This is a genomic window from Chryseobacterium vrystaatense, from assembly GCF_000737765.1.
Taxonomy (GTDB): domain Bacteria; phylum Bacteroidota; class Bacteroidia; order Flavobacteriales; family Weeksellaceae; genus Chryseobacterium; species Chryseobacterium vrystaatense.
On the sequence record NZ_JPRI01000001.1, the window covers coordinates 173,015 to 230,685 of the forward strand.

The following is a 57,671-nucleotide window of genomic DNA, read 5'->3' on the forward strand; positions in this document are numbered from 1 at the left end:
AACTCCCTGGTTGGTTCCTACCCAATACTGCCTGTATTTTTTATCTTCCTGAATATAAAAACTCTGTACTTTCGGAAGAATTCTTCCGATTGTTTTATATTTATTTTGTCCTTCTATTTTTACTAACATCATATCCCGGTTCAGGTAGCTTACTGCTATTCTGTTATCACTCAAAATATTAATGTAAAAAGGATTCTGATCCGGAATGGTGTTTATTTTTTCAAATTTTCTGGTCGTTTTATTTAAAAGGTATAACCCTGTAGAGAAAGAAAATACAGAAGGTGAGTCAGGAAAATTGATCATATGCTGATGTTTCCCCATCGTCTCCTGATCATAAGTATAGCTGTCTTTTTGTTTTAAATTCTTATCAAAAACAACAATTATGGATTCCCTGTCACCTATTTTATTTTCAAACATCCATAATTCTTCAGTATAGGGGTTGCCGTAACTTTTACCTCTGGAATTGTTATAATAGCTTCTTCTGTCTGAAGCAAATTTTTTAACTGAAAAATTTTCGGGATCGAAAACAGTAGCAGAATTGATCAACATTTTCCTGTCCGCCAGTTCGGTAATATCTGAAACTCCAGTTGTTTTAAAAGCCTGCATCAGAGGACCTGTACCATCTATCGTATTTTTCAGCATTGCTCCCCGGAAATCTATGATAACTTCACCCTGACCATCATCGCAAACCCACAGTCTTCCAATATTATCAAACTGGAAATTAAAAGCCCTCTCAAAACCTGTATGAAAAACAGTTCTTTGCTTGAGCAGCTTATCAAAAATAAAAAGAGTACTGACGCTCTTAAAGGCAATTTTATCGTCTTTAACTGTAATACCTCCAATACGTTTAAGAAATTTTAGATGCTGTTCAGTTTGCTGATAATTATTTTTCAGGATGATTAAGCCATGATTTGTAGTACCAAGATAAAGAGCATCCTCTTTTTTATCATATGCAGCAGACTGAAAAATCACAGAAGAATCGGCTATCAGTTTACGGGAAGGAATATTTATTTTCCCTGAATCCAGATTATAAGTGATTATTTCTTTTGTACCGATGAAACATATATTCCGGTTTGTATCCAAAAAAGGCATTCTGAAATAAAAAACATTACCATCGTTATCATAGATATGAACTGACTTTAAATGTTGTATTGGAATTTGAGCTTCCAGCTTTATCTTTTTGGCAGTTACATCAAAGCTTACCAACTGATAGTCTTCATTAAATATCCAAATCTTTCCATCTGCAAAACCTATAGGAACAGCCGTTTTATTTTTGGAATACTTCTTATAAATATCAATTAAGGTGAACTCATCAAGCTGGTAATTATAAACATACAGACCTCTTGTACTTCCGATATACAAATGCTTTCCGTCTTCTGCAAAACCATATCCCTGCTGCAGTGCCGGGCAGTTTCTGAAAAAATATTTGAGATTATAAACTTTAACCGATGAACCATCATAGCGGTTGAGCGCATCGTTGCAGGTAAGCCATACAAAACCTTTATGGTCTTCAAACCAGAAATAATTAGAGCCCTGCGAAAGTCCGTCGTCCTGTGTAATTTTTGTCACAGAATAGTTCCCCATATTTTGTGAACTCATTTTTGCACAGCTATAGAATGCTATGAAGATGCAGAGTTTTAATAGGAATTTCATGATTTGTAGTTTAAAATAAAGTTAGTCTTTTTTTAATTATTTAAGAAAATTCTTCTTTGAATGTAACATTTAACTTTCCTTAATTGTCTAATTAGGTAGAAAGTTAAAAGAAGTTGAATTTTTAATATGAAATTTTAATAACTGATAATCAGTTAGTTAAATTTAATTTAAAAACATTTTAAGTACTTTGTATTGCATGATACTATTTTTATTATATATCTTTGTAATGTTAAATAATCATCCATACAAGCTATTAACAACTAAAAAATAATAATCATGAAAACTCAGATTCTAATTGCCGCCATATTTTTCAGCGGACTTGCAGCTGCCCAGCAGACAAAAGATACTCTGAAAGTAAAAAATATTGAAGCTGTCAATATCAAGAAACAGGTTTTCAAAAAACAAAGCGACCGTTTCATCTATGACGTAGCCTCTTCTCCTATTGCAAAGGGAACGAATACGTTCAATCTTTTGAAACAAACCCCGATGATTTCCAGTATAGATGGAAAATCTCTGAAAATCATGGGAAAATCTGATGTGGTCATCTACATCAACAATAAAAAAACAAATATGGATGCTGAAGCATTGATCGAAATGCTGAAGGGAACTCCATCTGAAGACATCCAGAAAATTGAAGTGATTACAACACCGGGAAGTGAATTTCAGGTAGAATCCAATGAAGGGGTCATCAATATTGTGATGAAAAAGAAGAAAAATGACGGTTATAACGGAACGCTTAAAATGAATAATGAGCAGGCTTACTATAATAATCCTTCTGCCGGTGCTTCATTTAATTTCAGAAAAAATAAATGGTCGGTCAATTCCAATTTCAATACGGGAAGCTGGACGGACAGAGAAAGATATACTTTATCCAACGGAAATTCCACTTCCAGAAACGAGTCTTTTGGATATACTTCTGATCCAAACAAGAATGTGGGAGGAAGCGTCAATATTGATTATGAGCTTAGTAAGAATCACAGTTTAGGATTTACCTACAACATGAGATATAATAAAAGCTTCAACTCTATTCTTGATGTAACGAACTGGGAAAACGGCAGCCTTGTAAACAACACAGTAAATAATGAAAATGCACAGACCAGAAATCATTCTTTTAATTTGAATTATGAAGTAAAAACGGATTCTATCGGAAGTAAGCTTACCTCTAATGTTTCTTATTTATGGTTCAACAGAGATAAGGTGAGTATCAATGAAAGTTTTCCATTAAATACTGATCCCAAAAATGAGTATAGCGCACTACAACAGTCGGTTCCCCAGATCATCAATAATTATGCTGCGAACATCGACTATCTGAAGAAAACTTCCAAAGGTAATACATGGTTAATGGGAATAAGCTACAACCACACCAATACGGATAACGACACCAGACAGGATAAGATCGTAAACAACATGCTTATCAATGATGTCCGCCAAACCAATCATTTCATTTATAAGGAAAGAATCATGGGACTGTATCTTACTTATGAAAGAAAACTGAGTGAAAAGTTTTCAGGAAAAGTGGGAGCCCGCTATGAGATGACAAGAAGTAACGGGGAGATTCTTGGAAAAACAAATATTGACAGAAATTACAATAATCTCCTGCCTTACCTTAATTTAAATTACGCTATTAATTCTGATCACAACCTTACCTATAGTTTCTCCAGCAGAATCAGAAGACCAAGATTCTGGGAACTGAATCCTTCAAGAACTTACTTTACTCTGAATAATTATACACAGAATAACCCATTCGTACTGGCTTCTAAGTTTTACAACCAGGAAATCAGCTATATGTACAAGAATGCATTTTTTGCGAATCTGAGTTTCAATTATGTTGAAGACGCTTCCAATCAGGTACCTCTTCAGGGGAAAGTAACCGGGCCCAAAAAAGATGAAAACGGAAATATTATTTATGATTCTAATGGAAACATGGAAATGGTTACCACAAAATTCTTAAGATACATCAGAACCAACTATGGCAACAACAAGCAATTTGGACTGACTTTAGGAATGAACAAATCATGGTTCAAAGAAATCTGGACAACGAATTATTCGGTGAATTTCGGATACAATATCTACAGCGGACAGGTTTTGGAAGACCCTACATCTGTTCCGGATCCGCTATATACAGAGGAACTTGAACCTTATATCATCAATTTCAAAAACTTTAATGTTTCAGGAAATATCAACAATACCATTCGCCTTTCTTCAAATAAGGACTGGTTCTTAGGAGTCAATTATTATTATGGCAGCAAAGTGAAAATTGAAAGCGGAACCCTGGGCGTAAGACAGAGTTTTGATGTCAGCTTAAAAAAGATCATGGGCAACTGGACCTTTGTAGCAGAAGTATATGATGTATTCAATCAGAATTACAATCGTATACAGGGGGTACAACCCAACGGAAGCTACAATAATATAGTCAACTTTGAGTATCCACGACTTCTTAACATCGGAGTAACGTACAACTTCGGAAACCAGAAACTGAAAAAGGCAAGGGAAATAAAATCTGCCAACGATGCAATAAAATCAAGGACCTAAGTCTACCACAAAAAATAAAAACAACTACACAACCACAACCGTCCACAACGGTACTTAAATAAGAATAATCATGAAAAAGATAATTATACTGGCAGCCGCTATCTCAGGAATTGTAGTTTTTGCTCAGGAAAAGAAATCCGATACGGTAAAAGCCAAATCCATCGAGGGAATCACCATTACAAAGCAGGTATTTAAAAAACAGAGCGATCGTTTTGTATATGACGTTGCAGCTTCACCTGTTGCAAAAGGAAACACTACGTTCGACCTGTTGAAACAAACTCCCCTTCTTTCCTCAACAGACGACAAGACCTTAAAAATAGCCGGGAAAAATAATGCTCTGATCTACATCAATGGAAGAAAAACCAATATGGATGCAGAATCTTTGGTACAGCTACTGAAAAGCACCCCAGCAGAAAACATCCAGAAAATTGAAGTCATTACCGTTCCGGGCAGTGAATATCAGGTAGAATCTTCAGATGGGATCATCAACATCGTGATGAAGAAAAAACTGAGTGACGGACTGAACGGAAATATGAGGATGAGTAATATGCAGAATAAATTCAATGGTTCCAGTGCCTCTCTTTCTATCAACTACAGAAAAGATAAGCTGGGAATCAGTGGTAATATTTTTTCAGGAGAAAATATTCAGGCTCAATCTTATGTTTTACGAAACGGAAACGATATGTCTTCTAATGAATCTGTTGGTGACATCATTGATCCGAATAAAAACCTTGGAGGATACCTTAATTTCGATTATCAACTGACGGATAACAGTAATTTAGCACTTACCTGGAATTCCTGGTATAATAAAAGTTATAATTCTACTGTTGATTTATTTAATTCAATACGGTCTTTTGACACAAAAGAGAATGCCTATATTACAAGTTATACGAATTCCCGAAATAGGGAAGATGCCAAATCTTATAATAATTCAGTCAATTTAAATTATGAATGGAAAACAGATTCTCTGGGAAGTAAATTAAATATTAATGCAGCCTACCTGAACTACAGAAGATTTCAGTTTACCGATAATAAAACGTTCATTGCTGATCAATATGGAAATGATATCAGACTTGCCCAAACAGTCTACCAGGATCTTCCTCAGATCATTAATAATGTTTCGGGAACTGTAGATTATATCAAAAAGTTTGAAAAAGATCTCACTGTTTCAGTGGGTGCCAACTACAACAAAACAAAAACAGACAACGATACAAAATATGATACTTACAGAGAAGGAGCAGCTGTTGTTTTCAATCCTAATCATTTTGTTTATGACGAGAATATCTACGGATTATATTTAACGGTAGAAAAGAAACTTTCCGACAAGTTCTCAGGTAAAATCGGTGCCAGATATGAGATTACGAACAGTTTAGGAACCTCTGACAATACCCAGAATCCTGAATATCAAAATATCAAAAGAAGTTACAATAATTTCCTTCCTTATTTAAGCTTCAACTATGCCATCAACGATAAGAATAATATTTCTTATTCATTTTCAAGCAGAATGAGAAGACCAAGTTTCTGGGAAATCAATCCGGTAAGAAATATTTTAACTGAGGATAATTATACACAGAACAATCCCTTTGTAAAGGCATCTTCTACTTATAATCAGGAATTTACCTATATGTTTAAAAGCTCTTATTTCCTGATTTTAAATCATTCATTTTTCAAGGATCAAATCACCCAGGTTCCATTACAGAGAGATATATTAAAGGAAAGACTGGATGATCAGGGAAAGCCAATTCTAGGACCAAACGGGAAACCTATCATGGATAGTTATAAACAACTTCGATACATCCGTACAAATTTCGGTGACAAGCAGGAAATGTCAGCTATGCTGGGAGTTCAAAAAACATTCTTCAAACAATATCTGACGACTAATTTCAATATTGGAGTTCAGTACAATATAAACAATGGCAGTTTGAGTGTAGACCCAACTTCTGGAGATGTATTTCCAATATATGAAAACAAAAGAAAATCTGCCAGTATGATCATTCAAACCAACAACACGATCAGATTAGACAAAAAGAAAACCTGGTTCCTGGGCGTCAACTATTTTTATGTAGATAAGCAGCAGATCGAATTGGGAATGTTGAAAAACCTGATGAGTTTAGATTTAAGTATCAAGAAGAACTGGAATGACTGGACTTTCTCTCTTAATGTAACGGATGTTTTGAAAACCAATGTTGTAGAAATTGAAGATTATCAAGCCAATGGAAATTATAACTATGTAAAAAATGATCAGTTCAGACGTGGAATGACGTTCAGTATTGTTTACAACTTCGGAAATCAGAAAGTAAAAAAAGTAAGAGACATCGAAGGGGCATCAGATGCCATCAAGAGCAGAACAAGATAAGAGACTATCTTTCTTCATATTAACTATTTTTGTGGTAACCCGCCGGAAAGTCCGGCGGGTTTTTATTGATGATTGATGAACTTATATTTTTTAAAATTTGTACGCAATACTTCCCAAAACCTGTGTAGGATTTTGTGGCGTTAATCTTACAGACCAGGTTTTTTCATTCGTTAGATTATTAACTTTGATTCCTGCTCTGAAGTTTTTGTGATCATAAAATAAGGTTGCATCTAAAGTAGTGTATGCAGGAATAATCACTTTAGCAGTCGTTGTATTGGTCTGGAAAGAATGATTTCCTTTATTTCCACCGAAACCTATTCCCAAACCTTTCAGTTGACCATTCGTAATCTGGTAGCTCATCCAAAGATTATACTGGTTGGAAGGTCCTGAAAGTGCAGGCCGCAAGCCGTCTACCTTAGCATCAGCTTTTGTCATTTTGCTGTTGTTGTAAGCATATCCTGCAATGATATTAAACCCTTTTAAAGGATTGGCGGTAAATTCCACTTCAAAACCTTTGCTTCTCTGACCTCCGTCCTGAATAGAAAACAAAGGATTAACAGGATCCTGACGCACCATATTTTTAACATCAATATCATAATAACTGATTGTTCCAACAAGTTTGTGCCCGAACAGATCTCCTTTCACTCCAAATTCCTTTTGGTTGGCCTGCTCAGGTTTAAAAGTATTTCCGGAGATATCAGATCCTCCTTTATTGGTAAATCCGTTCATATAATTTCCGAAAACTGAAACTTTATCCTTGATCACTTCATACACCAATCCGAATTTCGGAGAAAAGTTGGTCTGCCAATAATCACCTGTTGTGATATTCTGAGCAATATTAGTAACTCCCATATTCTGATAACGGTCTGCTCTTAAACTTACCATTGCCAGAAAACGATCCGTAATATTGAAAACATCCGATACATATACGGCATAGCTATTGTCTCCGTTCTTCTCAATTCTTGGAGTTCCTGATGCAGCAAGGTTATTGATCGCATCCTGATTAACAGCATAAGGTGCAGTTCCTGTAAAATCGAAAGGAGCCCCGTTTACCGTTACTCTGTCAAAACTGTTTGCATTGTTGTAATAATCCAAACCCACGATCATTCTGTTTCGGTGTCCCAAAATCTGGAAATCACCAATGAAGTTCTGCTGGATATTGGTTGCAATGAAATTGGTATTTCCTTTCATTACCTGTAAACGTGCTGTCGTATCGGAAGTTCCATTGATAGCGGTGATATATCCGTCGATGGTAGATTTTGCACGGGATACAAGAGTCTGTGAAGTCCAGCTGTCAGAGATTTTATAGTTCATCTGGGCAAAAATATTCATCATTTCTGTTTCATATGGAATGCCATTGCTTCCGAAGAGTCTGTTGTAAGGAAATCCCATATCTGCGATGGACTGCACTTTATTACTCCCAAGGAAAGGGTTGAATCTTACCACAGAGGTCGCTTTCTCATGCCCGTATTCAATATCGAACAAAAGTGAAAGTCTGTCATTGATCTGATAGGAAATAGAGGGAGCAATAGAAATTGCGTTGCTGAAGCCCAGATCCTGGAAACTTTTTTGAAAAGTAGCTGCCCCATTCAATCTGAAAAGCACTGTTTTGTCCTTATTGACTGGTGTATTCACATCTGCCGTAAATCTATTGTAATTCCAACTTCCTGCCGTAAAAGATACTTCACCTCCAAAACCGTTGAAAGGTTTCTTCGTTACTCTGTTAAACAAACCTCCGTACGTCGAAAGATTAGAACCAAATAATGTAGCAGAAGGGCCTTTGATAGCCTCAATCTTTTCAAGGTTGGCAGGATCAATCGTGGTGTAAGCAAAACCTGAAATACCGTTTCTCACCATCGGTTCTGTTGTAAATCCACGGGAAAGGAAAGTCACACGTCCCTGATTGGCCAGCATTGGGATCCCCGCACCTGGAATATTTTTGGAAATACTTCCCAGATTCACCGCAATCTGCTCCTGGATCAGTTCTTTAGGAACGCTGATGTAAACCTGTGGCGTTTCTATATTTTTTAAAGGAAGTTTAGAGACATATGGACTTTCCTTTTTAGAAAACTTATTGATATTACTTGAAAGTGTAATTTCCTGTATGGCAGAGATATTTTCTTTTTCGAGTTGATAATTCACCACAGCAGGTGCATTCTGCAGCACCTTGACTTCGATGGTTTTCTCTGCTGAACCAATCACCTGGATCTTGATATGATAATCACCGTCAGTCAGATGTTCAAAACTGAATTTCCCATCCTGGTCTGTAAGGGTATGCTTATTGATTTCTACCAGTTCTACGGTTGCTTCACGGAGTACTTCCCCGTTATGTTGTTTCAGAACACCGGATATATTCCCCGAGTTCTGGGCAAAAGCCCATGCTAAACCTCCAAAAAGGAAGACTGCTGTGGTTATAGATTTCATTCAGTAAATTTTTTCAGATGCAAATCTATTGCTTTATTTATACTAAGTAAAAATAATAATTCCCTTTATTGATTAAAATCATATGGAGAATAAATTCGAATAACTCTAAAAGTTTGATTATAATATTTGAATTGCTATTCAAAATATAACTCACATACAATATGGAAATTATGGTTTATATTTCTTATCTTAAATTCAGAAAAGTCTAATCTTTAAATGATATTCTACTGATGAAAAATAATATGATTAATGTTATCAAATGCCTGATTGCTGTGCTCCTTATTTTCAGCTGCAACGAAAAGAAAGTGACACTGGGGAAAGACATCAGTTTTGAAAAAGAAGACAATATAAAATACGGAGATGATTCCGAACAGGTCATGGATCTTTACATACCTCATCAGGAACCTTTAAAAAAGAAAGATGCTTTCATCATTATCCATGGTGGCGGTTGGCGTGGTGGAGATAAATCGCACCTTACTTTCTTTACGCTTTCAATGATGCAGAGGTTTCCTGATCATATTTTTGTGAATATCAATTACAGGCTTGCCACCTCAGCGCTTCCAGGAATCCCGAATCAAACAGATGATATTGACCAGGCGATTAAATATCTAGAGAAAAAACTGAAATACAATCCAAGACTTATTCTTCTGGGCAACAGTGCCGGTGCGCACTTATCCATGCTTTATGCCTATCATTTCGATCATAACAAAAGAGTAAAAGCAGTCGTTGATATTGTAGGACCTTCCGACCTTTCAGACCCAGGTTTTGAAAGATATGAAGATTATTCATTTGTTAAAAACTATCTTGTTGATCCCAGGACTGTAATTCCCGGAATGTCTACAACATCATTTGCAAGTCCGATCAGTTGGGTAGATTCTGCTTCTGCTCCCACCCTCTCCTATTATGGAAACAGGGATCAGGTAGTTCCTTTATCTCAAAAAAGAAGACTGGATTCTGTTCTGATCCAAAATAAGGTAAGACATGAAAGCTATGAATTCAATGGAGGACATCTGGATTGGGATAAAGCTCCGAATGATCAATTCCTGATCGGTAAAATTTCTGACTTTTTGAAACAGTCTGACAAAAAATAAACGCTCTGAAATTTCAAAGCGTTTAATATATTTATTCAGATTTTGCAGTTTCTGTTCTTTCTGACATTCCATTGGCGTTGAACGCTTCGATCTGGAAATAATAAGCATCTGCTCTATCTGCTCCAGTGAAAAAATATTCATTTTTTCCGTACACCATAATACTTCCATATAGCTTATCGGGAGATTTTCCCCAATAAATCACATATCCATCTGCATCCTGGTTCTGCTGCCACTTCATCCAGATGCTTCTTCTTTCACCGAATTTTTTAGGTTCGGATCGCAAAGGTACAAAGCCTTCCACTTTTTTGGGCTTTTCTCCGGCTCCCTTTCCAAATACTCTGAAACCACTTAAAGCAAATTTCCCGGTAGGCATTTTGAGGTTTTCCATTTTAAGGAATCTTGCCTGAACCGGTTTTTCAAGTTCTATATAATCGTGAGGCACATCTTTGGTATTCTTGCTTTTATCCACAACGACTTTCCATTTTTTCCCATCGTCTGATCCATAGATTTTATACTGATGCATTTTGCCAAGTGTTTTTCCCATAAATTCAGCATCCTGATCGGCATAGTTAATTTGGATCGCATTGATTGTTGAAACTTCTCCCAGATCGGTCTGAAACCATTCTCCTGAATTGCCTGTTTTTGCACTCCAGTACGTTTTGATATCTTCATCTACCGCTAAGTTCGGCTGATACCCACCTAAAGTAGAAGAAACCTGAACGGGCTTATTGTAATTCAACAGCATCCATCCTGCAAAAAGTCCTTTTGAAAAATCTTTACCCTGCGCATACTGTGGAAGAAATGTCGGATAGTCTCCATACGCTGTATTCGTGTACATGACATCATCTTTATCAAATCCTGCCGGCCAGATTCCGAGCCTTCTTTCAAAATTATTTTTAGTGGAAATAAAGATGGTTGAAATATGCCACCAGTTTTTATAATTATCTTCAAAAGTAGCTCCATGTCCTGCCCCTCTTGCAAAACCTCCCGGTTTATAAGAAAAAGGATTGTGTTGTTGGTATTCAAAACCTTCCAGCGGATTTTTGCTCACATAGACTCCATCAGAATACCCGCTGAATTCAGTGGCGGGAGCACCATACTGCATGTAATATTTCCCGTTGTGTTTCGTCATCCAGGCTCCTTCTACAAAGGGTTGAAGAAATACATTATCATTATATTCTCCAAATCTTTCCCAACCGTGGTCCTCCGGCTTAAGCCTGATAATTGGTTTTGTAAAACCTTCCGACTGCAGGGTTTTTACTTTTACTTCGGTTCCCAATAATGGCCATTCGTTGCTGGATCCCCAGTAGAGATACAATTTGTTTTTATCTTCATCGTAATGGAATGCCGGATCCCAGGCACCAACTTTTAAAGTATCGACAGCAATTTTCCAATCGTCTTTTGTAGGATTCGTACTTTTCCAGATTGGAAAATCCTGTTCCCAGGTAGATCCGTAAACATAGAGGGTATCTTTCATCGCCCAGACTGCCGGAGCATTCAGGTCATGGATATACTTATTGTCTCTCAGAAACTTTCTTTTCACAAATTTCCAGTCGAGCATATCATCGCTGTACCAGTATCCTTCCTGGTTGGTAGAGAAAAGGAATAATTTATTTTTAAAATTAACGATCACAGGATCAGCTGTTGCACGGTGTTTTCCCTGTTTTGAAAAAACTTCGAAAGGAGTATAGCCATAATCGATGTTAATAGGGTTACAGAACGTTTTCTGCTGGGCACCTACGAATATCCCAAACAGAACAGCGAATGCTAAAAAATACTGCTGCATCTTCATAATTTTTGCTTAAGAAACAAATTTAGTTAACTTTTTTGTCTTTTGTCTCAATTTGAACAAATCAAACAAATCAAAAAAAATCCGGCCTTGAAACAAAGCCGGAAATATATTTTAATAGAATCTTATCCATCTATTTTTTGGGAAGGAAAACCTCAGCAAGCATACATCTTGCACTTCCGCCTCCATTCACTTCGATGGTATTTAAATCTGAGTAAATGATCTCACAGTATTTCTCAATAGCGGCAATCTGTTCAGGATCTAAAGACTGATAAGCAGTCTGGCTCATCACCAAAAATTTCTGCCCGTCATTATTCTGAACCTGAAGCATATTTCCGGCAAACTGCTGCATTTGCTCTTCTGAAATTTCAATGATTTCTTTTCCTGAATTTTTGATGGTTTCAATTACCTTTTCTCTTTCCAGCTCGTCATCGATACAGTCTAAACAAATCACTACAAATTGATCAGCTACGCACATCATAACGTTGGTATGATAGATAGGAAGTCTTTCTGTTCCTACCGTTTGATAAGAATGGAATACAATTGGAGTATAACCGTATTTTTCACAGAACTCTCTGAATAATCGTTCATCTAACCTTAAAGAAACTGAACCGTAAGCGATTTTGTTGTCATGGTCGAAGATCATACTTCCTGTACCTTCAAGAAAATGTCCCTGAGTTTCTGAAAATGACCAGTCATCAATTTCAGCCACTTCAAATCCCTGACTTTTTATGGTTTCAAGGATATCCTCTCTCCTTTCCACTCTTCTATTGGAAGCGAACATCGGGTATAAAACTACTTTTCCGTCTTTGTGGAAACTTACCCAGTTATTTGGAAAAATGGAATCCGGAGTATGTGGATCCAATGTATCCTTTATGGTAATCACATTCACTCCTTTGTTTCTCAGTTTTCCAACGAAACTGTTGAATTCTGCCAAAGCCTTAGATTGAATATCAGAACCTTTCTGTTCAACCTGAAAATAATTGTTTTCCGCTGTTTCAGCGTTGTAGCCGAATGCAATCGGCTCTATCATTAATACGGTATCTGTTGTTTGCATTGTTTAAAATTTAAAAATTTAAATGATTGAAAGATTAAAGGATTCAGACATTGTACCTTTCAGCAAATCATCTCATCCTCACACCATCTACTCTCTCACCAAAGGCATTGTAGAGCATCTCAACAATCCTCCCATTTTAGAGATTTCTCTGTAAGGAATTTCTTCTACCGTCATTCCCCACTCGTTTCTCAGGTGGTTGTTCATTCTTGTGAATGTTTTGTCTGATACAATAACGTCCGGAGAAATGGAGAAAATATTCGGGAACATTTCAAACATTTCTTCATCATTGAGATGGAAACAGTTTTCTTCTCCGAAAATATCAATGATCAGTCTGTAATCGCTTTCATCTACAAAGCCGTTCTTATAAATAAGACATTTATCTTTTCCCACCGGGTTGAAAGTACAGTCCAGATGTAGAATTCCCTCAAAAGGAATTTTATCATTTTTCTTTAATTCCAGATCAATAATTCTTTTCTTCGGAAAATACTCTTTTAGAATTTCAATGGCGTATTCGTTGGTTCTCGCCGTTTTATAGTTTCGGTAATCTTCGCTGAAGCATGTTCCTATAAAAAGGAAATCGTCCCATACAATGACATCTCCACCTTCAATATGTGCAGTCTCCGGAAGATTGATGATTTTTCTCCAGGCAACTTTTTCAAAAACTTTTTTATATGCCTCCTGCTCATCAGCTCTGTCCGCGATCACGTTTGAGATGATCATTTTATCGTCAATCACAAAAGCTACATCTCTTGAAAAAACCTGATTGTAATCTTTGATAATGCTTGGACGCAATACCTCAACATCGTATTTTTTAAGTACTGCTTCAAAAGCATTCATTTCGTTGACGATATCCTCTTCTTTAGGATACATATTGTGTTCGATGGAGTAATATGATTTGGCATCATAGCTCTCCTCTAGTGTGGGAACAGATCCCATTGAATTAGGCTGGCCTAGAACTACTGATTTCAGCCTGCCCGTTTCGTTTTTAATGTTTAGTCTCATAAAGATTTATGCAATACTACAAATATAAGTAAAGGTCTCTATCTGGAAAACTTTTGATTTGTTTTATCCATCAAATTTGATTTTAAAATTATTTATCTGTCAAAACTGAGTTCTTTATTTCTGTATAAAATGCCAAATCTGAATAAACACGAACACATCACCTCCTGTACCATTCATCTACAACTGACTATTTATCATCTACATAAGAAATAAAAAAAAGTAAATACTGTTAAACAAATTCATATCTTAGTGATATAATTTCAATGGAATTATCATTTTAAAATTTAATTATTAACATCAAAAAATCAAAATCATGAACAAGAAAAATCCGGTGCTGAAAAATGCACAAAAATTAGGAAGAGAGCAACAGAAATCCGTTATGGGAGGAGCTATTCCTCCAGGAAACAGAAGATGCTGTGAGTGGGATGAAGTTACAGGAAAATGCTATATCTGGACTTGTGACAGATGTATGTGTCCATAAAATGAATAAGAGCCTGCCTGATCAAACAGGCAGGTTTTTCTTTTTTATCTCGCCCTGTTCTCTTCTTCTGTCTTCTGGATCTCTTTAACCTGATATTTTGAACTTCCAAAGCTGTACCCTACAGACAGGATTAAACGACTACTGTCCCACCAATGAGTTAAGCGGTTGTCCATAATCTGTTTATGTCTGAACTCGAGACTCTGATCATAAGAATCAAACATATTGTTGTAGCTGATCTTTGTATTAAGTTTACTGTCAAACCATGATTTCTGCAAGGATAGGTCAACGGTATATCTTGGTTTTATAATGTACAGACTGTTTCCTGTTTTGGACTCATAGTTTGCAAAAAGATTGAGGGTATATCCTTTTTGCAAAGTGAAAACCTGATTGACTCTCACTTCATAGTTATATACTTTTAAAGCAAATATCTCATCAAGATAGGGCCTGAACTCATCATTATAATAGCCTGCAACCTGTCCTGTGATATTCCACCATTTTGCTACTTTCACGGGAAAACTTGTTTCTAAATAAGCAAATTTCCGATAAGGAAGATTGGTTCCCAGATATTCCAGTACATTGGTTTTAGGATTATAAAGCGGATATCTTACCAGCACATCTTTTTCTTTTCCGACCGTAAAGCTCGTTACCCAATTTTTATATCGGTAGGTAAGTTTCATCTGACTGGTGAAAGAGGGTTGCAGATAAGGATTCCCAATCCAGTAATTCAGCGGACTGAAATAAAACCGGAACGGATTAAGTTGTGAAAACACAGGTCTTGTGATCTTTCTGCTGTAAGATAATGACAATTCATTAGATTTATTAAAGGTATATGTTGTGCTGAAGGATGGTAACCATTCCAGATAATTTCTTGATACCACCGAATCTTTAGTAACAGCATCTGAAATACTTTGTGTATTCTCAAACCGCAGTCCTGCATTCACCTGAAGCTTTCCGAATTTCTGTCTGTAAGATACATAACCGGCCCAAATTTTCTCTTTGTAAGAAAACATATTGCTCCGCTCCGGATCAAATACAAAACGATCATTTACAGAGAGCGTGTCATAGCGGATATTATTGTTGGTATCTGAATAACTGTATTTCATCCCGGCCTCAAGGTCTGCATTACCCATCTTTTGTGAAACATCAATCTGGGCTGTCTGGATGTCAATTTTATTAAGCAGATCGGATTTCCAATAGGATAAAAGCTGAGATGTAGGTTTATCCCTGTTTATAAAATCATCTTTCTGCATATTTTTAACGGAAAGATAATTGCCTAAAAAGTTGAGTTTAAAACCCTTATTTTGAAATGAATAATCTGCGGTTATCCCATAATTTTTCTGTGAATATTCTGTGGGATTTTCGCTTTCGGTGTTAAAAATCAGCTGCGATTCATCTTTGTTTGTTGTATAAAGTGAGCCTGAACGGATCCTGTCACTGGTTCTGAAATTCCCTCTGACACTAATGCCCAATCTATTTTTATCATTCATCCGGAAATCTGCTCCGGTCTGAATGCTGTACACATTCCCCTCATCTTCCTGATACGTATTGGTTCGCATCACATTGGTGTTTGCCAGCTTTTGTAAGGCATTATACTGATAGGTAGAAATTCCATTATTATAGCTGGTCTGCAGGCTGTAAGCCATTTTTTCCGTATTGTAAGATAGGTTTAAAGCATTTTCTCTATAGCTGAACTTATTAGCATAGGCATTTCCATTGTAATTCCCTTTCCAGCCCAGGTTTCCATTTCTTTTAAGTTTGATGTCAATGATTCCTTTAAATTCTGCATCATATTTTGAAGAAGGGTTGGCATTTACTTCAATAGATTCTACCATTTCAGGAGGGAGTGCACGAAGATAAGCCTGCAGTTCCTGGCTGCTCATCGTAATGGGTTTTCCATCAATAAAAACAGCGGGAGTAATTCTTCCACCCACAAAAATACCGCCTTCCTGGTCTATGGAGACACCGGGAGTTTTTCTTAATACTTCAAGAAGATTGGCAGATGTTTTAAAGTCTTTATTACCTGAAACATTCATCACCATATTCCCATCATTGAGTTTAATACTTCTGGATACTGAACGGATCACTACTTCTGCAATAGTTTCTGCTGAAGGTTTTAACTCAATCAAAAAAAGATCTTCGGTTTTATCAAATTCTTTAGTTTCGTATTCTTTTTTCTGAATGACAAAGTAAGATTGATCAGTACTATTATTAAACTGGAAAACTCCTAAAGAATCTGTCAGAATTTTTTTAATAATCTGCCGGTCAGATTTATTTAGTATTGAAATTTCAGCCTTAGAAATGGCGATCTTCGTCTCTGAATCCAAGACTTTACCTGTTACCGTTTCCTGAGCTTTTCCCAAAAAGGAAAGAAATAAGAGGATGAGTAAACCCCACAATTTGATCTTCATAAATTTTAAATTTTATGAAATCAAAAGTACCTTTCTATTGTAAAAATAAGGTTTTGAAGTTTAAATTCCGCAGTACGAAATTATAATTCTGAACTCTGAAACCTGGCTTCAGCAGGCATTTGAGACTGTTTATAAAGAAGAGGAGTGGTATTTTTAATTTTTTTGAATGTGGAAAAGAAGGTAGACTTAGAATTGAAACCAACTTCATATCCTATTTCTTCGATCTTCAGAAAGGAACCATTTTCTATTTGCTCACAAGCTTCGCTGATTCTGTATTCATTGATATAAGTAGCAAAACTTTTCCCAAGATTGTCATTCAGCAATTGGGAAAGCTGATGGGCAGATATATTCATCTTAGCAGCAAGGTCACCTAATTTAAGATTTGGATTTTTGTATAACTCCTCGGAATCCATGAATCTTTCAAGTCTGGAAACAAAACTTTCTGCAAGGTCTCCAGAGATCTTTTTATTGGTATACTTAGGAATGTCTTTTAACGGAGTTTGCTCCTCCTTTTTATTGAACAGAATTAAAAAATTAGTGTACAAGACAAATGAGAACACAAGACTTCCGCCTGCACAGTAAATTTGCACCCATCCCGTAGAAATTAACTGATAGGCCAGGAAAATGACCACATTACTTACAAGTACCGGAAGAATAAACTTATTAGAGTTTCTGGCTGTCTGCTTTGAGAAAATATAATATTGGTAAACCGAAAGCAGAACAAATACTGACCAAACTGTATAAATAAAGGTTCCAAAATACATGTCCCAGGTTATCGGAAAGAACAAATACACCAATCCAACGGCTCCAAGAATCAACGTAAGAATACCAAAAGAAGTTCTGCACTGTTTTAAATCAAATTCTTCCCGCAAAAAAGATGATCTGATGTAGTAATATAAAGCCGGGCCTGTAAAAAACAATGCTGACATTCCAAGATGCGGAATAATTCTCGGCAAGTCTGGATAAAAGTACATGCAAACTGAAATCCCTACTCTGGTGCTTAAAGTCAGTAAAATTAAGCCCAGAAAGAAATCAGGAATGTGTTTGATTTTTTTAATAAACAGAAAATAAATCCCAAGCAGTAACCCATTGAAGGCTCCTACCGCACTGAAGAAAAATAACATCTGCTGTCCGAAAGTCATGGTAATTGTTTTATAGTTTTGAAGTAAGATCCAATCCATTTTAAAGCTCGCTTAAAAGCTATTCTTTGAAACGAACCTTAATATGTTTATTTAAACAATAAAAAAACATCAGTTATCCCTAAGTCAAAACCGATTGAAAGTGATTAACTTATGGAAGTAAATTTAGTGAAAATATTGTTTTCGAACTGATATAATATATAAAAAATACATGTCCATTTTTTTGTACTTTCGTCTATATCAAAATCAATGAAAAAATCAGATCAATCTCTCTGTAATATCTGTATCTCCTCGATAAAAAGAAAGACAATGAAACCTTATGATTTCAAATGGACTCAATTTTTTGATTTAGATTCCAATCCTGAATTACTCTTCCAAACCTTCCCGATAGACTTTGCAGAAGAAGAGTTGATTATTTGTTCAACCCTGATCGATCCTGACCATTACAGTATTCTAACAACCCGAAAACTTATAACTAAAAACAATGGAATTGTTGAATCCGGAAGCCTGATTAATGCAAAAAATAAATGGTATGGGGAATTTAAAAGCAAAACGGAATTGTATACTTTAGATGAAGTGGAGCTATCTACAGGGAAAAGATTAAGCTATTTTGTAGAAACTGGAAGGGCATCAATGATTATGATTTATGGGGTAAGAACTTTTGTTTTTCTCAGTCAGGATTTAATTTCGAAATAATCATTTAAAATAAAAAATCCCAAAGCAAGCTTTGGGATTTTGATTATGATAAAAACAGAGATTATCTGTTTGCAATATCAATATAGTTTCTTTGCTGAGCACCTTGGTAAACCTGTCTTGGTCTTCCGATAGGATCTCCTTTCATTCTCATTTCTTTCCACTGAGAAATCCATCCCGGAAGTCTTCCCAATGCAAACATTACGGTGAACATTTCTGTAGGAATTCCTAACGCTCTGTAGATGATACCTGAATAGAAGTCAACGTTTGGATATAGTTTTCTTTCTACGAAGTATTCGTCTTCAAGCGCTACTTTTTCCAACTGCATAGCAATGTCAAGAGCTTTATCCTGAATTCCTAATGCGCTAAGGATATCATCAGCTGCTTTTTTAATGATTTTCGCTCTTGGGTCAAAGTTTTTGTACACTCTGTGTCCAAAGCCCATTAGACGGAAGTTATCATTTTTATCTTTAGCTTTTGCTACCCATTTGTTAACGTCTCCACCATCTTTTTCGATCAATTCAAGCATTTCGATTACAGCCTGGTTTGCTCCTCCGTGAAGAGGACCCCAAAGTGCAGAAACACCCGCAGAAATAGAAGCGAAAAGACCTGTGTGAGCAGAACCTACCATTCTTACTGTAGAAGTAGAACAGTTTTGCTCGTGGTCAGCGTGAAGGATTAATAATTTATCAAGAGCATCTACAATTACCGGATTTACTTCAAAATCTTCGTTTGGTAATCTGAATGCCATTTTGTAGAAGTTCTCTACGTAGTTCAGGTTGTTATCTCCGTGGTTAAGCGGAAGCCCCTGAGTTTTTCTGTATGTCCATGCGCAAAGGTGAGAGAATTTAGCAATCATCAATTCTGCTGCGTGGTCCATTTCTTCTTTAGAGTTTACGTTAACAGCTTTAGGGTTAAAGGCAGTTAAAGCGGAAGTTAAAGAAGATAAAACTCCCATAGGGTGAGCAGAACGAGGGAAAGCATCGATGATTTTTTTCATCTCCTCTGCTATAAAGTTATATTTTTTGATGTTGTTGTTGAAAGAACCGAATTGCTCCTGAGTAGGTAATTCACCATTTAATAAAAGGTACATTACTTCTGTGAAGTTTGATTTCTCAGCAATCTGCTCGATTGGATAACCTCTGTAGAATAATTCTCCTTTATCTCCGTCTAAGTAAGTGATGTCGCTAAGGGTAGCTCCGGTGTTTTTGTAACCTAAATCCAGAGTGATTAAACCTGTCTGGTCTCTTAATTTCGAAATATCAATCCCTCTGTCTCCGATAGTACTATCCACGATTGGATATTCATATGAATTACCGTCATAATTCAATATTACTTTGTTGTCTGACATTTATTTATTTTTTTTTAAATATACTACTTTCCATAAAATACGGCAAACAAAAATTATCGCTTGCCGTCATTTATAAATTCAATTATCTTTTAATTTTAAATGCTTCTAACCCTGGGAAAATTGCAGTATCGCCTAAAGCTTCTTCAATTCTCAACAGCTGATTATACTTCGCCATTCTGTCTGATCTTGAAGCTGATCCTGTTTTGATCTGTCCGCAGTTCATTGCTACTGCCAGGTCAGCAATTGTAGCATCTTCTGTTTCTCCTGATCTGTGAGACATTACTGAAGTGAATTTGTTATTCTGAGCCATTTGTACAGCAGCCATTGTTTCTGAAAGAGAACCGATCTGGTTTACTTTTACAAGGATAGAGTTGGCAATACCTTCTTTTACACCTCTCGACAATCTCTCTACATTGGTTACGAATAAATCGTCTCCTACAAGCTGTACTCTGTCACCGATCTTATCGGTAAGCATTTTCCATCCTTCCCAGTCATTTTCCTGCATACCGTCTTCAATAGAGATAATAGGATATTTAGCTGCTAATTCAGCAAGGTAAGAAACCTGTTCGCTGCTTGAGAACTGAGCTGCATCCGGAGTCTGGAATTTTCTGTAATCATAGATTCCGTCTTTGTAGAATTCTGAAGCTGCACAGTCAAGCGCCAGCATAATATCGTCACCAGGCTTGTAACCTGCCTTTTCAATTGCCTGAAGCAATGTATCCAAAGCATCTTCTGTTCCTTTGAAAGTAGGAGCAAAACCTCCTTCGTCACCTACAGCTGTAGAAAGACCTCTTGAATGAAGAATAGACTTCAGGTTATGGAAAATTTCAGTTCCTTTTCTCAATGAATCTGAGAAAGACTCTGCCTTTACAGGCATAATCATAAATTCCTGGAATGCGATAGGGGCATCAGAGTGAGATCCTCCGTTGATCACATTCATCATAGGAACAGGAAGGGTGTTGGCATTAACACCTCCTACATATTTGTACAAAGGTATTCTCAATTCAGCAGCAGCAGCCTTTGCTACAGCCAGAGAAACCCCTAAAATTGCATTTGCACCAAGATTTCCTTTGTTGGCAGTTCCATCAAGATCAATCATGATCTGGTCGATAAAATTCTGCTCAAAAACCGGTTGCCCGATTAAATTTTCTGCAATCACTTCTTTTACATTCTCAACAGCTTTCAGGACCCCTTTTCCCATATAATCTGAACCACCGTCACGTAATTCCACTGCTTCATGTTCACCTGTAGATGCTCCTGAAGGTACTGCGGCACGTCCCATGGCCCCGCTTTCCGTAAATACATCTACTTCAATGGTAGGATTACCTCTGGAATCCAAAATTTGTCTCGCTTCTATGAAAGAAATTGCACTCATATTGTTTAGTTTTAAACCCTCCGCAAACGCTTCAAGTTGTTTATTATTAATAATTATACTGATTACAAATTTAATGAAAAAACTCAGCTGATGAAAAAACTAGGCTTTAATATTTGGTAATAATTCAAAAAATTTCCCAAGTTTTTATGACTCCAGATTATGAGAAGCTCAATTTTTATATAAATGCTTTTTTCTCGTCAAAACTTAATCTGTTTTGCAACAATACGGCAAGGTTTACTAATTTCCTCTTTTCGCAGTTTACTAAAAAAAACATCACTTGTAATGTGATGCTGCACTGATTCAGTTTTCGATATTTAAAGTGGTTTTAAAAAGAATCTCGGTTCCTGGCCCGTCTTTTAAAATATGACACTCTCCATTCTGCTCCAGCATTCTTCTCTTTATATTTCTGAGGCCATTTCCTTCGGTGTGTGTTTTGCTAATTCCGATGCCATTGTCCGAAATGTTCATTGAGAAGGTATTCCCTTCCTGGAAAAAGGAAAGTTTTAATGAATTTGCTTGGCTATGTTTGTATGCATTATTAATGGATTCTTTTAAGCATAAAAACATATTACGCCTCAGTTCTGTGGAAATTGGGGTTTCTGATAGAATGTCTATGCTTTCTGACTGTAGCTTTATTTTTGTTTTTTTCAGAAAGTTATCCGCATACTGAACAGCATACTCTATAAAGCTGCCCAGAGTATCATTTCCTGAGTTGAGGCTCCAGAGCATTTCGCGCATGGAGAGATTCATTTCTTCTGAGGTTTTCAGAAGTTCATCGATATCACTTTGCAAATCATCATCCTTTGCTTTCTGTTTCAGAAATTCTGCCTGAAGCTTCAGCGCGGAAATCCCCGCTCCAAGGTCGTCATGCATGTCGTGGGATATGCGTTCTCGTTCCTCTTCTATGGACTTTTGTTTTTCGAGTTCTTTTTGAAGGAGCTGGTTTTGATGTTCTGCTTCTTTGAGCTGTTTTTCTTTAAAATACAACAATTGTTTTCTGTTGTACATTAATACAACGAAAATGATGAAACCAACGAAGAACATCATGATCATAACAGCAAGTATATATGTAAATTTAAATTCTTCGGGAAGTTGATTCATTACTAACAAATATTAACCCTATTAAGAATAAGGAGTATGTTACAATATTGACGATGGAAAAAACAGATATTAAAAAATTCAGCAAACCAGCATCATTTTCCTGAAGAAAGTACATCGGTATAGCTCTAAAAATAAAAACCACTGACCATATCAAAATTGCGGAACTTATCCAAAACAAAAAATCACTTACAATTGTCTTTTCATTGACATTTTTCAGTTTAAATACATACCATGATATTGAAAGGAAAATAAAAAAAACAGGAAGACTTATAAGAGAAACAAATTCCAGCTTTTCAACATTTTTAATTTGTGATTTGTAAAAAATAAAGAATATCAGAGTTACTGAAAATACTAAATTTAAAATTCTAAAAATTTTACCTTCTATACTCCTATAGTAAATCAACCCAAAATAAATAATTGACAGAATAATGTAGGCAGTAAATAATAAGTTCCTATTAAACGTGATCATCCGATATAGATTGACAGGAAGGATATCTATTAATATAACCATTAATAGATAAAGAAAAAAATAAAATTGTTGTTTTGATTTTTTTTTAATGATTAAAATATATAATGAGTATAAAAAACTTATCAAAACAACAATTTCATAAATTGAGTTCAGAATCATGGACATTGATTTGGACACAGAGAATTCATATCATAATCTGAAACATTACTAACAATTTTATTATTTTCATCAATACCATCAAAAATTACGGTTAACTGATTAGGTAAATATTCTCTTTCAAGTAGTTTTTTAACTTCTCTTGATGATGGACTGATCTCTCCATTATCAATACCGTGCTGTTCCAATTCACTAAGTTTCTTAGCATCCAAAGCGCCGGCTAAACAAACATTAATGGTTATTATTTTATTATCATTGTGATGTTTGTTATACAAGACAACTTTAGAATAATATGCCAATAATTCTACTCTTGGTAGCATTACGAAATCAGTGTAACCATTACCACCAACATTTTGAAATACATCTTCAAACTCTTTCCTTACTACACCAAAATCAGCTTTTTCTACACTCACCTGATGATTTAATGAATATACAGCATTATACTCATCCAATTCACTTTTACCCAGTGCTCTTGAATAAATTAAACATAATGAATTATCAAAACTTTTCAATTGAGTATAATTACCATTAAATTTATCCTTATAGTGTGTGAAGTATATCCTTACATGATCATAAGAATCTTCGTCTGCTTCTTCAACCCAAAGCATATCTTCCAAATTATCCATGCTTAGTGGATAACTTTCCTTAAAACCCATACCTGCATTCCTAAATAAGACCGCATTATTTGTTTTAAAGTTATCTTTCATTTGTCGGGCTATAAGTCCCGGTATCTTTATCAATTTAGTGCCAAAATTTCTTGGCTTAGACAGTGCAGATTGTGCTAATGTCTTTGTTTTTTCTTCGTTCGTTTCCATGGTTTTTAGTTTTAGTTTTTAAAATGGTTAAATTTATTGATTGCTTCTACTTTATTGCTGACATGCAGCTTTCGGTAGATGTTTCCTACATGTTTTTTTACCGTATCAATGCTGATGAACTTTTGATCGGCAATTTCTTTGTACAGAAGTCCCTGTGAAAGAAGTTCTAAAATTTCCTTTTCACGTTCAGTGAGTTCATCAAAGTCTTTATCGGGGATTTTTTTTTCGAAGTGGCTCAATACTCTTCGGGCTATAGAAAGGCTCATCGGAGCTCCACCGTTGTACACGTCACGAATAGAAGACAGAATCCTGTCCATGCTTTCTCCTTTTATGAGATAGCCCATGGCCCCGGCTTTTAAGGAATTGAAAATTTTTTCATCATCTTCGAAGCTGGTACACATAATAAACTGTGTTTTCGGCATTTGTTTCCTGAGCTTTTCAATGATTTCAATACCGAGCATATCCTGCAGCTGAATATCCATCATCACGACATCCGGAGCAATATCTGGAAGATTTTTAAGCGCATCATTTCCATCAAAGAACTGGGCAGCTACCTTCATGTCATCCTGGTAATTGATCACTTTCTTCAACGCATTGTTGTAGTTCTTTTCGTCTTCTACTATGGCTATGGAAATGCTCATTGTTTTTTGTTTAAGACAAATTTCGTAAGAAAACAAGGCGGAATCAATTACACTTTTGTGTAATTTTGAGACTTGAGTTCAGGGTTATTGGTTTGTTTTTTGTTTCTATTAAATTTAGTTAAATTTCCGTTACCATATAAAACAAATCATACCCGATACATTAAAAATAAATATCATGAGAAAAAACCTTTTAATAGCGGCTTCAGCTGCGGCATTATTACTGAGCTGTAAAAAAAATGAAAGCGGAAACAAAAGTGTAATCAAGATGGACAGTTCAGCAACTGTAATCACCGACAACAATGGAAAAATTGATTCTGTAACCCAGAGTTCATCAACCATTGAAGTCAACGGTCAGAAAACTGAAAAAACAGATTTCGTTTACAAAGCTACAGACGGGACATTGGTAAAAGTAGTTTTCAAAAATGATCCTAAAGAAAACACGGTAGCCATTACCAGCAACAAAAAGACATTTACCTTGCCTAAAACAGAAACTAAAAATGGTGAAACCATTTATGAAAAGGATGATATGACGGCAAGAGTAAAAGGTGACAGTTTACATCTTGAGCAGGGCAATAATGTGATTGAACTGAAAAGAACCAAAATATAAAAAATACAATTCCCCTCAATTAGAGTTGAGGGGAATTATTTATAGAATCCAGGTTGTGTTTCACAAAGTATGTAAGCTAAAAATTTGGGCTGGGATTTATAATTTCTATCAGTACTTAACAGCCTTATCCAGTTCTATAGGGTTGTAATTATTAATAATCTGACGCTGGTAATCCTTTTTAATACTTTTTAGTCCTTCTACGTTAGTAATATGCTTATCAAATATAGTTAATCCCCATGTTCCCTCTTTCATTGTATAATATTCACTGAATGGATTATTATAGTTATTTATTAATAACTTTTGATATTGTCTTAATGTAATCAGTATTGGACTCAACCCCAAGCTAGACTCAACCACATTAGAACTATCATACTCTGATACAATTTCATTAATAGAAATCAGTTTATAATTAAAATTATCTTTGGAATCTTTCACTTCAAATATCAAACCCGGTAGTCGATTAAATTTGTATGGACCTTCCGAAAAGGGAACTTGAAGAGAAAACCATGCGATCCATTTTCGTCCACCCCAGGTTGTCTCAGCTTTTTGTAATTTAAAATTGTTTGAAAATTTTGTCTCAGATAATATTTTCCATTTCATCTCGTCCGTAGAAGGAAAATTATAATATTTATCCTGCACATTCACAAAATTTTCATTTTTAAAAGAACTAATCCTTCTTTTTATTACCTGCTGTATAGGAAAACCATAAGAAATTATACTCCCCCTTCTTACCAGGGAATCCAATTTAATCAATTTTTTATAATAAAATCTTGAATAGTCCCTTCGTAAATCAAGTACCATTTCCATATTATCACTACTATCTTTCAATGAGTCTAATTTATAACTGAAGTCATAAATTATCCTATAATTTTGAGAATAAGAATATTGAATTAAAAAAATGAAAAAAAAGAAACATTTATACATAAGTAGATATTAGCATAATGATTTTGCCATACTCAATGCTTTCGCACAATCTCCGTTTGGGTCTGTATAACAAGATGGGCTTCCCTGTCGATTAGAACAAGATACACATTGCTTACATCCATCAGTTCCACCCCCACCATCACCTGCAAGATGTTCCTGAGGATTTCTAATACCTCCATCAATATTTTTCAGTTCATTCCTAGAAAACTTTCTTAGATTTTTCATAAATAATATATTTAATTTGTTTTTGCTTCTGCTATTAAAAAGCATTTATTAAAACTAAAATAAAATTTAATTATTTACAAAAATAAATACAAGAAAACACATTATTTCCAATTTAAACAACTTATTAACCAAAATAGGTTTAATTAATCAATATTATATCACTATAATCAGCATTATATCAATCTATACAATTAAAATATTTAGATAAAAGTGTCAAAAATTCTATTGTATTCCTTTAAAAAAATATTTAGATAATGAAAAAATTGAGTTTTCCGAAAAATATATTTTAAAATTATTATCATAAAAAAGCCATCCAGAATCTGGATGGCTTTTCATTTATATCTGAATGAAATATTATTCTTCAGTTTTCTCTTCTGTAGAGTCTGTTGCTTCAGCCTTAGGCTCTTCAACTTTTTCTTCTACTTTAGGAGCATCCGCAACTACTGCTTCTTTTTTAGCAGTTGTAGCTCTTCTACTTCTTCTAGTAGTCTTTTTCTCTTCAGCATTAGGATTGTAAAGTTCGTTGAAATCAACTAGCTCGATAAGAGCCATATCAGCAGCATCACCCTGTCTGAACCCAGTCTTGATGATTCTTGTATACCCGCCGTTTCTTTCTGCGATTTTAGGAGCTACTGATCTGAAAAGTTCAGTAACCGCTTCTTTACTTTGAAGATATGAAAAAACAATTCTTCTATTGTGTGTAGTATCTTCTTTTGCCTTTGTTAATAGAGGTTCAACATATACTCTTAAAGCTTTAGCTTTAGCTACAGTAGTGTTGATTCTTTTATGCTCAATTAGAGAACAAGCCATATTAGAAAGTAAAGCACTTCTATGAGAAGCTGTTCTTCCTAAGTGATTGAATTTTTTACCGTGTCTCATTATTAATTATTTATCAGCGTCTAACTTATATTTTGCAACGTCGAAACCGAAGTTAAGACCTTTTGAATGCACTAATTCTTCTAGTTCTGTCAAAGATTTTTTACCAAAATTTCTGAATTTCATCAAATCAGACTTACTGTAAGAAACAAGCTCACCAAGAGTTTCTACTTCAGCTGCTTTCAGACAGTTAAGGGCTCTTACAGAAAGATCCATATCTGCTAATTTAGACTTAAGTAATTGTCTTGTATGAAGTGTTTCTTCATCGTACTGGATAGATGCTTTTACAGCTTCAGTTTCAAGAGTTATTCTCTCATCAGAGAACAACATGAAGTGATAAATTAATATCTTAGAAGCTTCAGTTAAAGCATTTTGAGGACTGATAGATCCATCAGTTTCTATATCTAATACAAGTTTTTCGTAGTCTGTTTTTTGCTCTACACGATAATTTTCAATGCTGTATTGTACTTTCTTAATTGGTGTAAAAATAGAGTCAATAGCAATAGTACCTACAGGTGCATTGTTTGACTTATTTTGTTCTGAAGGAACATACCCTCTACCTTTTTCAATATTGAAAGTAATTTCGAAAGTTACATCACTGTTTAGGTTGCAAATCAAAAGATCTGGGTTTAATACCTCAAATCCGTTGACAGACTTTCCTAAATCACCAGCAGTAATAACGGTCTGACCTGAAACTTTAGCAATTACCTGCTCGTTGGCCTGGCCTTCTGCTGTAGCTTTTAATCTTACCTGCTTAAGGTTAAGAATAATTTCGGTAACGTCTTCGATTACTCCTGGAATAGTTGAAAATTCGTGCTCTACACCTTCTATTTTGATAGATGAAATAGCATATCCTTCCAGAGAAGAAAGCAACACTCTTCTCAAAGCATTACCGATTGTAAGCCCGAAACCTGGTTCTAATGGTCTGAATTCGAATTGACCTTTAAATTCATCAGAGTTAAGTAAAATTACTTTATCGGGTTTTATGAATTGTAAAATTGCCATATTATTGGGTTGAGCAAAAATTTGATTAAAAAATTATTTAGAGTAAAGTTCGACGATAAGCTGTTCCTTGATATCCTCCGGAATCTGGATTCTGTCAGGAGCAGAAACGAAAGTACCTTCTTTCTTCTCATCGTTGAATTGTAACCACTCATAATTAGCTTTAGAAGCTAATGAATCAGTAACAACCTCAAGAGATTTAGATTTTTCTCTTACAGCGATCACATCACCTGCTTTTACTAAATAAGAAGGAATGTTAAGGATCTCTCCATTCACAGTAATGTGTCTGTGAGAAGTTAACTGTCTAGCAGCAGATCTTGTTTTAGCAAAACCTAATCTGAATACTACGTTATCCAATCTTGATTCACAAAGCTGTAATAGAACTTCACCTGTTACACCTTTACTTCTGTGTGCTTTTTCAAATAAGTTAGCAAACTGCTTTTCTAAAATACCGTAAGTATATTTAGCTTTTTGCTTTTCAGCTAGCTGAACTGCATATTCTGATTTCTTAGCACCTCTTCTTTTGTTAGGACCATGTTGTCCTGGCGGTTGGTTTTTTCTTCTTTCGAAGTTTTTGTCATCTCCGTAGATTGCAGCACCAAACTTTCTAGCAATCTTAGTTTTAGGTCCAATATATCTTGCCATAATGGGTAAATTCTAAAAATTAAACTCTTCTTCTTTTCGGTGGTCTACATCCATTGTGTGGCATAGGGGTAACGTCAATAATTTCGCTAACTTCAATACCTGAATTGTGGATTGTTCTGATTGCAGATTCTCTACCTGCACCAGGACCTTTCACATACACCTTTACTCTTCTTAATCCAGCTTCATGAGCTACGTTAGAGCAATTTTCAGCTGCCATTTGAGCAGCAAAAGGAGTGTTCTTTTTAGAACCTCTGAATCCCATTTTACCGGCAGAAGCCCAAGAGATAACTTCTCCGCTTTTATTTGTTAAAGAAATGATGATGTTATTGAAAGAAGCCTGAATATGCGCTTCACCAATAGCTTCAACTTTTACTTTTCTTTTTTTAACTACTTTACTTTGTTTTGCCATAATTCCTAACGATTATTTACTTGCTTTTTTCTTGTTAGCAACTGTTTTTCTCTTTCCTTTACGGGTTCTAGAGTTGTTTTTCGTTCTCTGGCCTCTTAAAGGTAGTCCTAGTCTGTGACGTATTCCTCGTTGGCATCCTATGTCCATCAATCTCTTGATGTTCAATTGCACTTCAGATCTTAATTCTCCTTCAACTTTTACGTTTTCAGAGATATATGTTCTGATTGCAGCCAATTCATCGTCATTCCATTCGTTGACTTTCTTGTCTTCGCTGATACCGGCAGCTTTAAGGATTTCAGAAGAAGTATTTCTTCCAACTCCGTAGATGTAAGTTAAACCGATAACACCTCTTTTGTTTTTTGGTAAATCAATACCTGCAATTCTCGCCATAATTTAATGTTAGCCTTGTCTTTGTTTAAATTTTGGGTTCTTCTTGTTGATTACGAACAGTACACCTTTTCTGCGTACAATCTTGCAATCAGCGCTTCTTTTTTTAATTGATGCTCTAACTTTCATTTTGATAGTATTTATTTTTCAACAAGAGCCAAATGGAACATACATTCCATTTGGCAGCTGTTTTTTTAATATCTAAATGTGATCCTCCCTTTCGATAAATCATAGGGAGACATTTCTAGTTTTACCTTGTCTCCAGGTAAAAGTTTAATATAATGCATTCTCATTTTACCGGAAATATGAGCGATAAGTATATGCCCATTCTCCAGCTCTACACGGAACTGGGCGTTCGAAAGTGCTTCCGTAATAACGCCGTCTTGTTCAATATGTTTTTGTTTCGCCATAAATTAATATCCAGTCGTTCTTGATAATTTAGACTGCATTAAGCCATCATAGTGATGGTTCAGCAGATATGTATTAATCTGTTGAACGGTATCTAAAATAACTCCAACCATAATCAATAGTGATGTTCCCCCGAAAAATAGGGCGAACGCATCTGTCTGAACAAAGCTTCCATGCACTATTGCTGGAAGGACTGCAAAGATAGATAAAAATATTGCACCTGGCAAGGTTATTTTTGATAAAATGTCATCTAAATAATCAGCTGTCTCTTTACCGGGTCTTACTTTCGGTACTAAACCTCCATTTCTCTTCAAATCATCAGCCATTTGGTTTACCGGAATTGTAATTGCAGTATAGAAAAATGAGAATATAATAATTAATAGCGCAAACAATACGTTGTATTGCCAGCTAAAAACATTCTTGAAACCTGCAAGAAAAGTATTGGACTCATCGAATTTGGTCAATAATCCTGGTACGAACATCAGTGCCTGAGCAAAGATAATCGGCATTACACCAGCAGCATTCACTTTCAATGGGATCCATTGTCTTGCTCCCTGCATAAGATTTCTGTTTACACCTCCTCTTGCTTGAGCTCTGCTTACATACTGAATCGGGATTTTTCTAACAGCGACAGATAATACTACCGCTAAGAGAACTACCAGCATCCAGAATATTACTTCAATAAGGATCATGATTGATCCCATTCCTCCTTTTCCGTTCTGCACTGCCATTTCCTGAACGAATGCTTCAGGTAATCTGGATAAGATCCCCACCATAATAAGGATGGAGATACCGTTTCCGATACCTTTGTCGGTGATTTTCTCACCTAACCACATTGCGAACACTGAACCAGCAACCAAGATAACAATACTTGGCAACCAGAACATGATGGAATTCGGCTCTACATAATATGCAGACTGGAACTGAGCATATGGTAAAAACAATTGAGTAATAGAAGTTAAATAAGAAGGAGCCTGTACAAGACAAACACCAATCGTTAACCATCTAGTAATTTGATTCAATGTATTTCTACCTGACTCTCCATCCTTCTGAAGTTTCTGAAGATAAGGAATAGCCATTCCCATCAACTGAACAATAATAGAAGCAGAAATATAAGGCATGATTCCCAACGCCATCACGGAAGCGTGGCTGAAAGCTCCTCCCGTAAACGACGAAAGCAAGCCAAGGAGACCTGCTCCTTGCTTGTTACCGCCTTGATTTTTATAATGCTCTAAGAGATCTCCCACCTCTGCAAGGTTAATTGCAGGAAGTGAGATATAAGATGCGAATCTATACACAAGGATAATACCTAACGTAAAGAGAATTTTATCTCTCAATTCCTTTAGGCTCCAAATATTCTTAAGGGTTTGTATAAATTCTTTCATTAGTAAGTATTATAAGGTAATTGCTTTTCCACCTGCTTTAGCAATAAGCTCTTCAGCAGATTTAGTGAACTTGTCAGCAGAGATTGAAACCGCAGATTTCAATTCTCCTCTACCCATAATTTTCACTAATTCGTTCTTAGAAACTAAACCGTTCTCTACTAAAACTTCTTTCGTGATATCTCCAGTGATGGATTTGTTCTCGATTAAAATTTGAATAGTATCAAGGTTTACACCTCTAAACTCTTTTCTGTTTACGTTTTTGAATCCGAATTTAGGTAATCTCCTTTGTAAAGGCATCTGTCCACCTTCGAAACCGATCTTCTGAGAATAACCAGCTCTAGCTTTTTGACCTTTATGTCCTTTCGTAGCAGTACCTCCTTTTCCTGTACCTTGCCCTCTACCAATTCTTTTAGAGTTGTGAGTTGCACCTGCAGCAGGTCTTATGTTGTTTAAATTCATTTTAATTTTTGTTTTAAAATTATTTTTGAACTTCAAGTAAATGACTAACTGCAGCTATCATTCCTAAAATAGAAGGCGTAGCTTCATGTTCTACAACTTGGTGAAGTTTCTTAAATCCTAATGCTTCAAGCGTTCTCTTTTGGGTTTTTGTTCTTCCAATAGCGCTTCTTACTTGCTTTACTTTGATTGTTGCCATTGTTCTAATATTAACCGTTAAACACTTTACTTAGAGAAACTCCTCTCATTCTAGCGATCTCTTCAGGTCTTCTGATATCTAACAATGCTTTGAAAGTAGCTTTCACTACATTGTGAGGGTTAGAAGATCCTTTAGATTTTGAAAGGATATCGTGAATACCAGCAGACTCAAGTACTGCTCTTACCGCACCACCGGCGATAAGTCCTGTACCGTGAGAAGCAGGTCTTAAGAAGATATCTGCACCACCGTATCTAGCAGTAGTTTGGTGAGGAATTGTGTGATTCATCACAGGAACTTTCACAAGGTTTTTCTTAGCATCTTCAACAGCTTTAGCAATTGCAGAAGCTACTTCTTTAGACTTTCCTAAACCGTGACCGATTACTCCGTCTTCATTACCTACTACAACGATAGCAGAAAATCCGAAAGCTCTACCACCTTTGGTTACTTTTGTTACTCTGTTAACAGCTACGAGACGATCTTTTAATTCTAATCCTCCCGGTTTTACTCTTTCTATATTATCTAGTCCTAACATATTTCCGAAATTTAATGATTAGAATTTAAGTCCTCCTTCTCTCGCTCCATCAGCAAGAGCTTTCACTCTTCCGTGGTAAACGAATCCGTTTCTGTCAAATACAATCTGTTCAATTCCAGCAGCGATAGCTTTGGCAGCAATAGCTTTACCAACCGCAGCAGAAACTTCAGTCTTAGTACCATTAGCGTCTACCCCTTTCTCTCTAGAAGAAGCTGAAACTAAAGTTGTACCATTTTTATCGTCGATTAACTGAGCGTAAATTTCCTTATTACTTTTATATACAGATAATCTTGGCAATTCAGAAGATCCAGAGATTTTTCCTCTTACTCTTCTTTTGATTCTTATTCTTTTTTCTAATTTACTTAATGCCATTTTCTTATAATTTATTAAGCAGATTTACCAGCTTTACGTCTAACAATTTCTCCTACGAATCTTACACCTTTTCCTTTGTATGGCTCAGGCTTTCTGAAAGAACGGATCTTTGCAGTCACCATTCCTAGAAGTTGCTTGTCATGAGACGCTAAAGTAATAATTGGGTTTTTACCTTTTTCAGTCAATGTATCTAATTTTACTTCGCTTGGAAGTTCCAATACGATACCGTGAGAGAATCCTAAAGCTAACTCAAGTTTTTGACCTGTGTGTGAAGCTCTGTATCCTACCCCTACTAGTTCTAGTTTCTTTTCGAAACCTTGTTCAACACCAACAATCATGTTGTTGATCAACGCTCTGTATAAACCGTGAAGCGCTTTGTGTTGTTTAGAATCAGATGGTCTGTTTACGTTAAGTACGCCATCGTTCTGTTCTAAAGTAATTCCTGCTGTAAGCTCCTGAGAAAGTTCTCCTTTAGGACCTTTTACTGTTACAATACCGTTATTTTCAGTGACTGTAATTCCAGCTGGAATTGTTATAATTGCTTTACCAATTCTTGACATTTTCCTCTGATTAAAAATTAATAAACATAGCAGATTACTTCACCGCCTACTTTTTCTTCTCTAGCCTTCTTGTCAGTCATTACTCCTTTAGAAGTAGAGATAACAGCTATACCCAAACCATTTAGTACTCTTGGAAGTTCAGTAGAACCTTTGTACTGTCTCAAACCTGGTCTAGAAGCTCTTTGAATAGACTTGATAGCTGGTTTGTTAGTTTGCTTGTCATACTTTAAAGCGATTTTGATTGTACCTTGAACAGCGCTATCTTCAAACTTAAAGTTTAAGATATACCCTTGATCAAATAAAATCTTAGTAATCTCCTTTTTGATTTTCGATGCAGGAATCTCCACCACTTTGTGGCCTGCGCTTTGTGCGTTCCTTACTCTTGTTAGGAAATCTGAAATTGGATCTGTTACCATTTTTCTTTTTTAAATTATTGGTTAAAGACAATCAGTATTGAAGGGACTTGAAGATCAAAATATCAGACTTCAGAAAAACTTAGGTCTGATATTTTTATTCTTTAGTATCCAGACAACTTAATTGTCCCGATTAATTAGTAATTATTACCAACTAGCTTTTTTCACTCCCGGAATAAGACCGTTGTTGGCCATTTCACGGAAAGTTACTCTAGAAAGACCGAAAGTTCTCATGTACCCTCTTGGTCTACCTGTTAGTTTACATCTGTTGTGTAATCTTACAGGAGAAGCATTTTTAGGTAATTTCTGAAGTCCTTCATAATCACCAGCTTCTTTTAAAGCTTTTCTTTTGTCAGCGTACTTAGCAACTAGTGCTTCTCTTTTGCGCTCACGCGCTTTCATTGATTCTTTAGCCATTTCTTAGTTCTTTTTAAATGGTAAACCGAAGTGAGTTAATAATGCTTTCGCTTCTTTATCTGTTTTCGCACTTGTAACGAAAGTGATGTCCATCCCCTGGATTTTTTTCACTTTGTCAATTACGATCTCAGGAAAGATAATCTGCTCAGTAATACCTAAGTTGTAGTTACCTCTACCATCGAACCCATCTGCTTTGATACCAGAGAAATCTCTGATACGTGGTAAAGCAGAAGAAGTAAGTCTGTCTAAGAATTCATACATTTTATGAGCTCTCAATGTTACTTTAGCACCTACAGGCATACCTTTTCTCAATTTGAAAGCCGCTTCGTCTTTCTTAGAGATAGTACCTACTGCTTTCTGGCCAGTAATCATTGTTAATTCTTCTACAGCATAATCAATGATTTTTTTGTCTGCAGTGGCATCACCTAATCCTTGAGATAGGATGATTTTTTCCAATTTAGGTACCTGCATTACAGATTTGTACCCAAATTCTTCCATCATTGCAGGAACAATTTTCTCTCTGTATATATTTTTGGGTCTTGCTATAAATTCCATGTGTTAATTCAAATTATAAAGTTTCACCCGTTTTTTTATCGATTCTTACTTTCTTATCTCCTTCGATTTTGTAACCGATTTTGATAGCTTTTCCGTCTTTACCAACTAAAGCTATGTTTGAGATATGGATAGAAGCTTCTTTTTCAGTGATTCCACCTTGTGGGTTAGAAGCTGAAGGCTTAACGTGTTTTTTAACGATGTTTAGTCCTGCAACGATAACTCTAGGGTCTTTTCCTTCTTTTTTGATCACTTCAATAACTTCACCAGTTTTACCTTTGATATCTTTCTTACCAGTAGTAATGATGACGTTATCTCCTCTTTTTATTTTTAACTTTGACATTTTCTTTTAAAAATTTTAAAAATTAAAGTACTTCAGGAGCTAATGAAATGATTTTCATATATTCTTTGTCTCTCAACTCACGAGCAACTGGTCCGAAAACACGCGTTCCTCTCATTTCTCCCGCTGCGTTTAGTAATACACAAGCATTGTCTTCGAATTTGATGTATGAACCATCTTTTCTTCTAACTGCTTTTTTAGTTCTTACTACTACAGCTTTAGATACCTGACCTTTTTTAGCATTTCCTGATGGTGTAGAATCCTTGATAGTAACAACGATTTTATCACCAACTGAAGCATATCTTCTTCTGGTTCCTCCCAGAACTCTGATAACTAGTACTTCTTTTGCACCTGTGTTATCAGCAACTTTTAATCTTGATTCTGTTTGTAACATTATTACTTAGCTTTTTCAATGATTCTTACTAATCTCCATCTCTTGCTCTTGCTCATAGGTCTAGTTTCTTGGATAAGAACTGTATCTCCCTCTGTGCATTCGTTGTTCTCGTCGTGTGCAGTATATTTTTTCGTTTTTAGAACGAATTTACCGTACATCGGGTGTTTCACTCTCGTAGTCTCACTTACAACAATGGTCTTTTCCATTTTATTGCTGGAAACTATTCCGATTCTTTCTTTTCTTAAGTTTCTTTCCATAATGTATGAAAATCTTATTGTTGTTTAGTGGTTAACTCAGTGTTTAGTCTAGCGATTGATCTTCTCAAATCTCTGATTTGAATCGGGTTTTCAATTGGACTGATTTTGTGAGCCAATTTCAGTTTTGAATATTGAGTTGTCAATTCAGCAAGTTTTGCTTGAATATCACCCGCGCTTAAATTTTTAATATCAGCTTGTTTCATTGTATCAAAGATTATAGAGGTTTAACAAAATCGTTAGCAACTACGAATTTAGTAACTACCGGTAATTTTTGTGCAGCAAGTCTTAAAGCTTCCTTGGCGATTTCGTAAGATACTCCTCCGATTTCGAACATGATTTTACCTGGTTTCACTACAGCTACCCAATATTCCACGGCACCTTTACCTTTACCCATCCTTACTTCGGCTGGTTTCTTAGTAATAGGCTTATCCGGGAAGATTTTGATCCATAGCTGACCTTCTCTCTTCATATATCTAGTCGCAGCGATACGAGCAGCTTCGATTTGTCTTGCAGTGATCCAAGCACCTTCTATAGCTTTGATTCCAAATGTTCCGTATGCCAGTTGATTACCTCTTTGAGCAATCCCCTTCATCTTCATCTTGTGAACTCTACGGAATTTGGTTCTTTTTGGTTGTAACATAATTTCTAAATTTTAGATTTTAGATTTTAGATTTTAGATTTTTTATATTTTAAAAAAGTAACGGTAATTTAAAATTCAAAATTTCTAACCTAAAATTTTTAATTATTATTGTTATTATTGTTATTTTTTCTAGGTCTTCTGTTGTCTCTGTCTCCTCTGTTTCCGCCTCCTGAAGGACCTCCTTTCTTCTGTTGTCCCACTAGTGGAGAAAGTTCTCTTTTACCATAAACTTCTCCTTTCATGATCCAAACTTTCACTCCTAGCCTACCGTAAGTAGTGTGAGCTTCAGCCCAGTGATAATCGATATCAGCTCTGAAAGTAGACAAAGGAATTCTTCCGTCTTTGAAAGATTCGCTTCTTGCCATTTCAGCACCGTTCAATCTACCAGAGATTTGAACTTTGATACCTTCAGCACCCATTCTCATTGTACTTGCCATCGCCATTTTAACAGCTCTTCTGTAAGAAATTCTGTTTTCAATCTGCTTAGAGATGCTGTCTGCTACCAATACTGCATCAAGTTCAGGTCTTTTGATTTCGAAAATATTGATTTGAATATCCTTACCAGTAAGTTTCTTCAATTCTTCTTTTAATTTATCAACTTCCTGACCTCCTTTACCGATGATAAGTCCCGGTCTAGCAGTAGTAATAGTTACTGTAACTAATTTTAATGTTCTTTCAATATAAATTTTTGAAATACCACCCTTAGATAATCTAGCTTCAAGGTATCTTCTGATTTTGTAGTCTTCAGCGATTCTGTCTCCATAATCTTTACCACCAAACCAGTTTGAATCCCATCCTCTGATGATACCTAATCTGTTACCAATTGGATTTGTCTTCTGTCCCATACCTTGATTAATTTTCTTTATTACCTAAGATTAGTGTAATGTGGTTTGATCTCTTTCTGATTCTATACCCTCTACCTTGTGGAGCTGGTCTTAGTCTCTTCAATTGTCTTGCACTGTCTACAAAAATTTCTTTAACGATAAGATTAGCTTCTTCAATATCAGCACCTTCGTTTTTAGCTTGCCAGTTGGCCATTGCTGAAAGAAGGACTTTCTCTAATTTGTTAGAAGCGTCTTTCTTTGAATATTTTAGAATGTATAAAGCTTTGTCAACTTCTACCCCTCTGATGATATCAGCAACTAATCTCATCTTTCTTGGAGAAGACGGGCAATCGTTATGTAATGCCTTAACTACATCTTGATTTGTTAATTTACGTGCTAATGCACTTTCTCTTTTTCTTGATCCCATGATTATCTACTTCCTTTGTTTTTATTACCACCATGACCTCTGAAAGATCTTGTTGGAGAAAATTCGCCTAACTTGTGACCAACCATGTTTTCTGTAACATAAACAGGGATAAAAGATTTCCCGTTGTGTACAGCAATAGTTTGTCCTACGAAGTCTGGAGAGATCATAGACGCTCTAGACCAAGTTTTGATAACTGTCTTCTTACCAGACTCTATGTTTGTCTGAACCTTCTTATCTAAAGTATGATGAATGAATGGTCCTTTTTTAAGTGATCTTGCCATAATTATTTACGTTTAGATATGATATGACGGTTAGACGCTTTGTTTTTCTTTCTGGTTTTGTAACCTTTAGCAGGCATACCGTTTCTAGATCTTGGGTGACCTCCAGAAGAACGACCTTCACCACCTCCCATTGGGTGATCTACAGGGTTCATTACTACCGGTCTAGTTCTAGGTCTTCTACCTAACCATCTGCTTCTACCAGCCTTACCTGAAACAGTTAACTGATGATCCGAGTTAGAAACAGATCCAACCATTGCATAACATTCAGTAAGGATCATTCTAGATTCTCCTGAAGGCAATTTGATGATTGCATATTTTCCGTCTCTTGAAGTTAATTGAGCTGAAGAACCAGCACTTCTTGCTAAAATTGCACCTTGTCCAGGTTTCATTTCAATACAAGAGATTACTGTACCCAATGGAATATTTTTCAATTTCATTGCGTTACCGATGTTCGGTTCTACATTTTCACCTGAAACTACCTTCTGATCTACTTTGATACCGTTTGGAGCGATGATATATCTCTTCTCTCCGTCTGCGTACTCTAATAAAGCGATAAATGCAGTTCTGTTTGGATCATATTCTACAGTTTTTACCGTTGCTTCAACATCATGCTTGTTTCTTTTGAAGTCGATAATTCTGTATTTCTTTTTGTGTCCACCTCCGGTGTAACGCATGGTCATTTTACCAGTTTGGTTACGTCCACCTGACTTACTAATACCAACGGTTAGAGACTTCTCTGGTTTGTTGGTAGTAATTTCCTCAAAATTGTTAACAATTCTGAATCTCTGTCCTGGGGTGATAGGTTTTAATTTTCTAACAGACATTACTATTATTTATAATTAATAATTAATTTACAGCAAAAATATCGATTACTTCCCCTTCAGAAAGAGTGATAACCGCTTTTTTCAATTTGTTTGTCTTTCCTACTTGAAGACCTTTCTTAGTGTGCTTAGAAGAAACTTTAGGCGCATAAATCATGGTTCTAACGTCTGCTACTTTCACACCGTAAGCTACTTCTACAGCCTTTTTAATCTGGATTTTATTCGCCCTAGGATCAACTAAGAAAGAATAAGCACCTCTTAAATCTGTAAGATAGTTTGCTTTCTCTGAAATAACTGGTTTAATAATAAGTGACATGATTTATTTCTTTAAATTTTCCTGGAATTTTTCAACTGCACCTTCTAAGAATACGATCTCACCTGCATTCATTAAGTCATATGAACTAATTTCGTTGAAGTTCATTACTTTAGTTTTAGGTAAGTTTCTTGAAGATAAATACACATTCTTGTTAGCTTCAGGAAGAACGAATAAAGATTTTTTATCATTCAATGCCAATGCATTTAGGATAGAGATAAAATCTTTAGTTTTAGGAGCGTTTAGGCTCATGTCTTCCATTACTCTAATGCTGTTGTCTCTCATTTTCTGAGATAAAACAGATTTCTTAGCTAATCTCTTAAGAGCTTTGTTCAATTTGAATCTGTAGTCTCTTGGTTTTGGTCCGAATACTCTACCTCCACCTCTGAAAGTTGGAGATTTGATATCACCATATCTAGCAGAACCAGATCCTTTTTGCTTCTTAAGTTTCTTAGTAGAAGCTGTAATTTCGCTTCTTTCCTTTGATTTATGAGTCCCTTGTCTTTGTGCAGCAAGGTACTGTTTAACTTCTAAGTAAACCGCGTGCTGATTTGGCTCAATTCCGAATACTGATTCGTCTAGAGTTACTTTTCTTCCGGTCTCTTTTCCTGATGTATTTAATACTACTAGTTCCATTTTCTGATAATTACATAAGAATTTTTAGCTCCCGGAACAGCACCTTTTACTACTAAAAGATTTTGTTCTTGATCCACTTTTAATACTTGAAGGTTTTGTACAGTTACCTGCTTACCTCCCATTCTACCCGCCATTCTCATTCCTTTGAATACTCTTGAAGGATCCGATCCAGCACCGATAGAACCTGGAGCTCTAAGTCTGTTGTGCTGACCATGAGTAGCTTGCATTACACCTCCAAAGCCATGTCTTTTAACAACACCCTGGAAACCTTTACCTTTTGAAGTTCCTGTTACGTCAACAAATTCACCTTCAGCGAATAGATCAACTTTTACTTCTTCTCCTACTTTTACTTCGTCAACGAATTCTCTGTAGAATTCTACCAACTTAGCTTTTGGAGCAGAACCAGCCTTTTTGAAATGGCCAGCTAACGCTTTACCTACGTTCTTTTCACTCTTGTCATCGAAACCTAACTGAACTGACTTGTAGCCGTCCTTTTCAATGGTTCTGACCTGTAAAACCGAGCACGGACCGGCTTGAATAACTGTACAAGGAATGTTTTTTCCTTCTTCGTTAAACAAAGACGTCATACCGATTTTTTTACCAATAATACCTGACATTGTTTATGTTATAATAAAATTTATCTTTCTAGTTCTACATTTTTAGGAGGTCTGAAGTAATTTCTACTTTTGATATAGGCATACTACGCCCCTAAAATGGAGTGTGCAAATTTATGAATATTTTTAGAACTGACAAATATTTCGGGTAAAATATTTTGATTTTTAATCAATTAGATAATTTTGAAAAAATTCAGATGAAATTTTCAGTGAAATTATTTTGTTTTTAAAAAAGAAATTAACAAGAAGCTTTATTTCACAATAACAGAAACTCCTATTTCTTCCAACCCCGCTTTATCTTCTGCACAGATGCCACTATCCGTAATGAGATAATCTATTTTATCAAGAGGAGCAATCTTCCCAAAGCCTTTCTTATTAAGCTTCGAAGAATCCGCAAGAATCACCACTTTTTCCGAGCATTCTATCATAAGCTGATTCAAATGCGCTTCCGCAGCATTAGAGGTACTGATTCCAAATTCCATATCAATACCATCCACCCCCAGGAATAGTTTATTACAGGAAAACTGTCTGAGGATTGTTTCCGAAATAGATCCTACAATAGATGTAGAGCTCTTTCTTACCTCCCCTCCTAACTGAATGATATTTATATTAGGATTATTACAAAGTTCAAGAGCCACCCTTAATGACGAAGTAAGAACAGTAAGTGGGCCGAAATTCACAAGCATCCTTGCAAGATAATGCATCGTTGTACCGGACGCCAATATAATACAGTCATTTTCCTGTATAAGCTGTAAAGCAGCTTTTGCTATATTCTGCTTTGCTTCTACATTGATATTTTCTTTCTCGTCGACATTTCTTTCATAAGCATACCGGACGTGCTTACTTGCCCCACCGTGATTTCGGAAAAGCAACCCCAGACTTTCGAGATAATTCAGATCCTTTCGAACCGTAACCGACGAAACATTTAACCTCTCACACAAATCCTGTACAAGAACATGTCCTTTTTCATCCAGTTCTTTTAATATGTCATCGTGCCTTGGTATTAACTTTTCCATTCTGATTCTTTCATCAAAAATACCATTTTTTTTCGAGACCGATAAAATTTCATTTATTTTCTTTTTAGTTTCGTTTTTAATTTATACATTTGAAAACGAAACATAAACGAAACATTTATGAAACGAAACGAAGAACTTAGTAAATTGACCAGTGTAGAGGAATGGGATTTCATCGTCATCGGAGGCGGAGCCAGTGGTCTGGGCTCAGCACTGGATGCAGTAAGCAGAGGATTCAAAACCCTGCTCCTTGAATCCCACGATTTTGCAAAAGCAACATCCAGCCGAAGTACCAAACTGGTACACGGTGGCGTAAGATACCTTGCACAGGGAGATGTGGGACTTGTAAAAGAAGCCCTCAAAGAAAGAGGTCTTCTTGCTCAGAACGCAGCACACGTAGTCAAGAACCAGTCATTCATTATTCCCAACTATACATGGTGGGGAGGTATCTACTATAAAATAGGATTATCTGTCTATGATTTTCTTGCAGGAAAGCTCAGTCTCGGAAAAACGAAATACATCAGTAAGGCTAAAACCATTGAAAAGCTACCTACCATTGAACAGCACAACCTCGCAAGCGGTGTGGTATATCAGGACGGGCAGTTTGACGATGCCAGATTAGCAATCAACTTATCCCAGACTCTGATCGAAAAAGGTGGAAGCGCAGTAAATTATATGAAGGTAACCGGACTTGTGAAAAATGATTCCGGAAAAATAAGCGGCGTTAAAGCAGAAGATCAGTTTTCAAAACGACAGTATGAACTTCGTGCAAAAGCCGTCATCAATGCGACAGGGGTATTTACGAATGACATTCTGAATATGAACAATCCTAAGCATGGTAAATTTGTCGTTCCAAGTCAGGGCATCCATTTAGTATTGGATAAATCTTTCCTGAAAAGTGATGACGCAATCATGATTCCCAAAACATCAGACGGCAGAGTTCTTTTTGTGGTCCCATGGCATGACAGAGCATTGGTGGGAACTACAGATACTCTACTGGAAAATCCGAGCTTTGAACCACACGCTCTGGAATCTGAAATTAATTTTGTTTTAAATACAGCCAGACAATATTTAGCTAAGAAACCAACAAGGGAGGACGTAAAATCTATGTTTGCAGGATTAAGACCTCTCGCTGCTCCAAAAGAAGGAGGCAAAAGCACCAAAGAAGTTTCCAGAAGCCACAAAGTCATTACTTCTGATACGGGACTGGTTTCGATCATCGGAGGAAAATGGACTACCTACCGTAAAATGGCGGAAGACACGATAGACAAAGCTGTAGAAATACTTCATTTAAACGGAGGACCTTCACAAACGGAAAATATGTCTATCCACGGTAATATAAAAGCAGAACTCGTTGACCGTACCAGCCATCTTTATGTTTACGGATCAGATATCCCCGCTATAAAATCATTGCAAAGCAGCGACCCTCAATACGCTCAAAAAATACATCCCGATCATGCTTTCACAATCGCAGAGGCGGTATGGGCTGTAAGGCATGAAATGGCAGAAACCATAGAAGATATTCTTGCCCGAAGAGTCCGTCTTTTATTTCTGGACGCAAGAGCAGCAATCGACAGTGCCCATACTATTGCGCAGCTTATTGCTAAAGAAAAAGGATATTCCCAGGAATGGGCTAATGAACAGGAAAAAGAATTTATTGAATTAGCACAAGGATACTTATTAACCCCTTACTCTCCCAAAACTATTACTCATAACTAAAAATTTGCAGTATGAAGGAAAAATTGATTCTCGCTCTGGACCAGGGTACAACTTCCTCTAGAGCCATCTTATTCAATCACAGCGGAGCCATAGAATACATCTCCCAGAAAAATTTCGAACAGATCTACCCTACTCCGGGCTGGGTAGAGCATGATCCTAACGAAATATGGTCATCACAGATATCTGTTGCCGCAGAGATCATTGCCAAAGCAGGCATTTCCGGACTGGAAGTAGCTGCTATAGGTATTACCAACCAGCGCGAAACCACTGTTGTCTGGGATAAAGAAACCGGAGAACCTATTTATAATGCCATCGTCTGGCAGGATAGAAGAACTTCTAAATACTGTGACGAATTAAAGGAACAGGGTCACACTGAGATCATCAAAGCGAAAACAGGACTTGTACTGGATGCCTATTTTTCTGCAACCAAGTTAAAGTGGATCCTGGATAATGTAGAAGGTGCAAGGGAAAAAGCTGAAGAAGGAAAATTGTGCTTCGGTACCGTTGACACGTGGCTGGTATGGAAGCTTACCCGTGGAAAAATGTTTATTACCGATGTTTCCAATGCGAGCAGAACAATGCTTCTAAACATTCATACCTTAGAATGGGATCAGGATCTTCTGGATTTATTTGATATTCCAAGATCTGTTCTTCCGGAAGTAAAACAGAGCAGCGAAATTTACGGAGAAACCGCCACTACCTTATTTTCCACTAAAATTCCAATTGCCGGAATTGCGGGAGATCAGCAGGCTGCCTTATTCGGACAAATGTGTATCACTCCCGGAATGGTAAAGAATACCTATGGAACCGGATGCTTCTTATTAATGAATACAGGAACCGAAGCTGTTTCTTCTAAAAACAATCTGCTCACCACCGTGGCATGGAAGATTAACGGAGAGGTAAACTATGCGCTGGAAGGAAGTGTATTTGTAGGGGGCGCAGCTATACAGTGGCTTAGAGACGGACTGAAACTGATCCGTACATCAGAAGAAGTAAATGATCTGGCAGCGAGTGTTGACGATAACGGAGGTGTTTATTTTGTACCTGCCCTTACAGGACTGGGCGCACCGTATTGGGATCAGTACGCAAGAGGAACTATCGTAGGAGTAACCAGAGGAACGACCAACGGACATATCGCAAGGGCCACTCTGGAAGGCATTGCATTTCAGGTGTATGATATTGTAAAATCCATGGAAGCTGATTCCGGAAGACCAAGTCTGGAACTTAGAGTAGATGGAGGTGCTTCTGCAAGTGATCTTCTGATGCAGATCCAGTCGGACCTTTTCGGTTTTAAAATCACAAGACCGAAAACTCTTGAGACTACCGCTTTAGGAGCAGCCTATCTTGCCGGTTTAGCTGTCGGATACTGGAAAGACATCAATGAAATCCAATCTCAATGGATTGTAGACGAGGATTTTCTTCCTAAAGTAGATAAAGATAAAGCGGATAATATGATCCATTTCTGGAATAAAGCTGTGAAACGCTCTCAAAGCTGGATCGAAGATTAAACTCTTAAATAAAAAAAACTACTCATGAACCCATTTACCGCAGAACTTATAGGCACAATGCTTATGATATTATTGGGCAACGGCGTTGTAGCGAATGTTGTCTTAAAAGGTACCAAAGGAAATAACTCCGGATGGATTGTTATTACTACAGCCTGGGCACTCGCCGTTTTTGTAGGCGTGACGGTTGCAGGGCCTGCAAGTGGCGCCCATCTGAATCCGGCCGTAACTCTCGGACTTGCTGTTGCAGGAAAATTTTCATGGGACCTGGTTCCAACGTATATTGCGGCACAGATGCTTGGCGGAATGCTTGGAGCGTTCCTTGTCTGGCTTTTTAATAAAGATCATTTCGCAATCACAGAAGACGAAGGTGCTAAACTGGCATGCTTCAGTACAGGTCCGGCTATCAGGAATACATTCTCCAATCTGATCAGTGAGATCATCGGAACTTTTGTCCTCGTGTTTGTTATATTTCATTTTTCAGATCCGAGCATTTCTCTGAATGCCGATCCGACAGCTAAAGTAGGACTTGGTTCTGTCGGTGCTCTTCCTGTGACCTTATTGGTTTGGGCCATCGGTTTATCTTTAGGCGGAACAACCGGTTATGCGATCAACCCTGCGAGAGACCTTGCCCCAAGAATCATGCACGCTATCCTTCCTGTAAAAGGCGGGAGTGACTGGGGGTATGCCTGGATCCCCGTAGCAGGACCTATCCTGGGCAGCATCCTTGCAGCAGTTCTTTATGGAATCTTAAATTAAAAACATCCATGAAAGTTTTAAAAACAGTATGCCTGATTATTTTAGGCACAGGAAAACTATTCTCTCAGGAGAACGCAGAAAAGAAGGAAAACAACAGGCTTGATTTTACAGTAAACATTCAAAATAACCACTTATGGAGGGGTTTGATTATTACTGATAAGCCTGTAGTAATGGGAAATCTTTCTTATGCTTTGGATTCTGAAAAGAAATGGAAAGCCGGAATCTGGGGAGCCTCTTCCCTGACGGATGACAAAGACGGAACCCATTATAAGGAGATCAATTACTATATCCAGTATTCGGACGGAAGACTTTATATCGGATTGTGGGATCTTTTCAATTCGAGAAATATCAATACAGCTGTTGCTTCAGAAGATATCTTCAACTATTCACAAACAAGAACAGCCCATATTATTGATCTTAGAACCAATTATACTTTCGGAGCCTCGTTTCCTCTTAATATAGAAGCCGACATCATGCTGTATGGAGGTGCCAATGCAGGAGAAGTCGTTATAAAGGATGATGGAAGCTATAAAAAGAATAAGTATTCAACTTATATTCAGGTCAGCTACCCCGTCATTGCCGGACAAAAGGTAAATCTTGATGCTTTCGTTGGTGCCGGATTTGCTCTCAATGACCGGTATTTTCTCTATGGAAATGGAAAAAACAGTTTTGACATTGTGAATGTAGGAGTAAAAGCAGGTAAAACCATCAAAATAACAGAGCATTACAGTCTCCCGGTTTCTATGATGGCAATGTGGAACCCTTCCAATAAATTTGCAAGAATTCAACTGGCCGCAACTGTTTTCTAATATGAATTTTAACTCACTTATTATAAAGACCACCCCAACCCGGAGTGGTCTTTCTGCTTTTATAGATTAAAAAACACACACAAAAGGTTTCCACTTTTTTAAACACATAAAAACACTTTAGTTTAAAGGTCTTATTATGCTGAAAGCACTAAAATCAAATACGTAGAAAACCTTTGATTTATATAAAACTTAAGTGTACCTTATAGGTGTCATGGATTTAATTTTAAAATAACTTACGTGTCTAAAAAGCTTTTGAGACTTTTATGATTCAACAATTCACTGCAATTACCTCAAACAGGCAATCACCGGGTTTTTACGGTTTAGTTTTTGCTTAAATATATTTACTTTTGAAAAAAAATATATGAAAAAAATTTTCAGCTTAATGGTATTATGCATCAGCATTTTATCTTTTGCACAGACAAAAGCACCATTTGTTGGGCATAGAAGCTTTGATATTATTGAAGGATTTAGTGGATCAGGAACACCTCATTATTATCTGGATGTAAAGAAAAACGGCGATGTGTATTTCGGCTTTGTTCAGGTCAACCAGGCAGACAGCACTGAAACCACCGAAGAAATGAATGCAGGAAAATACAATCCTAAAGTAATGAAGGTAGATTTCAAAAAATATGGCGAAAACTTTTATGTAAAATTCGATAAGGATAATATCTACCTTACCGACAAAGAAGGAAACATTCAGAAATCTGAAGACTGCTGCTCCTCAATGGAAAGTGCTACTGCTGATATCTGTACCTGCGAGAGCAAACTGTATAAGTAATGAAAATACTAAAGTTTCTATTCATCCTTCTTCTTGCTGTTTCATGTGGAGGGAAGAAGAATCACCCCTATACCTTTTATTACTGGAAAACGCACCTTAAACTCGATCAGGAAGAGAAAAAAGCACTCGATCAGGCTTCGGTTCCTTACGTTTATACCAGATTTTTCGATATCGATAAAGCCGGCGGGAAATTCCAGCCGGTTGCTGTCATTACTCAAGACAAAAGTTTCGAAACAGAGAAACAAATCGTTCCTACGGTGTTCATCACCAACCAGTCCATGTACCGTATTTCAGCGGAAGAGATCCGATTTCTTGCAAAAAATATTCATGACCTGGTTCAAAAGAAAGCTAAAGAATATCATTTAAAAATCAATAATGAGATTCAGATCGACTGTGACTGGACTGCCGGAACAAGAAATGATTATTTTAAATTTTTAAAGGAACTGAAAAGAGTTTCGGGAAAAGAGATTACCTGTACCCTCCGTCTCCATCAGGTTAAAGATAAAAATCAAACCGGAATTCCTCCTGTAGAAAAAGTCTATCTGATGTGCTACTCTACTTCCTCCCCTCTTGAAAACTCCAATAAGAATTCGATTCTGGATGTAACGATTTTAAAAAGCTACCTTTCGAAACTGGAAGACTATCCTATAAAAAAAATTGAAGTGGCATTACCTATTTATTCCTGGGGAATTGTGACCAATCATCTTGAAAAGCATAAATTAATTAATGCCCTTTCCAAAAAAGATCTTGAAAATCCAGCATTTAAAAAGATCTCTGACAATGAGATTGAAATTATTAAAGACGGTTTCTATTTTGGAAATTTTCTAAGCAAAGGTTTTAGAATAAAGGTAGAAGAAATCTCTGAGGAACAACTGAAAGACGTAACCCGGTTTCTTGAGAAAAAAATCCCGCATTTTAATATTATTTATTATCAATTAGATAGTAAATTTGTAAGTAACAGAAAATTTTAAAGTTTTATCTGTCGGATATTGAGCAGATTACACCGTTTTTAAACTCTGTTAAATTTTAATTATAAAAATAAAAACACCCTCGACTATATGAAAAAGTATATTCTTTCACTGGCGGTTTTATCGCTTTTTTATACCAAATCTGACGCCTGTGCGTGGTCAGACCCCGATTACGAATATTTCAACCTGTTTACACAGAGCATCATCAAAGATAAATCCTATCTTCCATTCCTGCTAACGTATTCAAACAGGTTTTACGGTGATTACAAAGGCAACCTGATTCCTGATGATAATATTGAGACATGGAAAAAGTTCTTTAACAACCAGCTCAACTATGCGGAAACAGAGAATCTGGTGTATAAAATCAGCATGAATGATCTTAACGCTTTAAAAAACGGAACTCCCACCAATCCTCTACTGCAGAAACTGGGAACCGGATTCTACCAAAAGTACAGAGAAGCTATTGATTATTTAATTGAGGCCAAGTATCTGGAACCGTATATGAGCATTAATTATATTGAAAGCCCGGATTCTTTCTACAGCAACGGACCTTCTAAACAGCTTAATGCCACCTCAGTTGATTACGCAAAAACCGTTAATGCACTTACTTCTTTATACAACGCGACAAGAAATCCTGAGATCAAGCAGCGGTATGGATATCAGCTGGTGCGTTTCAATCATTATACAAGAAATTATGATGCCGCACTGGAAGCTTTCAAAACTTATATAGAACCTATCAAACAGAAAGGCGCTGTTTATTTTATGGCGCTGGACCAGCTTGCAGGTGCTCAGAGAGGAAAAGAAATGAATGCAGATGCCAACTGGAATTTCTTCCAGGTATTCATGAACAGCAAAGACCGTAAAGAATCTGCTTTTGTTTCTATGAAACTTTCGGATACTGCTTCTTTCAGTAATATTATGAAAAGGTCGGGTACGAACGATGAAAAGAATATGGCCTATTTTCTTTTAGGATACGAGGGTTTCACAGACCCCATTCCTATCATGGAAAAAATGTACGACATCAACCCTGATTCTGAGATTCTGAAAGTGATGGCGGTAAGAAGCATCAATGAACTGGAAAGAAGCTATCTTCCGATCTATTACTATACTTCAGATGCGACAGACAGCCCGAATGTAATGAGAGGAAATGCTGATGATCATGATAAAACGACAACGGATTCAAAGTCTGAACCTGCAGAAGTAAAAAAAGAAGAGAAGATTTCATTCTGGCAAAAGATCGTCAGATTCTTTAAAAATCTTTTCGGAGGTTCAAAATCTGACAGCACCGATGGAGCTAAAAATGATCAGAGTGACGATCAGTTACTGAACAATCCGGATAGAATTCCTTTCTATACTAAATCCAACTACGGCTATGATGAGAAAACGAATGATTATCTGGACAACCTGGAAAAGTTTACAGAAAAAACAAAGAAAGTATCTAAGGATGAATACTGGCAGATCGCCGATGCTTATCTTAAGTTTTTGAAAAAAAACTATAAGGCCAGTTCAGAAATCCTGGAGGATATCAAAACATCAAATCCGGAATATCTGGAAGAAATCAAAAGAATGAAAGTTCTGAATGATATCGTTTCCCATCCTAAGATTGATGCAGAATTCGAGGATCATCTGATAAAAGATTATGCTGAATATTTTGTAAAGAAAGAAGTGAAAAAAGACAGCACTGCTGTTGCTGAATATGATTATTATGGAGAAACTCCATCCACCGCAGATTTCCTTAAAGATGTTCTTGCCAACCGTTACTTCTTACAGGGAGAAGATGGGAAATCATTCCTGATGAACAATAAGCTTTCGGATCTACAATACAACCCGAATTCAAGTCTGGTAAAAAGTGTTGAAGACTTTTACAGAAAACCTAACAAGACCCAGTTTGAGCAGCAGATCATCGCCAAGAATATGGACAATGTAGGAAATATAGATGCCTTCTTCAGTATGATCTATGGAGACCGGGCCATGAAACAGGCAGATTTTGAAAAAGCAAAATCTTATTATGAAAAGACTCAGAACTTTGCAGGAATTCCGAGAATAAATTATGACTGGAGCGATAAAGGCGAAAAAATAACACCAAAGCAATATGCGCCTGGTGAGTATAATGGATTCAGAGATATTTCTGATCTTGTTTTCGGACATAATGTGTGGGAAAGCTTTGGAAGTCCGGAGACTGAAAGTATGGAAGCAGAGGATTATTCTGCATTCCCATTCATCAAAAAGAACATGAATAAACTGGAGTTGGCAGATGCACTGATCCAGCTTAAAAAGATCAGTAACGGAACTGATGAAAAAGCAGGCAAGGCCAGCCAGCTCATTGGAAATCTGTTATACAACACTTCCAGTTTAGGCTATTACCGCCAGCTCTTTGTGATGGACATTGATAACAGCAATGGAGGAAAATATGACTTCTGGAATACGGACCGAAAGAATCCATACAAGTACTATTACAAGAACTTCCTTTACACCACTTACATTGAACCGGACAATTTCGATCTTGCGATCAACTATTATCAAAAGACGCTGAAACTATCAAAAGACAAGGAGCAGAGAGCAAGAGTTCTTTTCCAGATGGCGAGTGCAGAGCAGGGAAAATATTATCAGTATGAGGCAAAAAATGCGTCAACCATCAGTTATTCTGACCCTAACTATTCCGACAAGGAAAAAGCTCACCAAACTGAACTGGACAATATCAGAAATGAAAAATACAGAACTTATTTTGCCCAATTAAAATCCCAGTATGCAGATACGGAAGCTATGAAAGCACTGGCAGGAAGCTGTAGTTATTTCGGATATTTCCTGAAAAAATAAATACACGATGTGTTAAAGTAAAAACAAAATCCCTATGAAAATATTCGTAGGGATTTTGTTTTGGATTTTCATTCAATTATTCAAAGTAATGAAAAATATACAAGCTCTTTTTTTGTCATGCAAATCTGCGGGATACTTTATTTGCGGACTGTTTGAGAAAAGGGGAAGTTTAACTTTCCATTGAATCTTTCTTTATAAATTATTTACTCTGGGCAATTAATAATAATTGCTTTAGAACTATTCTTGTTGAAAGGATTTTCTGTCTGAATATATTTTTTTGTTTTCTTATAATAGAACCCAAACCATGTTAATTCTATTTTTGATTCATTGATCATTTCAAAAGAGCCAACAGGCTTTTTATTATCGAGATTAGACCAGTTTTGCATTTCATCTGGAAGTGGGATAAGAGGAGGAAAATCGGTGAAATAAAATTCATACTTATTGACTCCTGTTTTTTTCAATTCAGCGTTCATAGAAAACCTATTTGTAATGGTAAATTGGGCACTATTTAGATTAGGCAAAAAACTAATTTTTTCGTTTGAATTGCAAGTATTACCCCATATTCCTGAATCTGTTATTGAGTATTCTTTTTCAGTTCCGCTGAAATGTTGTAATGCTAGGTCATAAAAAAAGTCACGAGTCTTGTTCGGTTTCTTAATATTCTTGATTTCTTCTAATAATAACCATTTGCCATTATCATATATATAGATAGATTCTGACGCCTCGTCACTAATATCAAACTCACCAGATTGCTTGTCAAAATTTCTAATATATTTTTTATCCAAATAATCAACAATAATATAATAATTCTCAACTCTAGCTTTTATACTTTTCTCTATTACATCGGAAGAGACATCTTCAATTTTATTGTTTTTGAAAAATCCATTCTGATTATACACATTCCAAAAATCTTGTTCTTCTTCAGTTTTGCCAATATAATTTACCGAAAATGCACCAAATTTTTCATCCATATAAGAATACATTGGATAAATATCTCCAGTGAGATTATCTGGAATATAGTAACCTCCCTTTTTATACTTATCATCAAAAAAATTAATTGATAAGATATTATTTGAGTCTTTTTTTAATGTTTCTGTTTTTTCTTTATTCTTAGAAGAATAGTTATTGTTTTCCTGTCCATTACAATTAATAACGATCAATAATAAAAACCATAAACCTTTATTTAATTTCATTTTTATTGAATCTTCTTTATAAATTATTTACTCTGGACAATTAATAATAACTGCTTTAGAACTATTCTTGCTGAAAGGATTTTCTGTCTGAATATATTTTTTTGTTTTCTTATAATAGAACCCAAACCATGTTAATTCTATTTTTGATTCATTGATCATTTCAAAAGAGCCAACAGGCTTTTTATTATCGAGATTAGACCAGTTTTGCATTTCATCTGGAAGTGGGATAAGAGGAGGAAAATCTGTGAAATAAAATTCATACTTGTTAACTCCTGTTTTTTTCAATTCGGCGTTCATAGAAAACCTATTTGTAACAGTAAACTGGGCATTAGCTATAGTTGAAGAAATAAAAACATGATCTCGAAATTTACATTCAGAAGACCAGATACCATCAAGCTTTTTTAAAGATATAGAATTATTAAGAGACTCTATTTTAAGTTTTTTCGCACTGCTGTTAGATGGGCTATTATTTATCATTCTATTTAACTCAGTCAGCTTAGTAATATTTTTTCCATCTGAACTATCAAATACAGTTTCTTCTTTAATAAAATACCAAGATTGTTTTTCCCTATTATATAAATAATAGTTTTTCTTATATGGGTATACATAATCAAATGTTGAACTACTCAAATATTTTGCAGGAATCCACTCAGCAATGATGTTATAACCATCTACATTTGACTCCAGTTTCTTTCTAATTATTTTGTTCAAACTATTGAAATACTCATCATCTGGATCATCACCTGAATCTACATTATTAGCAACATCAAAATTTAACCATTCCTTTTGTTTTTCAATATCTTTATCTATAAAACTTACAGTAACACACCCTATGTATCGATCGGTATGAGAATAAATAGGATAGTTCGAATCGGGACTTAATTGATAACCGTGAAAATATCTTTTATCAAATAGTACAGGTAATACTACATTTTCATCATTGTTAAACGCTTTACTTCTATCTTCTGATTTCAGACTCCATGTTTTAGAATGATTATTTTCTTGAACTTTTTCACAAGAAAATATGATCAAAAAAGATAATAAAGCTATTAGACTCTTTATCATTTATTATTAATTCTATATTTTCTCATTATTTTTCACATTTTAGTAAATGACAGGTTGATTATTTGATTTAATATCACTTGTTTTAAAATTTCTCTTTTTTGTTTTAGCATTGTAGAATCCCATCCATGTTAATTCTAAATGATTAGTATCTTTCAATTTAATTTTTGCAATTGGTTTATCATTCAAATAGTTTTTCCAATCTAATGAAAGTCCCAGCCTGCCCATATCTTCAGGCTTCTTATAAAGTTTATAAAATATTTCATTACCAGAACTTTCTTTTGATTTAATCATAGTGACTGTTTTCAGTCATCCCCTTGTGGCGGAGTGGGATCTTCATCTAAAAGATGTCCACTTTCAATATAATTTTTCAAAAAAACAAATCCAAAATAATTATGTTTTTTTAGAATAATTAATACTTCCGGGTGATTCATTGCATTTTCACTTTGCAAATAGAACAAAGAACTTGCTTTTGCATTCCAAACTGTAGTATTTTCAACTTTATATTCATTCATTTTTGGAATTTCAATATTTGAAATATGAGCAACTATTTCAGCTTTTTCATCTTCAGTAAAAGAAGATTGTATATCTTTTGAATACAAAATAGAAATAATATATTCAGAGAGAGCTAATAAATATTTATTATTATCCTTAGTAGTTATCTTATCAACGTATTTCAAAAGATTTTTTCTAATTCTTAACTTTCCATCACAATCTTTCACAAAAAAAACTTCTCCTATTTTTTCTATTGAATTAGGAGATTCTTCAGAGTATTCTTTATATAAATCTTTCAAAACAAACTCATTAATTTTCTCTTCTTTGTCATAGCCAAAGTGCACCAGAAGTATTTTTAAGAATTCCTTGTCATTGAATAATAACCACGCTAATTCTCCTTTATTATTGTTAAATAAATATTTATTCCGGGCAATAGTACTTTGGTCTAAGTTTATATTAAGATTATTACCACTTAGGCTTATCATATCATTTAACAGTGGTAAAGTGGATATCAATTTGTATTTTGGAAAAGCGAAAATATGATCATAAGTATAATCATATTCACTTTTTATTATATTTTTTTCTTTAGTAGGGTTAACAAAATATGTTGTAAAATCATTGTGCTTTTTCACATCTACACAACTACAATCTGGATATTTTTCAAATATTTCTTTTGTTTTGTTTATAAAAGTTTCATCATCTGGAACTATATATCCATTATTTTTCATGCCCTGCGATAATACTTGCCCTCCTATTTCAATATCAGTATCAGTTAAATGGTATAAATTTAATATATCAGTATCATTTTCGGAAAGTTCAATCCTATCCTGGAATTTCATATGTTGTTTTATTAATTCCATATTCATATTTCCTTTTTTTGACTTAAGTTCGTTACTTTTATTTTGACAACTTAATAAACAGCTTGTTATAAATAGTGATATTATAATTTTTTTCATTTTTAATAAATTCGATTATCTATATCCTAAGTGAAAATATCTTTTATCAAATAGTACTGGTAATACTATTTTCATCATTATTAAACTCTTTACTTTTATCTTCTGATTTCAGACTCCATGTTTTAGAATGATCATTTTCTTGAAATTTTTCACATTTTAGTAAACTGACAGGTTGATTATTTGATGGAGTATCACTTGTTGTAAAATTTCTCTTTTTTAGCATTGTAGAATCCCATGTTAATTCTAAATGATTAGTATCTTTCAATTTAATTTTTCCATTGGAATTACCTTCGGATAAAATTTCAATAATTATTTTGTCTTTTTCGCGAGTTATTAAGAATTCTCTTTTCACTGTTTTATTATTCTCAATATTTGGATCTTCCACTTTAAATAGTAAAAACAAGTAATAAAATGATTTTATTATTTCTTATTTCCATTCTTTTTTCTTTCTTCAGTTATAAATTTAAATAGAGAGAGAGATTGGTTACATTTTTTCATCTATATGTGGTGCAGAACTAACATTAGAAACTTCACAATGCAAGTGAGGATTTCGGGTAACAAAATTCTTCCCATTCCATACCAATACTCAAGTTAAACCGCTTACATTATTATGTTGAACTTAATACTATCAGAAAATTTTATTCCTTTAAAATTCGTCAAGATTAATTTGTTTAAGTAGTATTTTCTTTCTTATTTCTTTTTTTGTCCATTCCTCTTTTCCTGTTTTTGCACTATTTCCGAGAGTTGTTACAAATATTTTCTCGATGAAAAGGTCATCATTTTTATAGAAAACAGGCATAACAACCTTCTTAAATATTTTTTTGTATTGATCACTATATCCTAAGATTAAATTAAAATTTTGTTTATTTTTTGTATTTGTTTCTATCTTTATAAAATCGCAAGTGAACTTTTTATTGAAATAAATATTATCATCAATCTTTAGTTCAAGTGTATAGTTGTCTCCATTATTTTTGACAGATAATACACCTTCTTTATTATTTTTATTTAAAGCTATTGTGTAAGTTTTGAAACCATTTTTAGTGTTGTTTTCAGGCATATTAGAGTGTAATTTTTCTTCTTCCATACTTTCAACAGGTTTTAAAAAATACTGATGACACTCCGGAGAAGCACACCCTAAAAGAATTGTTTTTTTTCCATCATGAAGAGAAATATATGATCCCCCATTAATTTGCAAATCCCATTTCCTACCTTTGTAGAAATAGCCTTTGAAATCAATATTACAAGGGGTCACAGAATATGAAAAATGCCACTCGTTTTCAGTAATACGATTAGATAAATTCATGATTCTATCTACATCACTTTTATTAAGTGACCAAGTTTTATTTTTTTCTGTTAATTTTTCTCCAGTAGAATATTCTCCAGTACAATTTGCATAATAAATTAATGTTTCAACATTATTGTTCCGATCTTTATCCTGTCCTTTGCAAGACACTATAAATAAAAAAAACAATAGGAGATTGATAATAATGTTTTTCATAATATTAACTATAAATAATCTTTAATCGCATTATATACTACTTGTCCTTCGCCTGCTTCTTTAGGTGCTAAATTTTCATGACAGTCAATTTTAGTTTTGTCCAAACTGTAATAATTTAAAAGTCCCTTTACAAGACAGGCAACTGATTTTGACTGTTCTTTAGTTAAGCTCTCCCAGCCTGTAACAGGGTTTTGATCCTTTAACCCCAAAGTAGGCTTTCCATTTTTGTCAATTGCAAATCCAACAACCTCAATTCCAACAGATTTAGAATTCCACCCTGCACAATGCCAAGTTACTTTTGATAAATCAGCAGTTTGTGTTATAACCCCATCTTTTCCGACAACAAAGTGGGTTCCAAAGTGATCTACTCCCCCCTTTCTATTCTTTCTTCCACTCTTAAAAGTATTTATACATGCTTGAGTTGTACCACCAGCAGTTCTATGTAATATCACTTTTTGTATACTTGATTTTATATCTTTAAAATTTCCATGTTCAATAATATTTATATGATTTTTTGTAATTATAGGATGTTTTATAAAACCATTTTCAACATTAAATATTTCAAGACAAATACAATCCTTTAAACCACTTGGGCAAGTAGTCTTTTCGTTGGTCTCTTCATTTTTCACCAGACTAATACAATTTTGCGGATATTCAAATACATTCTTTAGAGCATTTATAGCATTAACTCTTTGGTTATAACCATTGATTGATGATGATTTAGAAGCATTCGGCTTATTTACTAGTCTGGATGTATCAAAAATACTATCTCTATCAGCGAATGTGTTAATATTCCCCATGTCATTATATTTCCAATACCAACCACTTGACATAGCAGCTATCTCAATATTTGTCGAAACAATTGTAGGAGTATTGACTACACTATAGCCTGAAGCTTCTTCAAATTTTTTATAATTCCCCTTTAATGTTAGATGTATAAATCCCCTTCCTCGATATGGATCATACCAATATTCTTGATTTTTTTTACCTTCAACACTTTTCATAAAAGCTCCTGTTTCATGATAACATTGTCCTAGAAAATGAATTTTTCGAATGCATGTATTTATCTCATAATTCTCAAATGTTTTATTTAAAACTTCAGCAAATTTATCATATGTTCTTGTGAAAAATTGCTCATGCCCGCCTGTAAATAATTTGTCATTATTCCACTTAAAAAAATTTTCGCCAGCTTCATCATAAGTAGCTTTTCTCATTGCTGTTACCATTTCTCTCAATTCATCTTCTTTTATTTTACGATTACAAAAGCAATTAACTTTTATTTGTTGCTTTGACACTTTGGTGTCCTCAATCTTAGCCGGACTCCTCACATTCTCCACTTCCACCAGTCCCTTCGAATCCACACCGAATCTTTGGGATTCAGCGGCAAGATCAATAGAAATAATTTCAATAAAATAATGCTGTCGGTCAGCATCGGGATCACCTACAGGAAGGTCAATTCCTTTTTCGAAAAGTCCTTTGGTAATTACAAATCCGGAAGTTGTATCACATACATCAGCCGGAATTTTAATATGTCCGCTTCGGTATATTTCATCATGGGCACCTGCATCATACTCCCAGACTACATATTGGATATACTTTCCGACCATATTTTTCGAATGTATTCTTATTCTCACTTTTTCCCCTACCGCA

Annotated in this window: 63 protein-coding genes and 1 pseudogene (2 of these 64 running past the window's edge); 13 read left to right on the top strand and 51 right to left on the bottom strand. The window is 35.5% G+C overall.

The genetic code is table 11. The features are described 5' to 3' along the window. Positions 1-1,653: the 5' portion of a sensor histidine kinase gene (locus tag IW16_RS00765; protein ID WP_084694472.1), read on the bottom strand. The gene continues 1,365 nt to the left of window position 1, outside the view; 1,653 of the gene's 3,018 nt are visible here — the first part of the coding sequence; the start codon lies at positions 1,651-1,653; its stop codon lies off the left edge, out of view. 276 nt (positions 1,654-1,929) lie between these two features. On the opposite strand from IW16_RS00765, the gene IW16_RS00770 reads away from it, so the two are divergent. Both IW16_RS00770 and IW16_RS00775 read left to right on the top strand, forming a co-directional pair. Continuing rightward, positions 1,930-4,185 (top strand): outer membrane beta-barrel family protein, encoded by a 2,256-nt coding sequence (locus IW16_RS00770; protein WP_034738723.1) that lies wholly within the window; start codon positions 1,930-1,932, stop codon positions 4,183-4,185. 70 nt (positions 4,186-4,255) lie between these two features. Continuing rightward, entirely contained in the window at positions 4,256-6,541 is a 2,286-nt protein-coding gene (locus IW16_RS00775; protein ID WP_034738725.1) for an outer membrane beta-barrel family protein, read from the top strand. A gap of 90 nt (positions 6,542-6,631) precedes the next feature. On the opposite strand, the gene IW16_RS00780 is transcribed toward IW16_RS00775, so the two are convergent. Continuing rightward, on the bottom strand, positions 6,632-8,965 hold the full coding sequence (locus IW16_RS00780) for a TonB-dependent siderophore receptor (RefSeq protein WP_034738729.1): 2,334 nt from the start codon (positions 8,963-8,965) through the stop codon (positions 6,632-6,634). A gap of 230 nt (positions 8,966-9,195) precedes the next feature. On the opposite strand from IW16_RS00780, the gene IW16_RS00785 reads away from it, so the two are divergent. Beyond that, entirely contained in the window at positions 9,196-10,056 is an 861-nt protein-coding gene (locus tag IW16_RS00785) for an alpha/beta hydrolase (RefSeq protein WP_034738730.1), read from the top strand. Between the two features lie 31 nt (positions 10,057-10,087). On the opposite strand, the gene IW16_RS00790 is transcribed toward IW16_RS00785, so the two are convergent. The 3 genes from IW16_RS00790 to IW16_RS00800 form a co-directional block, all read right to left on the bottom strand. Then, the gene (locus IW16_RS00790; protein WP_034740422.1) at positions 10,088-11,842 is read right to left on the bottom strand and encodes a discoidin domain-containing protein; all 1,755 of its coding nucleotides are present in this window, start codon (positions 11,840-11,842) and stop codon (positions 10,088-10,090) included. Between the two features lie 136 nt (positions 11,843-11,978). Continuing rightward, positions 11,979-12,902 carry a citrulline utilization hydrolase CtlX gene (gene ctlX / locus IW16_RS00795; protein ID WP_034738733.1) on the bottom strand — a complete coding sequence of 308 codons (924 nt, stop codon included), beginning with the start codon at positions 12,900-12,902 and terminating at the stop codon, positions 11,979-11,981. An 87-nt stretch (positions 12,903-12,989) separates the two neighbouring features. Beyond that, positions 12,990-13,904, bottom strand: coding sequence for a dimethylarginine dimethylaminohydrolase family protein (locus IW16_RS00800; RefSeq protein WP_034738735.1), 915 nt, complete (start codon positions 13,902-13,904; stop codon positions 12,990-12,992). A gap of 313 nt (positions 13,905-14,217) precedes the next feature. Here IW16_RS00800 and IW16_RS26485 point away from each other — a divergent pair, with 313 nt between their 5' ends. Next, entirely contained in the window at positions 14,218-14,385 is a 168-nt protein-coding gene (locus IW16_RS26485) for a hypothetical protein (RefSeq protein ID WP_165571942.1), read from the top strand. A gap of 44 nt (positions 14,386-14,429) precedes the next feature. On the opposite strand, the gene IW16_RS00805 is transcribed toward IW16_RS26485, so the two are convergent. Together IW16_RS00805 and IW16_RS00810 are read right to left on the bottom strand one after the other, a co-directional pair. After that, complete coding sequence (locus tag IW16_RS00805; protein WP_084694473.1) at positions 14,430-16,793, bottom strand: TonB-dependent receptor domain-containing protein; 2,364 nt, start codon at positions 16,791-16,793, stop codon at positions 14,430-14,432. A gap of 80 nt (positions 16,794-16,873) precedes the next feature. Beyond that, entirely contained in the window at positions 16,874-17,974 is a 1,101-nt protein-coding gene (locus IW16_RS00810) for a helix-turn-helix domain-containing protein (protein WP_228376891.1), read from the bottom strand. A gap of 207 nt (positions 17,975-18,181) precedes the next feature. Between IW16_RS00810 and IW16_RS00815 the strand changes: the two genes are divergently transcribed. Beyond that, complete coding sequence (locus tag IW16_RS00815; RefSeq protein ID WP_034738737.1) at positions 18,182-18,628, top strand: hypothetical protein; 447 nt, start codon at positions 18,182-18,184, stop codon at positions 18,626-18,628. 61 nt (positions 18,629-18,689) lie between these two features. On the opposite strand, the gene IW16_RS00820 is transcribed toward IW16_RS00815, so the two are convergent. The 5 genes from IW16_RS00820 to IW16_RS00845 form a co-directional block, all read right to left on the bottom strand. Beyond that, on the bottom strand, positions 18,690-19,976 hold the full coding sequence (locus IW16_RS00820) for a citrate synthase (RefSeq protein WP_034738739.1): 1,287 nt from the start codon (positions 19,974-19,976) through the stop codon (positions 18,690-18,692). A gap of 82 nt (positions 19,977-20,058) precedes the next feature. After that, positions 20,059-21,351: a phosphopyruvate hydratase gene (gene eno, locus IW16_RS00825; RefSeq protein WP_034738740.1), complete on the bottom strand. Its 1,293-nt coding sequence runs from the start codon at positions 21,349-21,351 to the stop codon at positions 20,059-20,061. A gap of 300 nt (positions 21,352-21,651) precedes the next feature. After that, entirely contained in the window at positions 21,652-22,452 is an 801-nt protein-coding gene (locus IW16_RS00830; protein ID WP_034738742.1) for a sensor histidine kinase, read from the bottom strand. A 624-nt stretch (positions 22,453-23,076) separates the two neighbouring features. Then, on the bottom strand, positions 23,077-23,892 hold the full coding sequence (locus IW16_RS00840; protein ID WP_034738747.1) for a hypothetical protein: 816 nt from the start codon (positions 23,890-23,892) through the stop codon (positions 23,077-23,079). Between the two features lie 11 nt (positions 23,893-23,903). Further along, the gene (locus tag IW16_RS00845) at positions 23,904-24,533 is read right to left on the bottom strand and encodes a response regulator (protein ID WP_034738749.1); all 630 of its coding nucleotides are present in this window, start codon (positions 24,531-24,533) and stop codon (positions 23,904-23,906) included. Positions 24,534-24,708: 175 nt separating this feature from the next. Here IW16_RS00845 and IW16_RS00850 point away from each other — a divergent pair, with 175 nt between their 5' ends. Next, positions 24,709-25,140: a hypothetical protein gene (locus tag IW16_RS00850; RefSeq protein WP_034738751.1), complete on the top strand. Its 432-nt coding sequence runs from the start codon at positions 24,709-24,711 to the stop codon at positions 25,138-25,140. Positions 25,141-25,248: 108 nt separating this feature from the next. On the opposite strand, the gene IW16_RS00855 is transcribed toward IW16_RS00850, so the two are convergent. The 32 genes and pseudogenes from IW16_RS00855 to IW16_RS01000 all read right to left on the bottom strand — a co-directional run bounded on the left by IW16_RS00855 (position 25,249) and on the right by IW16_RS01000 (position 41,465). Continuing rightward, complete coding sequence (locus tag IW16_RS00855) at positions 25,249-26,064, bottom strand: GLPGLI family protein (RefSeq protein WP_084694474.1); 816 nt, start codon at positions 26,062-26,064, stop codon at positions 25,249-25,251. 32 nt (positions 26,065-26,096) lie between these two features. After that, complete coding sequence (locus tag IW16_RS26490; RefSeq protein WP_165571943.1) at positions 26,097-26,243, bottom strand: hypothetical protein; 147 nt, start codon at positions 26,241-26,243, stop codon at positions 26,097-26,099. Positions 26,244-26,259: 16 nt separating this feature from the next. Beyond that, a pseudogene (locus IW16_RS27265) lies at positions 26,260-26,334 on the bottom strand (hypothetical protein); the annotation flags it as partial. Between the two features lie 309 nt (positions 26,335-26,643). Continuing rightward, entirely contained in the window at positions 26,644-27,168 is a 525-nt protein-coding gene (gene rplQ, locus IW16_RS00865) for a 50S ribosomal protein L17 (protein ID WP_034725967.1), read from the bottom strand. A gap of 6 nt (positions 27,169-27,174) precedes the next feature. After that, entirely contained in the window at positions 27,175-28,170 is a 996-nt protein-coding gene (locus IW16_RS00870) for a DNA-directed RNA polymerase subunit alpha (RefSeq protein ID WP_034702884.1), read from the bottom strand. A 33-nt stretch (positions 28,171-28,203) separates the two neighbouring features. Next, complete coding sequence (rpsD, locus tag IW16_RS00875; RefSeq protein WP_034738756.1) at positions 28,204-28,812, bottom strand: 30S ribosomal protein S4; 609 nt, start codon at positions 28,810-28,812, stop codon at positions 28,204-28,206. A gap of 19 nt (positions 28,813-28,831) precedes the next feature. After that, positions 28,832-29,221: a 30S ribosomal protein S11 gene (gene rpsK / locus IW16_RS00880; protein ID WP_034702879.1), complete on the bottom strand. Its 390-nt coding sequence runs from the start codon at positions 29,219-29,221 to the stop codon at positions 28,832-28,834. Positions 29,222-29,233: 12 nt separating this feature from the next. Then, positions 29,234-29,611 (bottom strand): 30S ribosomal protein S13, encoded by a 378-nt coding sequence (rpsM, locus tag IW16_RS00885; protein WP_034738759.1) that lies wholly within the window; start codon positions 29,609-29,611, stop codon positions 29,234-29,236. A 9-nt stretch (positions 29,612-29,620) separates the two neighbouring features. Then, the gene (rpmJ, locus tag IW16_RS26015; RefSeq protein WP_007839480.1) at positions 29,621-29,737 is read right to left on the bottom strand and encodes a 50S ribosomal protein L36; all 117 of its coding nucleotides are present in this window, start codon (positions 29,735-29,737) and stop codon (positions 29,621-29,623) included. 65 nt (positions 29,738-29,802) lie between these two features. Continuing rightward, positions 29,803-30,018 (bottom strand): translation initiation factor IF-1, encoded by a 216-nt coding sequence (gene infA / locus IW16_RS00890; protein WP_027381317.1) that lies wholly within the window; start codon positions 30,016-30,018, stop codon positions 29,803-29,805. A 3-nt stretch (positions 30,019-30,021) separates the two neighbouring features. Then, on the bottom strand, positions 30,022-31,401 hold the full coding sequence (gene secY, locus IW16_RS00895) for a preprotein translocase subunit SecY (protein ID WP_034702876.1): 1,380 nt from the start codon (positions 31,399-31,401) through the stop codon (positions 30,022-30,024). Between the two features lie 9 nt (positions 31,402-31,410). After that, the gene (gene rplO, locus IW16_RS00900) at positions 31,411-31,860 is read right to left on the bottom strand and encodes a 50S ribosomal protein L15 (RefSeq protein WP_034740429.1); all 450 of its coding nucleotides are present in this window, start codon (positions 31,858-31,860) and stop codon (positions 31,411-31,413) included. A 19-nt stretch (positions 31,861-31,879) separates the two neighbouring features. Beyond that, a complete protein-coding gene (gene rpmD, locus IW16_RS00905; RefSeq protein WP_007839493.1) occupies positions 31,880-32,056 on the bottom strand; it encodes a 50S ribosomal protein L30 in 177 nt (58 codons plus the stop codon). 10 nt (positions 32,057-32,066) lie between these two features. Further along, positions 32,067-32,588, bottom strand: coding sequence for a 30S ribosomal protein S5 (gene rpsE, locus IW16_RS00910; RefSeq protein WP_034703137.1), 522 nt, complete (start codon positions 32,586-32,588; stop codon positions 32,067-32,069). A gap of 18 nt (positions 32,589-32,606) precedes the next feature. Next, positions 32,607-32,960, bottom strand: coding sequence for a 50S ribosomal protein L18 (rplR, locus tag IW16_RS00915; protein WP_034738761.1), 354 nt, complete (start codon positions 32,958-32,960; stop codon positions 32,607-32,609). A 14-nt stretch (positions 32,961-32,974) separates the two neighbouring features. Beyond that, positions 32,975-33,520 (bottom strand): 50S ribosomal protein L6, encoded by a 546-nt coding sequence (gene rplF / locus IW16_RS00920; protein ID WP_034738764.1) that lies wholly within the window; start codon positions 33,518-33,520, stop codon positions 32,975-32,977. A gap of 17 nt (positions 33,521-33,537) precedes the next feature. Further along, a complete protein-coding gene (gene rpsH, locus IW16_RS00925; protein WP_034738766.1) occupies positions 33,538-33,936 on the bottom strand; it encodes a 30S ribosomal protein S8 in 399 nt (132 codons plus the stop codon). 144 nt (positions 33,937-34,080) lie between these two features. Continuing rightward, entirely contained in the window at positions 34,081-34,350 is a 270-nt protein-coding gene (gene rpsN / locus IW16_RS00930; protein WP_034702868.1) for a 30S ribosomal protein S14, read from the bottom strand. Between the two features lie 3 nt (positions 34,351-34,353). Continuing rightward, complete coding sequence (gene rplE / locus IW16_RS00935; RefSeq protein WP_034738769.1) at positions 34,354-34,905, bottom strand: 50S ribosomal protein L5; 552 nt, start codon at positions 34,903-34,905, stop codon at positions 34,354-34,356. A gap of 13 nt (positions 34,906-34,918) precedes the next feature. Then, positions 34,919-35,245: a 50S ribosomal protein L24 gene (gene rplX / locus IW16_RS00940; RefSeq protein ID WP_034738772.1), complete on the bottom strand. Its 327-nt coding sequence runs from the start codon at positions 35,243-35,245 to the stop codon at positions 34,919-34,921. Positions 35,246-35,267: 22 nt separating this feature from the next. Next, complete coding sequence (gene rplN, locus IW16_RS00945; RefSeq protein ID WP_007839504.1) at positions 35,268-35,636, bottom strand: 50S ribosomal protein L14; 369 nt, start codon at positions 35,634-35,636, stop codon at positions 35,268-35,270. A 2-nt stretch (positions 35,637-35,638) separates the two neighbouring features. After that, positions 35,639-35,896: a 30S ribosomal protein S17 gene (gene rpsQ / locus IW16_RS00950; RefSeq protein WP_052186088.1), complete on the bottom strand. Its 258-nt coding sequence runs from the start codon at positions 35,894-35,896 to the stop codon at positions 35,639-35,641. Between the two features lie 11 nt (positions 35,897-35,907). Further along, positions 35,908-36,096 (bottom strand): 50S ribosomal protein L29, encoded by a 189-nt coding sequence (gene rpmC / locus IW16_RS00955; RefSeq protein WP_034738775.1) that lies wholly within the window; start codon positions 36,094-36,096, stop codon positions 35,908-35,910. 11 nt (positions 36,097-36,107) lie between these two features. After that, the gene (rplP, locus tag IW16_RS00960) at positions 36,108-36,533 is read right to left on the bottom strand and encodes a 50S ribosomal protein L16 (RefSeq protein ID WP_034738777.1); all 426 of its coding nucleotides are present in this window, start codon (positions 36,531-36,533) and stop codon (positions 36,108-36,110) included. A 98-nt stretch (positions 36,534-36,631) separates the two neighbouring features. Continuing rightward, on the bottom strand, positions 36,632-37,378 hold the full coding sequence (gene rpsC / locus IW16_RS00965) for a 30S ribosomal protein S3 (protein WP_034738779.1): 747 nt from the start codon (positions 37,376-37,378) through the stop codon (positions 36,632-36,634). A 7-nt stretch (positions 37,379-37,385) separates the two neighbouring features. Further along, positions 37,386-37,784, bottom strand: coding sequence for a 50S ribosomal protein L22 (rplV, locus tag IW16_RS00970; RefSeq protein ID WP_034702853.1), 399 nt, complete (start codon positions 37,782-37,784; stop codon positions 37,386-37,388). 2 nt (positions 37,785-37,786) lie between these two features. Continuing rightward, entirely contained in the window at positions 37,787-38,065 is a 279-nt protein-coding gene (gene rpsS / locus IW16_RS00975) for a 30S ribosomal protein S19 (RefSeq protein ID WP_034702850.1), read from the bottom strand. Positions 38,066-38,067: 2 nt separating this feature from the next. Continuing rightward, positions 38,068-38,889 carry a 50S ribosomal protein L2 gene (rplB, locus tag IW16_RS00980; protein ID WP_034738781.1) on the bottom strand — a complete coding sequence of 274 codons (822 nt, stop codon included), beginning with the start codon at positions 38,887-38,889 and terminating at the stop codon, positions 38,068-38,070. A 22-nt stretch (positions 38,890-38,911) separates the two neighbouring features. Next, positions 38,912-39,202, bottom strand: coding sequence for a 50S ribosomal protein L23 (rplW, locus tag IW16_RS00985; RefSeq protein ID WP_034738783.1), 291 nt, complete (start codon positions 39,200-39,202; stop codon positions 38,912-38,914). Positions 39,203-39,205: 3 nt separating this feature from the next. Then, positions 39,206-39,835, bottom strand: a complete 630-nt coding sequence (gene rplD / locus IW16_RS00990; RefSeq protein ID WP_034738785.1) for a 50S ribosomal protein L4 — start codon at positions 39,833-39,835, stop codon at positions 39,206-39,208. Next, positions 39,826-40,452, bottom strand: coding sequence for a 50S ribosomal protein L3 (gene rplC, locus IW16_RS00995; protein WP_034738787.1), 627 nt, complete (start codon positions 40,450-40,452; stop codon positions 39,826-39,828). Before rplC ends, rplD begins: the two co-directional genes overlap by 10 nt. Before the next feature lie 248 nt (positions 40,453-40,700). Then, positions 40,701-41,465: a DeoR/GlpR family DNA-binding transcription regulator gene (locus tag IW16_RS01000; RefSeq protein ID WP_034738790.1), complete on the bottom strand. Its 765-nt coding sequence runs from the start codon at positions 41,463-41,465 to the stop codon at positions 40,701-40,703. 117 nt (positions 41,466-41,582) lie between these two features. Between IW16_RS01000 and IW16_RS01005 the strand changes: the two genes are divergently transcribed. From IW16_RS01005 to IW16_RS01035, 7 genes are all read left to right on the top strand, one after another. After that, entirely contained in the window at positions 41,583-43,181 is a 1,599-nt protein-coding gene (locus IW16_RS01005; RefSeq protein ID WP_034738792.1) for a glycerol-3-phosphate dehydrogenase/oxidase, read from the top strand. A gap of 11 nt (positions 43,182-43,192) precedes the next feature. Then, complete coding sequence (gene glpK, locus IW16_RS01010; RefSeq protein WP_034738795.1) at positions 43,193-44,689, top strand: glycerol kinase GlpK; 1,497 nt, start codon at positions 43,193-43,195, stop codon at positions 44,687-44,689. A gap of 24 nt (positions 44,690-44,713) precedes the next feature. Beyond that, positions 44,714-45,445, top strand: a complete 732-nt coding sequence (locus tag IW16_RS01015; protein WP_034738799.1) for an MIP/aquaporin family protein — start codon at positions 44,714-44,716, stop codon at positions 45,443-45,445. A gap of 8 nt (positions 45,446-45,453) precedes the next feature. Further along, positions 45,454-46,254, top strand: coding sequence for a hypothetical protein (locus IW16_RS01020; protein WP_034738802.1), 801 nt, complete (start codon positions 45,454-45,456; stop codon positions 46,252-46,254). 361 nt (positions 46,255-46,615) lie between these two features. Then, positions 46,616-47,032, top strand: a complete 417-nt coding sequence (locus IW16_RS01025; RefSeq protein ID WP_034738806.1) for a hypothetical protein — start codon at positions 46,616-46,618, stop codon at positions 47,030-47,032. Continuing rightward, positions 47,032-48,003, top strand: coding sequence for a hypothetical protein (locus tag IW16_RS01030; RefSeq protein ID WP_034738808.1), 972 nt, complete (start codon positions 47,032-47,034; stop codon positions 48,001-48,003). Before IW16_RS01025 ends, IW16_RS01030 begins: the two co-directional genes overlap by 1 nt. A gap of 87 nt (positions 48,004-48,090) precedes the next feature. Beyond that, the gene (locus tag IW16_RS01035) at positions 48,091-50,817 is read left to right on the top strand and encodes a hypothetical protein (protein ID WP_034738810.1); all 2,727 of its coding nucleotides are present in this window, start codon (positions 48,091-48,093) and stop codon (positions 50,815-50,817) included. Positions 50,818-51,020: 203 nt separating this feature from the next. On the opposite strand, the gene IW16_RS01040 is transcribed toward IW16_RS01035, so the two are convergent. The 7 genes from IW16_RS01040 to IW16_RS01070 form a co-directional block, all read right to left on the bottom strand. After that, on the bottom strand, positions 51,021-52,010 hold the full coding sequence (locus tag IW16_RS01040; RefSeq protein ID WP_034738811.1) for a hypothetical protein: 990 nt from the start codon (positions 52,008-52,010) through the stop codon (positions 51,021-51,023). Positions 52,011-52,037: 27 nt separating this feature from the next. Beyond that, the gene (locus IW16_RS01045) at positions 52,038-53,075 is read right to left on the bottom strand and encodes a hypothetical protein (RefSeq protein WP_034738814.1); all 1,038 of its coding nucleotides are present in this window, start codon (positions 53,073-53,075) and stop codon (positions 52,038-52,040) included. Positions 53,076-53,114: 39 nt separating this feature from the next. After that, positions 53,115-53,366 carry a hypothetical protein gene (locus IW16_RS01050; protein WP_034738816.1) on the bottom strand — a complete coding sequence of 84 codons (252 nt, stop codon included), beginning with the start codon at positions 53,364-53,366 and terminating at the stop codon, positions 53,115-53,117. 11 nt (positions 53,367-53,377) lie between these two features. Continuing rightward, positions 53,378-54,523, bottom strand: a complete 1,146-nt coding sequence (locus IW16_RS01055) for a hypothetical protein (RefSeq protein WP_034738819.1) — start codon at positions 54,521-54,523, stop codon at positions 53,378-53,380. 46 nt (positions 54,524-54,569) lie between these two features. Next, positions 54,570-54,908 (bottom strand): hypothetical protein, encoded by a 339-nt coding sequence (locus tag IW16_RS01060; RefSeq protein WP_131327818.1) that lies wholly within the window; start codon positions 54,906-54,908, stop codon positions 54,570-54,572. A 261-nt stretch (positions 54,909-55,169) separates the two neighbouring features. Beyond that, on the bottom strand, positions 55,170-56,021 hold the full coding sequence (locus IW16_RS01065; protein ID WP_034738824.1) for a hypothetical protein: 852 nt from the start codon (positions 56,019-56,021) through the stop codon (positions 55,170-55,172). 8 nt (positions 56,022-56,029) lie between these two features. After that, positions 56,030-57,671: the 3' portion of an N-acetylmuramoyl-L-alanine amidase gene (locus IW16_RS01070; protein ID WP_034738826.1), read on the bottom strand. 860 nt of this gene lie beyond the right edge of the window; 1,642 of the gene's 2,502 nt are visible here — the last part of the coding sequence; the start codon falls outside the window, past its right edge; its stop codon occupies positions 56,030-56,032.

Excerpts from the sequence above, each read along its gene's own strand:
- rplV (WP_034702853.1), bottom strand. The coding sequence starts at position 37,784 with ATGGGATCAAGAAAAAGAGAAAGTGCATTAGCACGTAAATTAACAAAT.
- IW16_RS01035 (WP_034738810.1), top strand. The coding sequence starts at position 48,091 with ATGAAAAAGTATATTCTTTCACTGGCGGTTTTATCGCTTTTTTATACC.
- IW16_RS01005 (WP_034738792.1), top strand. The coding sequence starts at position 41,583 with ATGAAACGAAACGAAGAACTTAGTAAATTGACCAGTGTAGAGGAATGG.
- rpsC (WP_034738779.1), bottom strand. The coding sequence starts at position 37,378 with ATGGGACAGAAGACAAATCCAATTGGTAACAGATTAGGTATCATCAGA.
- rpsK (WP_034702879.1), bottom strand. The coding sequence starts at position 29,221 with ATGGCAAAACAAAGTAAAGTAGTTAAAAAAAGAAAAGTAAAAGTTGAA.
- rplB (WP_034738781.1), bottom strand. The coding sequence starts at position 38,889 with ATGTCTGTTAGAAAATTAAAACCTATCACCCCAGGACAGAGATTCAGA.
- IW16_RS01050 (WP_034738816.1), bottom strand. The coding sequence starts at position 53,366 with ATGATTAAATCAAAAGAAAGTTCTGGTAATGAAATATTTTATAAACTT.
- rplW (WP_034738783.1), bottom strand. The coding sequence starts at position 39,202 with ATGTCACTTATTATTAAACCAGTTATTTCAGAGAAAGCAAACTATCTT.
- IW16_RS01015 (WP_034738799.1), top strand. The coding sequence starts at position 44,714 with ATGAACCCATTTACCGCAGAACTTATAGGCACAATGCTTATGATATTA.
- IW16_RS00820 (WP_034738739.1), bottom strand. The coding sequence starts at position 19,976 with ATGTCAGACAACAAAGTAATATTGAATTATGACGGTAATTCATATGAA.
- IW16_RS01045 (WP_034738814.1), bottom strand. The coding sequence starts at position 53,075 with ATGATAAAGAGTCTAATAGCTTTATTATCTTTTTTGATCATATTTTCT.
- IW16_RS00810 (WP_228376891.1), bottom strand. The coding sequence starts at position 17,974 with ATGGATTGGATCTTACTTCAAAACTATAAAACAATTACCATGACTTTC.
- IW16_RS00845 (WP_034738749.1), bottom strand. The coding sequence starts at position 24,533 with ATGAGCATTTCCATAGCCATAGTAGAAGACGAAAAGAACTACAACAAT.
- IW16_RS01000 (WP_034738790.1), bottom strand. The coding sequence starts at position 41,465 with ATGGAAAAGTTAATACCAAGGCACGATGACATATTAAAAGAACTGGAT.
- rpsM (WP_034738759.1), bottom strand. The coding sequence starts at position 29,611 with ATGGCGAGAATTGCAGGTATTGATTTACCAAAAAACAAAAGAGGTGTT.
- IW16_RS00805 (WP_084694473.1), bottom strand. The coding sequence starts at position 16,793 with ATGAAGATCAAATTGTGGGGTTTACTCATCCTCTTATTTCTTTCCTTT.
- infA (WP_027381317.1), bottom strand. The coding sequence starts at position 30,018 with ATGGCGAAACAAAAACATATTGAACAAGACGGCGTTATTACGGAAGCA.
- IW16_RS26490 (WP_165571943.1), bottom strand. The coding sequence starts at position 26,243 with ATGGAGGTATTAGAAATCCTCAGGAACATCTTGCAGGTGATGGTGGGG.
- IW16_RS00855 (WP_084694474.1), bottom strand. The coding sequence starts at position 26,064 with ATGTATAAATGTTTCTTTTTTTTCATTTTTTTAATTCAATATTCTTAT.
- secY (WP_034702876.1), bottom strand. The coding sequence starts at position 31,401 with ATGAAAGAATTTATACAAACCCTTAAGAATATTTGGAGCCTAAAGGAA.
- IW16_RS01020 (WP_034738802.1), top strand. The coding sequence starts at position 45,454 with ATGAAAGTTTTAAAAACAGTATGCCTGATTATTTTAGGCACAGGAAAA.
- rplF (WP_034738764.1), bottom strand. The coding sequence starts at position 33,520 with ATGTCAAGAATTGGTAAAGCAATTATAACAATTCCAGCTGGAATTACA.
- rpsE (WP_034703137.1), bottom strand. The coding sequence starts at position 32,588 with ATGTTAGGACTAGATAATATAGAAAGAGTAAAACCGGGAGGATTAGAA.
- IW16_RS00840 (WP_034738747.1), bottom strand. The coding sequence starts at position 23,892 with ATGGAAACGAACGAAGAAAAAACAAAGACATTAGCACAATCTGCACTG.
- glpK (WP_034738795.1), top strand. The coding sequence starts at position 43,193 with ATGAAGGAAAAATTGATTCTCGCTCTGGACCAGGGTACAACTTCCTCT.
- rpsS (WP_034702850.1), bottom strand. The coding sequence starts at position 38,065 with ATGGCAAGATCACTTAAAAAAGGACCATTCATTCATCATACTTTAGAT.
- IW16_RS00870 (WP_034702884.1), bottom strand. The coding sequence starts at position 28,170 with ATGGCAATTTTACAATTCATAAAACCCGATAAAGTAATTTTACTTAAC.
- rplE (WP_034738769.1), bottom strand. The coding sequence starts at position 34,905 with ATGGAATTTATAGCAAGACCCAAAAATATATACAGAGAGAAAATTGTT.
- IW16_RS00800 (WP_034738735.1), bottom strand. The coding sequence starts at position 13,904 with ATGAGACTAAACATTAAAAACGAAACGGGCAGGCTGAAATCAGTAGTT.
- IW16_RS01055 (WP_034738819.1), bottom strand. The coding sequence starts at position 54,523 with ATGAAAAAAATTATAATATCACTATTTATAACAAGCTGTTTATTAAGT.
- rpmJ (WP_007839480.1), bottom strand. The coding sequence starts at position 29,737 with ATGAAAGTTAGAGCATCAATTAAAAAAAGAAGCGCTGATTGCAAGATT.
- rplR (WP_034738761.1), bottom strand. The coding sequence starts at position 32,960 with ATGGCATTAAGTAAATTAGAAAAAAGAATAAGAATCAAAAGAAGAGTA.
- IW16_RS00815 (WP_034738737.1), top strand. The coding sequence starts at position 18,182 with ATGAAAAAATCAGATCAATCTCTCTGTAATATCTGTATCTCCTCGATA.
- rplO (WP_034740429.1), bottom strand. The coding sequence starts at position 31,860 with ATGAATTTAAACAACATAAGACCTGCTGCAGGTGCAACTCACAACTCT.
- IW16_RS01040 (WP_034738811.1), bottom strand. The coding sequence starts at position 52,010 with ATGAAATTAAATAAAGGTTTATGGTTTTTATTATTGATCGTTATTAAT.
- IW16_RS00775 (WP_034738725.1), top strand. The coding sequence starts at position 4,256 with ATGAAAAAGATAATTATACTGGCAGCCGCTATCTCAGGAATTGTAGTT.
- rpsN (WP_034702868.1), bottom strand. The coding sequence starts at position 34,350 with ATGGCTAAAGAATCAATGAAAGCGCGTGAGCGCAAAAGAGAAGCACTA.
- IW16_RS00770 (WP_034738723.1), top strand. The coding sequence starts at position 1,930 with ATGAAAACTCAGATTCTAATTGCCGCCATATTTTTCAGCGGACTTGCA.
- eno (WP_034738740.1), bottom strand. The coding sequence starts at position 21,351 with ATGAGTGCAATTTCTTTCATAGAAGCGAGACAAATTTTGGATTCCAGA.
- IW16_RS00830 (WP_034738742.1), bottom strand. The coding sequence starts at position 22,452 with ATGAATCAACTTCCCGAAGAATTTAAATTTACATATATACTTGCTGTT.
- IW16_RS00780 (WP_034738729.1), bottom strand. The coding sequence starts at position 8,965 with ATGAAATCTATAACCACAGCAGTCTTCCTTTTTGGAGGTTTAGCATGG.
- IW16_RS00785 (WP_034738730.1), top strand. The coding sequence starts at position 9,196 with ATGAAAAATAATATGATTAATGTTATCAAATGCCTGATTGCTGTGCTC.
- IW16_RS01065 (WP_034738824.1), bottom strand. The coding sequence starts at position 56,021 with ATGAAAAACATTATTATCAATCTCCTATTGTTTTTTTTATTTATAGTG.
- rplP (WP_034738777.1), bottom strand. The coding sequence starts at position 36,533 with ATGTTACAACCAAAAAGAACCAAATTCCGTAGAGTTCACAAGATGAAG.
- ctlX (WP_034738733.1), bottom strand. The coding sequence starts at position 12,902 with ATGCAAACAACAGATACCGTATTAATGATAGAGCCGATTGCATTCGGC.
- rplQ (WP_034725967.1), bottom strand. The coding sequence starts at position 27,168 with ATGAGACACGGTAAAAAATTCAATCACTTAGGAAGAACAGCTTCTCAT.
- rplX (WP_034738772.1), bottom strand. The coding sequence starts at position 35,245 with ATGTCAAAGTTAAAAATAAAAAGAGGAGATAACGTCATCATTACTACT.
- IW16_RS26485 (WP_165571942.1), top strand. The coding sequence starts at position 14,218 with ATGAACAAGAAAAATCCGGTGCTGAAAAATGCACAAAAATTAGGAAGA.
- rplD (WP_034738785.1), bottom strand. The coding sequence starts at position 39,835 with ATGGAACTAGTAGTATTAAATACATCAGGAAAAGAGACCGGAAGAAAA.
- IW16_RS01025 (WP_034738806.1), top strand. The coding sequence starts at position 46,616 with ATGAAAAAAATTTTCAGCTTAATGGTATTATGCATCAGCATTTTATCT.
- IW16_RS01030 (WP_034738808.1), top strand. The coding sequence starts at position 47,032 with ATGAAAATACTAAAGTTTCTATTCATCCTTCTTCTTGCTGTTTCATGT.
- rpmD (WP_007839493.1), bottom strand. The coding sequence starts at position 32,056 with ATGGCAACAATCAAAGTAAAGCAAGTAAGAAGCGCTATTGGAAGAACA.
- rplC (WP_034738787.1), bottom strand. The coding sequence starts at position 40,452 with ATGTCAGGTATTATTGGTAAAAAAATCGGTATGACGTCTTTGTTTAAC.
- rpmC (WP_034738775.1), bottom strand. The coding sequence starts at position 36,096 with ATGAAACAAGCTGATATTAAAAATTTAAGCGCGGGTGATATTCAAGCA.
- rpsH (WP_034738766.1), bottom strand. The coding sequence starts at position 33,936 with ATGGTAACAGATCCAATTTCAGATTTCCTAACAAGAGTAAGGAACGCA.
- IW16_RS00850 (WP_034738751.1), top strand. The coding sequence starts at position 24,709 with ATGAGAAAAAACCTTTTAATAGCGGCTTCAGCTGCGGCATTATTACTG.
- rpsD (WP_034738756.1), bottom strand. The coding sequence starts at position 28,812 with ATGGCAAGATATATTGGACCTAAAACTAAGATTGCTAGAAAGTTTGGT.
- rplN (WP_007839504.1), bottom strand. The coding sequence starts at position 35,636 with ATGTTACAAACAGAATCAAGATTAAAAGTTGCTGATAACACAGGTGCA.
- IW16_RS00790 (WP_034740422.1), bottom strand. The coding sequence starts at position 11,842 with ATGCAGCAGTATTTTTTAGCATTCGCTGTTCTGTTTGGGATATTCGTA.